General features: G+C 72.6%; 53 protein-coding genes (2 of these 53 running past the window's edge). 26 read left to right on the top strand and 27 right to left on the bottom strand.

What is annotated here, in order from left to right; all coding sequences use genetic code 11:
- The 3 genes in view from NAG42_RS14470 to NAG42_RS14460 are tightly spaced (at most 26 nt apart) and all read left to right on the top strand, a layout consistent with a single transcriptional unit that may run on beyond the window.
- Window positions 1-337: the 3' end of an alkaline phosphatase family protein gene (locus NAG42_RS14470; protein WP_250030752.1), read on the top strand. Its footprint begins 1,022 nt before the window's first position; only the last 337 of its 1,359 coding nucleotides appear in the window; its start codon lies off the left edge, out of view; the stop codon is at window positions 335-337.
- Entirely contained in the window at window positions 334-1,404 is a 1,071-nt protein-coding gene (locus NAG42_RS14465) for a polyprenyl synthetase family protein (RefSeq protein WP_250030751.1), read from the top strand. The genes NAG42_RS14470 and NAG42_RS14465 overlap by 4 nt, the downstream gene beginning before the upstream one ends.
- A gap of 26 nt (window positions 1,405-1,430) precedes the next feature.
- Entirely contained in the window at window positions 1,431-2,273 is an 843-nt protein-coding gene (locus NAG42_RS14460) for an alpha/beta fold hydrolase (RefSeq protein WP_250030750.1), read from the top strand.
- Here the strand turns inward: NAG42_RS14460 and NAG42_RS14455 are convergent.
- Both NAG42_RS14455 and NAG42_RS14450 read right to left on the bottom strand, forming a co-directional pair.
- Window positions 2,254-3,807, bottom strand: coding sequence for a copper resistance CopC family protein (locus NAG42_RS14455; protein WP_250030749.1), 1,554 nt, complete (start codon window positions 3,805-3,807; stop codon window positions 2,254-2,256). The genes NAG42_RS14460 and NAG42_RS14455 overlap by 20 nt on opposite strands.
- Before the next feature lie 49 nt (window positions 3,808-3,856).
- Window positions 3,857-4,693 (bottom strand): helix-turn-helix domain-containing protein, encoded by an 837-nt coding sequence (locus tag NAG42_RS14450; RefSeq protein WP_250030748.1) that lies wholly within the window; start codon window positions 4,691-4,693, stop codon window positions 3,857-3,859.
- Window positions 4,694-4,793: 100 nt separating this feature from the next.
- Between NAG42_RS14450 and NAG42_RS14445 the strand changes: the two genes are divergently transcribed.
- Complete coding sequence (locus NAG42_RS14445; RefSeq protein WP_250030747.1) at window positions 4,794-5,498, top strand: SDR family oxidoreductase; 705 nt, start codon at window positions 4,794-4,796, stop codon at window positions 5,496-5,498.
- Here NAG42_RS14445 and NAG42_RS14440 read toward each other — a convergent pair.
- Window positions 5,495-7,723, bottom strand: a complete 2,229-nt coding sequence (locus NAG42_RS14440) for a putative bifunctional diguanylate cyclase/phosphodiesterase (RefSeq protein WP_250030746.1) — start codon at window positions 7,721-7,723, stop codon at window positions 5,495-5,497. The two genes, NAG42_RS14445 and NAG42_RS14440, sit on opposite strands and share 4 nt — an antisense overlap.
- Window positions 7,724-7,964: 241 nt before the next feature.
- Here NAG42_RS14440 and NAG42_RS44885 point away from each other — a divergent pair, with 241 nt between their 5' ends.
- From NAG42_RS44885 to NAG42_RS14425, 3 genes are read left to right on the top strand one after another with little or no spacing between them, the layout of a single operon-like run.
- Window positions 7,965-9,026, top strand: coding sequence for a sensor histidine kinase (locus tag NAG42_RS44885; protein ID WP_250030745.1), 1,062 nt, complete (start codon window positions 7,965-7,967; stop codon window positions 9,024-9,026).
- Window positions 9,023-9,673 carry a response regulator gene (locus NAG42_RS14430; protein WP_250030744.1) on the top strand — a complete coding sequence of 217 codons (651 nt, stop codon included), beginning with the start codon at window positions 9,023-9,025 and terminating at the stop codon, window positions 9,671-9,673. Before NAG42_RS44885 ends, NAG42_RS14430 begins: the two co-directional genes overlap by 4 nt.
- A 58-nt stretch (window positions 9,674-9,731) precedes the next feature.
- On the top strand, window positions 9,732-10,109 hold the full coding sequence (locus tag NAG42_RS14425; RefSeq protein ID WP_250030743.1) for a hypothetical protein: 378 nt from the start codon (window positions 9,732-9,734) through the stop codon (window positions 10,107-10,109).
- 7 nt (window positions 10,110-10,116) lie between these two features.
- Here the strand turns inward: NAG42_RS14425 and NAG42_RS14420 are convergent, their stop codons facing one another.
- Together NAG42_RS14420 and NAG42_RS14415 are read right to left on the bottom strand one after the other, a co-directional pair.
- Window positions 10,117-11,043 carry a DUF1648 domain-containing protein gene (locus NAG42_RS14420; protein ID WP_250030742.1) on the bottom strand — a complete coding sequence of 309 codons (927 nt, stop codon included), beginning with the start codon at window positions 11,041-11,043 and terminating at the stop codon, window positions 10,117-10,119.
- Window positions 11,040-11,393 carry a GntR family transcriptional regulator gene (locus NAG42_RS14415; RefSeq protein WP_250030741.1) on the bottom strand — a complete coding sequence of 118 codons (354 nt, stop codon included), beginning with the start codon at window positions 11,391-11,393 and terminating at the stop codon, window positions 11,040-11,042. Before NAG42_RS14415 ends, NAG42_RS14420 begins: the two co-directional genes overlap by 4 nt.
- Window positions 11,394-11,482: 89 nt before the next feature.
- On the opposite strand from NAG42_RS14415, the gene NAG42_RS14410 reads away from it, so the two are divergent.
- A complete protein-coding gene (locus NAG42_RS14410; RefSeq protein WP_250030740.1) occupies window positions 11,483-12,976 on the top strand; it encodes a PP2C family protein-serine/threonine phosphatase in 1,494 nt (497 codons plus the stop codon).
- Here the strand turns inward: NAG42_RS14410 and NAG42_RS14405 are convergent, their stop codons facing one another.
- Window positions 12,977-13,702 carry a SigB/SigF/SigG family RNA polymerase sigma factor gene (locus tag NAG42_RS14405; RefSeq protein WP_250030899.1) on the bottom strand — a complete coding sequence of 242 codons (726 nt, stop codon included), beginning with the start codon at window positions 13,700-13,702 and terminating at the stop codon, window positions 12,977-12,979.
- A gap of 278 nt (window positions 13,703-13,980) precedes the next feature.
- Here NAG42_RS14405 and NAG42_RS14400 point away from each other — a divergent pair, with 278 nt between their 5' ends.
- On the top strand, window positions 13,981-15,147 hold the full coding sequence (locus NAG42_RS14400) for a SpoIIE family protein phosphatase (protein WP_250030739.1): 1,167 nt from the start codon (window positions 13,981-13,983) through the stop codon (window positions 15,145-15,147).
- On the opposite strand, the gene NAG42_RS14395 is transcribed toward NAG42_RS14400, so the two are convergent.
- The 3 genes from NAG42_RS14395 to NAG42_RS14385 are packed head-to-tail and all read right to left on the bottom strand — an operon-like array spanning window position 15,110 to window position 18,776.
- Complete coding sequence (locus NAG42_RS14395; protein WP_250030738.1) at window positions 15,110-15,577, bottom strand: GNAT family N-acetyltransferase; 468 nt, start codon at window positions 15,575-15,577, stop codon at window positions 15,110-15,112. The genes NAG42_RS14400 and NAG42_RS14395 overlap by 38 nt on opposite strands.
- A gap of 44 nt (window positions 15,578-15,621) precedes the next feature.
- Window positions 15,622-17,037, bottom strand: a complete 1,416-nt coding sequence (locus NAG42_RS14390) for a tetratricopeptide repeat protein (protein WP_250030737.1) — start codon at window positions 17,035-17,037, stop codon at window positions 15,622-15,624.
- 14 nt (window positions 17,038-17,051) lie between these two features.
- The gene (locus NAG42_RS14385; RefSeq protein ID WP_250030736.1) at window positions 17,052-18,776 is read right to left on the bottom strand and encodes a protein kinase domain-containing protein; all 1,725 of its coding nucleotides are present in this window, start codon (window positions 18,774-18,776) and stop codon (window positions 17,052-17,054) included.
- A gap of 160 nt (window positions 18,777-18,936) precedes the next feature.
- Between NAG42_RS14385 and NAG42_RS14380 the strand changes: the two genes are divergently transcribed.
- The 5 genes from NAG42_RS14380 to NAG42_RS14360 are packed head-to-tail and all read left to right on the top strand — an operon-like array spanning window position 18,937 to window position 24,662.
- Window positions 18,937-20,739: a hypothetical protein gene (locus NAG42_RS14380; protein WP_250030735.1), complete on the top strand. Its 1,803-nt coding sequence runs from the start codon at window positions 18,937-18,939 to the stop codon at window positions 20,737-20,739.
- Entirely contained in the window at window positions 20,736-21,704 is a 969-nt protein-coding gene (locus tag NAG42_RS14375) for a hypothetical protein (RefSeq protein ID WP_250030734.1), read from the top strand. The genes NAG42_RS14380 and NAG42_RS14375 overlap by 4 nt, the downstream gene beginning before the upstream one ends.
- The gene (locus NAG42_RS14370; protein WP_250030733.1) at window positions 21,701-23,278 is read left to right on the top strand and encodes a hypothetical protein; all 1,578 of its coding nucleotides are present in this window, start codon (window positions 21,701-21,703) and stop codon (window positions 23,276-23,278) included. Before NAG42_RS14375 ends, NAG42_RS14370 begins: the two co-directional genes overlap by 4 nt.
- Entirely contained in the window at window positions 23,275-24,339 is a 1,065-nt protein-coding gene (locus tag NAG42_RS14365; protein WP_250030732.1) for a hypothetical protein, read from the top strand. The genes NAG42_RS14370 and NAG42_RS14365 overlap by 4 nt, the downstream gene beginning before the upstream one ends.
- Before the next feature lie 2 nt (window positions 24,340-24,341).
- Entirely contained in the window at window positions 24,342-24,662 is a 321-nt protein-coding gene (locus NAG42_RS14360; protein WP_250030731.1) for a hypothetical protein, read from the top strand.
- Here the strand turns inward: NAG42_RS14360 and NAG42_RS14355 are convergent, their stop codons facing one another.
- From NAG42_RS14355 to NAG42_RS14335, 5 genes are all read right to left on the bottom strand, one after another.
- The gene (locus tag NAG42_RS14355) at window positions 24,663-24,830 is read right to left on the bottom strand and encodes a hypothetical protein (RefSeq protein WP_250030730.1); all 168 of its coding nucleotides are present in this window, start codon (window positions 24,828-24,830) and stop codon (window positions 24,663-24,665) included.
- 68 nt (window positions 24,831-24,898) lie between these two features.
- Window positions 24,899-25,405: a phospholipase gene (locus tag NAG42_RS14350; RefSeq protein WP_250030729.1), complete on the bottom strand. Its 507-nt coding sequence runs from the start codon at window positions 25,403-25,405 to the stop codon at window positions 24,899-24,901.
- A 132-nt stretch (window positions 25,406-25,537) separates the two neighbouring features.
- Window positions 25,538-26,437, bottom strand: coding sequence for a serine hydrolase (locus tag NAG42_RS14345; RefSeq protein ID WP_250030728.1), 900 nt, complete (start codon window positions 26,435-26,437; stop codon window positions 25,538-25,540).
- Window positions 26,438-26,468: 31 nt separating this feature from the next.
- Window positions 26,469-27,611, bottom strand: coding sequence for a glycosyltransferase (locus NAG42_RS14340; protein WP_250030727.1), 1,143 nt, complete (start codon window positions 27,609-27,611; stop codon window positions 26,469-26,471).
- A complete protein-coding gene (locus tag NAG42_RS14335) occupies window positions 27,608-28,603 on the bottom strand; it encodes a glucosyl-3-phosphoglycerate synthase (RefSeq protein ID WP_250030726.1) in 996 nt (331 codons plus the stop codon). Before NAG42_RS14335 ends, NAG42_RS14340 begins: the two co-directional genes overlap by 4 nt.
- Before the next feature lie 180 nt (window positions 28,604-28,783).
- On the opposite strand from NAG42_RS14335, the gene NAG42_RS14330 reads away from it, so the two are divergent.
- Window positions 28,784-29,752 (top strand): Gfo/Idh/MocA family protein, encoded by a 969-nt coding sequence (locus NAG42_RS14330; protein ID WP_250030725.1) that lies wholly within the window; start codon window positions 28,784-28,786, stop codon window positions 29,750-29,752.
- Window positions 29,745-30,818: a zinc-dependent alcohol dehydrogenase gene (locus tag NAG42_RS14325; RefSeq protein ID WP_250030724.1), complete on the top strand. Its 1,074-nt coding sequence runs from the start codon at window positions 29,745-29,747 to the stop codon at window positions 30,816-30,818. The genes NAG42_RS14330 and NAG42_RS14325 overlap by 8 nt, the downstream gene beginning before the upstream one ends.
- A gap of 135 nt (window positions 30,819-30,953) precedes the next feature.
- Here the strand turns inward: NAG42_RS14325 and NAG42_RS14320 are convergent, their stop codons facing one another.
- Both NAG42_RS14320 and NAG42_RS14315 read right to left on the bottom strand, forming a co-directional pair.
- On the bottom strand, window positions 30,954-32,630 hold the full coding sequence (locus tag NAG42_RS14320; RefSeq protein ID WP_250030723.1) for an ATP-binding protein: 1,677 nt from the start codon (window positions 32,628-32,630) through the stop codon (window positions 30,954-30,956).
- A gap of 30 nt (window positions 32,631-32,660) precedes the next feature.
- On the bottom strand, window positions 32,661-33,035 hold the full coding sequence (locus NAG42_RS14315; RefSeq protein ID WP_250030722.1) for a response regulator transcription factor: 375 nt from the start codon (window positions 33,033-33,035) through the stop codon (window positions 32,661-32,663).
- A gap of 270 nt (window positions 33,036-33,305) precedes the next feature.
- On the opposite strand from NAG42_RS14315, the gene NAG42_RS14310 reads away from it, so the two are divergent.
- Both NAG42_RS14310 and NAG42_RS14305 read left to right on the top strand, forming a co-directional pair.
- Window positions 33,306-33,536 (top strand): hypothetical protein, encoded by a 231-nt coding sequence (locus tag NAG42_RS14310; protein WP_250030721.1) that lies wholly within the window; start codon window positions 33,306-33,308, stop codon window positions 33,534-33,536.
- Between the two features lie 251 nt (window positions 33,537-33,787).
- Window positions 33,788-35,644, top strand: coding sequence for an anthranilate synthase family protein (locus tag NAG42_RS14305; protein WP_250030720.1), 1,857 nt, complete (start codon window positions 33,788-33,790; stop codon window positions 35,642-35,644).
- A gap of 106 nt (window positions 35,645-35,750) precedes the next feature.
- Here NAG42_RS14305 and NAG42_RS14300 read toward each other — a convergent pair whose 3' ends face one another.
- Entirely contained in the window at window positions 35,751-37,103 is a 1,353-nt protein-coding gene (locus tag NAG42_RS14300; RefSeq protein WP_250030719.1) for an alpha/beta fold hydrolase, read from the bottom strand.
- A 109-nt stretch (window positions 37,104-37,212) separates the two neighbouring features.
- Here NAG42_RS14300 and NAG42_RS14295 point away from each other — a divergent pair, with 109 nt between their 5' ends.
- Complete coding sequence (locus NAG42_RS14295; RefSeq protein WP_250030718.1) at window positions 37,213-38,496, top strand: sensor histidine kinase; 1,284 nt, start codon at window positions 37,213-37,215, stop codon at window positions 38,494-38,496.
- Entirely contained in the window at window positions 38,484-39,164 is a 681-nt protein-coding gene (locus NAG42_RS14290) for a response regulator transcription factor (RefSeq protein WP_250030717.1), read from the top strand. Before NAG42_RS14295 ends, NAG42_RS14290 begins: the two co-directional genes overlap by 13 nt.
- Before the next feature lie 24 nt (window positions 39,165-39,188).
- Here NAG42_RS14290 and NAG42_RS14285 read toward each other — a convergent pair whose 3' ends face one another.
- Together NAG42_RS14285 and NAG42_RS14280 are read right to left on the bottom strand one after the other, a co-directional pair.
- Window positions 39,189-40,064: a TIGR03560 family F420-dependent LLM class oxidoreductase gene (locus NAG42_RS14285; RefSeq protein WP_250030716.1), complete on the bottom strand. Its 876-nt coding sequence runs from the start codon at window positions 40,062-40,064 to the stop codon at window positions 39,189-39,191.
- 16 nt (window positions 40,065-40,080) lie between these two features.
- Window positions 40,081-40,650 (bottom strand): TetR/AcrR family transcriptional regulator, encoded by a 570-nt coding sequence (locus NAG42_RS14280; RefSeq protein ID WP_250030715.1) that lies wholly within the window; start codon window positions 40,648-40,650, stop codon window positions 40,081-40,083.
- A 116-nt stretch (window positions 40,651-40,766) separates the two neighbouring features.
- Here NAG42_RS14280 and NAG42_RS14275 point away from each other — a divergent pair, with 116 nt between their 5' ends.
- Window positions 40,767-41,984 carry a nucleotide disphospho-sugar-binding domain-containing protein gene (locus NAG42_RS14275; RefSeq protein WP_284045371.1) on the top strand — a complete coding sequence of 406 codons (1,218 nt, stop codon included), beginning with the start codon at window positions 40,767-40,769 and terminating at the stop codon, window positions 41,982-41,984.
- Window positions 41,985-42,250: 266 nt separating this feature from the next.
- On the opposite strand, the gene NAG42_RS14270 is transcribed toward NAG42_RS14275, so the two are convergent.
- The 5 genes from NAG42_RS14270 to NAG42_RS14250 form a co-directional block, all read right to left on the bottom strand.
- Window positions 42,251-42,691, bottom strand: coding sequence for a nuclear transport factor 2 family protein (locus NAG42_RS14270; RefSeq protein ID WP_250030713.1), 441 nt, complete (start codon window positions 42,689-42,691; stop codon window positions 42,251-42,253).
- A 23-nt stretch (window positions 42,692-42,714) separates the two neighbouring features.
- Entirely contained in the window at window positions 42,715-44,181 is a 1,467-nt protein-coding gene (locus NAG42_RS14265; protein ID WP_250030712.1) for an MFS transporter, read from the bottom strand.
- Window positions 44,178-45,494 carry an aminotransferase class I/II-fold pyridoxal phosphate-dependent enzyme gene (locus tag NAG42_RS14260; protein ID WP_250030711.1) on the bottom strand — a complete coding sequence of 439 codons (1,317 nt, stop codon included), beginning with the start codon at window positions 45,492-45,494 and terminating at the stop codon, window positions 44,178-44,180. The genes NAG42_RS14265 and NAG42_RS14260 overlap by 4 nt, the downstream gene beginning before the upstream one ends.
- An 11-nt stretch (window positions 45,495-45,505) precedes the next feature.
- Window positions 45,506-48,565: a putative bifunctional diguanylate cyclase/phosphodiesterase gene (locus tag NAG42_RS14255; RefSeq protein ID WP_250030710.1), complete on the bottom strand. Its 3,060-nt coding sequence runs from the start codon at window positions 48,563-48,565 to the stop codon at window positions 45,506-45,508.
- 75 nt (window positions 48,566-48,640) lie between these two features.
- Window positions 48,641-50,356 carry an SCO7613 C-terminal domain-containing membrane protein gene (locus tag NAG42_RS14250; protein ID WP_250030709.1) on the bottom strand — a complete coding sequence of 572 codons (1,716 nt, stop codon included), beginning with the start codon at window positions 50,354-50,356 and terminating at the stop codon, window positions 48,641-48,643.
- A 94-nt stretch (window positions 50,357-50,450) separates the two neighbouring features.
- Between NAG42_RS14250 and NAG42_RS14245 the strand changes: the two genes are divergently transcribed.
- From NAG42_RS14245 to NAG42_RS14230, 4 genes are read left to right on the top strand one after another with little or no spacing between them, the layout of a single operon-like run.
- Window positions 50,451-51,347 carry an ATP-binding cassette domain-containing protein gene (locus tag NAG42_RS14245; protein ID WP_250030708.1) on the top strand — a complete coding sequence of 299 codons (897 nt, stop codon included), beginning with the start codon at window positions 50,451-50,453 and terminating at the stop codon, window positions 51,345-51,347.
- Window positions 51,344-51,943, top strand: a complete 600-nt coding sequence (locus tag NAG42_RS14240; protein ID WP_250030707.1) for a hypothetical protein — start codon at window positions 51,344-51,346, stop codon at window positions 51,941-51,943. The genes NAG42_RS14245 and NAG42_RS14240 overlap by 4 nt, the downstream gene beginning before the upstream one ends.
- 53 nt (window positions 51,944-51,996) lie before the next feature.
- Window positions 51,997-53,157, top strand: coding sequence for an NAD(P)/FAD-dependent oxidoreductase (locus NAG42_RS14235; RefSeq protein WP_250030706.1), 1,161 nt, complete (start codon window positions 51,997-51,999; stop codon window positions 53,155-53,157).
- Entirely contained in the window at window positions 53,154-54,026 is an 873-nt protein-coding gene (locus tag NAG42_RS14230; RefSeq protein WP_250030705.1) for an RNA polymerase sigma-70 factor, read from the top strand. The genes NAG42_RS14235 and NAG42_RS14230 overlap by 4 nt, the downstream gene beginning before the upstream one ends.
- On the opposite strand, the gene NAG42_RS14225 is transcribed toward NAG42_RS14230, so the two are convergent.
- Together NAG42_RS14225 and NAG42_RS14220 are read right to left on the bottom strand one after the other, a co-directional pair.
- A complete protein-coding gene (locus NAG42_RS14225) occupies window positions 54,019-54,411 on the bottom strand; it encodes a TIGR03668 family PPOX class F420-dependent oxidoreductase (RefSeq protein WP_250030704.1) in 393 nt (130 codons plus the stop codon). The genes NAG42_RS14230 and NAG42_RS14225 overlap by 8 nt on opposite strands.
- Window positions 54,408-55,238, bottom strand: coding sequence for an LLM class F420-dependent oxidoreductase (locus tag NAG42_RS14220; RefSeq protein WP_250030703.1), 831 nt, complete (start codon window positions 55,236-55,238; stop codon window positions 54,408-54,410). The genes NAG42_RS14225 and NAG42_RS14220 overlap by 4 nt, the downstream gene beginning before the upstream one ends.
- A 66-nt stretch (window positions 55,239-55,304) precedes the next feature.
- Between NAG42_RS14220 and NAG42_RS14215 the strand changes: the two genes are divergently transcribed.
- Window positions 55,305-55,517 (top strand): hypothetical protein, encoded by a 213-nt coding sequence (locus NAG42_RS14215; protein ID WP_250030702.1) that lies wholly within the window; start codon window positions 55,305-55,307, stop codon window positions 55,515-55,517.
- A gap of 59 nt (window positions 55,518-55,576) precedes the next feature.
- On the opposite strand, the gene NAG42_RS14210 is transcribed toward NAG42_RS14215, so the two are convergent.
- A protein-coding gene (locus NAG42_RS14210; RefSeq protein WP_250030701.1) for a hypothetical protein crosses the window boundary here: on the bottom strand, window positions 55,577-55,734 show its 3' portion. It continues 94 nt past the right edge of the window; the window shows 158 of its 252 coding nt (coding positions 95-252); the start codon falls outside the window, past its right edge — the gene reads right to left on this strand; the stop codon is at window positions 55,577-55,579.

The raw sequence follows: 55,734 nt of genomic DNA, 5'->3' as shown, positions 1-55,734 counted from the left end.
CGACGACGCGCGCGCACCCGACTTCGCGCGGTCGGTCGAGATCCATCGCAAACCCGGGTACGACCCGGCCGAGCTGCTCTTCGACCCGGCCGGCCCGGGCGCGGCCAAACGCCGGGCGGTCACGGCCGTGGCCCGCAAGAAGCTGGGGCTGCGCTACGTGATGAATCCGGTCGGGCTGGACGCGGGGGCCCGGGCCATCCGCGGCTCGCACGGCCGGTTGCCGGACGACCCGGCGGACGGTCCGGTGCTGCTGTGCTCCGAGCCTTCCGCCGCCCGCGAACGGGTCGAGGCCACCGAGGTCAAGGGCCTGCTCCTCGGCCTGGCGGGACTGTCATGACCCTCGAGGCGACCCGGCCCCCGGCCGCGGCCGAGCTGCGGCAGCGCTTCGACACCGCGCTCGCGTCGTTCATCGACCGGCAGGATCCGGCCTGGCCCGACGGCGCCCCGCGAGGCGCGCTCGACAGCCTGCGCCGGTTCGTGCTGGCCGGCGGCAAGCGGCTGCGGCCGACCTTCTGCTACTGGGGCTGGCGGGGCGGCGGGGGCGAGGACTGCGACGAAGTCATCAACGCGGCGGCGGCGCTGGAGTTGTTCCACGCGTTCGCGCTCATCCACGACGACATCATCGACGGCAGCGACCGGCGCCGGGGTCAGCCGTCGATGCACCGGTTCTTCGCCACGGTGCACCACCGGCACTCGTGGCGCGGTGACTCGCTGGCCTTCGGGCGCAACACGGCCCTGCTCTGCGGCGACCTGTGCGCGGCCTGGGCCGAGCAGATGTTCCACGAGTGCGGCCTGCCGCCGAGGCAGATCCACCAGGGGTACGCGGCGTTCGCCCTGATGCGCACCGAGGTGATCGCCGGGCAGTATCTCGACCTGGTGTCCGGGGTGGGCGACGGCTCGGTGGCGAGCGCGCTGACCGTGATCCGGATGAAGGCGGCCCGTTACACGGTGACCCGGCCGCTGCAGATCGGGGCCTGGCTGGCCGGCGCGCCGCGGGCGTTGTACACGGCCTTCACCGACTTCGGCGACCCGCTGGGCGACGCCTTTCAGCTGCGCGACGACGTGCTGGGCGTCTTCGGCGACCCGACGGTGACCGGCAAGTCCACCCTGGACGACCTGCGCGAGGGCAAACCGACGGTGATGATGGCGCTGGCCCGCGGCGCCGCCTCGCGCGTCCAGGCGGCGCGGCTGGCCGACCTGTTCGGCAACCCCGACCTGGACGCCGCCGGGGCCGAGGAGTTGCGCGCCATCATCGTCGAGACCGGAGCCCTGGATCAGATCGAGCAGATGATCCGGGTACGGGCTGAGGCCGGCCTGACCGCGCTGGAGTCGGCACCGCTGCCCGCCTACGTCCGATCCGCCCTCATCGACCTGGCCACCGCCGCCGTGGACCGGACCCATTGACCCTGTCCGGACCGGATCAATCCCGGATGAGTGAGCCCGCCGCCCGGCGGACGGTGGCCGGCCTGACCTGTGCCGAGTGGCATCCGGGCGCGGTGCCGGTCGTGCTCGCCCTGCACGGGCTGACCAGCACGTCGGAGAACTGGTCGCTGCTCGCCGCCGCGCTGCCCGGCATCCGGGTGGTGGCACCGGACCTTCCGGGGCGCGGCGGCTCGCTCGCGGTGCGGGCCGGCGCGGGGCTGGCGGGGCATGCCGAGGCGGTGGTGGCCCTGGCCGGCGAGCTGGGACTGACCGACCTGACCGTGGTGGGGCACTCGATGGGGGCGTTCCTGGCGCCCCTGGTCGCGGCCCGGCTCGGTGACCGGGTGCGCCGGGTGGTGCTGGCCGACGGGGGTGTGCCACCCGACCCGTCGCCCCTGCTGCGGCGGCCGGTGGTGCGGGCGATCTTCACGGCTCAGGGGCTGCTGCTGCGGCGGCGGTGGCCCAGCCCGGAGGCCTTCGTCGAGGCGGTCGAGGGCAAAGCGGTGCGCGGGCGGCCCGATCTGCGGCCGGCGGTGCGGGAGTGGGCCGGCTATCTGCTCGACGGGAACGGGCGGGCCCGGCTCGACCGGCGGCGCCTGGTCGCCGACGCGGTGGACACCCTGGCCGGTCCGGCCACGCTGGCGGCCGTACGGGAAATGACCGTGCCCGTGCACCTGCTGGCCGCAAGCCACGGCGCGCACGACGGGGCCGCGGCCTTCCTCAGCGACGGCGCGCTGGCCCGGGCGGCGGCTCTGGTGCCCCGGCTGACCAGCGAGCGCGTCGCGGCCAACCACGTCTCACTGCCGGCCGATCCGCGGCTGGCCGCCGCCGTCAGGTCAGATCCAATGTGAACTCGGCCCGGTCGACCTGCCCGCCGACCTGGAACTCGAGGAACGCGCGGTACCGGCCGGCGCCCGGCATCGAGACGTTGAACCGGATCGCGCCGTCGACCAGCTCGGGATCGGGGTGCACGTGGACGTAGCCGAGGTCGCCCTCCCGCAGAACGACCAGGTGACCGTAGGAGCCCAGGTAGCGCTCGAGCGTCGCCGGGCCGGGCGCACCGGACCGCGCGACCCGGAAGCTGAGCGGGACGGTGGCGCCGGTTTTCGGGGTGCCCTCCATGGTGACGTCGAACGGGCCGGCCTCGGCCCGGGCGGCGGGCGACGGCAGGGCGGCCCCGGGTGCCGCGCCGGGCACAAGATGGTCGGCTCCGAGGACGAGCGGAGTCGGGGCGCCGTCGGCGGTGGCCACGGTGAAGTCGGCGAAGACGCGGTAGGCGCCCGCGCGGGGCAGGGTCAGCGGCACCGACCACAGGCCGTCGGGCGACATCGTGGGGTGCAGGTGCTGGAAGCCGCCGAGGTCGCGGCCGGCGACGACCAGGTGCAGCGGCTTGTCGTGCACGACGGCGAAGCGGGTGGCCGGTTGACGGTCGGCGCCGACGATGCGGAAGGCGTAGTCGACGGTGCGGCCGACGGGCTGGGAGCGCCGCACGGGCTGCAGGGTGTAGCCGCCCGAGCTGACGGTCGTGCCGAGCGCCTCGACCGTGGTGGCGCCGCCGTTGTGCTGATGACCGGCCGCGGCCGGGGCGACGGGCGGGGCCGCGGGCGGTGGTGCCGAGGCCGGCTGCACGGCGGTGGCCCGGCCGAGCGCGTAGCCGCCGATGAGGGCCACGACGACCGCGCCCACCGCGATCGGCACCACGGGGACCGGCCCGCGTGGCGAGCCGGCGGTGCGGGGCGTACGACGGCGCCAGGCCACCAGACCGGCCACCACGACCAGCGAGGCGGCCACCCCGCCCAGCCACCCGACCCAGTTGGTGCCGCCGTCCTCAGGCGCGGCCGAGGCGGGCGCAGGGGCCGGACTGACGGCCGGTGCGGCACCGGTGAGCGCCGCGTCGGCCTGATTGGCCGGCGGCACCCAGCCCGCGGGCGCCGCCGTGGCAGGTCCGGTGTATTTGAAGGTCACCGTCCCGTGCACGGAGTCCCCGTCCGAGGCCTTCGACAGATAGTCGACCTTGTACTCCCCCGTCGCCGGCAGGTGGGCGATGCGCACCCGGGCCGGGAAACCGGTCGTGTACTGCCGCGGCTCGAACTTGCCACCCTCCATGAAGTACTCGGTGACCGGCTTGTCCAGCGGCCGCGGACTGGCGTGCTCCCACCCGTTGTCGACCCGGCCGCCGCCCGGTGCGGTGACGGTGAAGTACGCGTTGTCCGGCACCTTCTCGGTGAAGAACAGCTCCACGCTCATGACCGGCGCGCTCACGGTCGCCCCGCTGACCGGGTTCGACATGGCGAGCGTGCCGTGCGCGGACGCCGGTGACGGCACAGCGAACACGACAGCGACGGCAGCGACGGACGCGAGGACAACTCGGTGGAAGAGGCCCATCGCCCCATCCTCGGAGAACGGAAGCTTTAGTCAAGACATCGAGATCTTTTTATTCGCCAGACCGAAGTTCTGCTCCCCGCCCGTCAAGTGTCCGACCCGGTGGAATCAGGGCCAGCTTGTCCCCGTCGGCTGTGCCCGGCTCGGCCGAGTAAATCAGGAGCCGCTGGCCACTCGCGTCACCTACGTCAAGGGTCTCGTAGTCCAGGCGGATCCGGCCCACAGCCGGGTGGTCGAAAACCTTTCGCCCGGTACGGCAGTAGGTGACGTCCGCCCGCGCCCACAGCTCCCTGAACTCGTGGCTGTGCACCGAGAGGTCGCCGACGAGCCGCTGCAGCGCGGGATCGCCGGGAAAGATCCCGGCCGCCGAGCGCAGCGCCGCCACGCAATCGGCCCGCATGGCCGCCACCTCGAAGTGCCGGGCAGCGGCGGCCGGACTGAGGAAGGCGTCGCGCACCAGGTTGCGCCCCTCGGCCAGTCCGGGGTTGAGCAGGCCCGCGAGCTCGTTGGCGCGCAGCACAGTCATCGTGTGGTCCAGCAGCACCGTCGGCCACGATGACGTGTCGACGATCCGCGCCACCGAGGAGCGCACCATGGTTTCCGGCGACGAGACCGGTACCGACGAGACGGCCAGCCGGTGCAGGTGGGTGGTGGCGTCGTCGTCCAGTTGCAGCACGCGGGCCAGCGCCGCGATCACCTCGGGCGACGGGTTGCGGTCGCGGCCCTGTTCGAGACGCACGTAATAGTCGACGCTGATGCCCGCGAGCAGGGCCAGCTCCTCGCGGCGCAGACCGCGCACGTGCCGACGCCCGCCCGCGATGAGCCCGGCCGCGACCGGACCGATCAGTCCGCGCCGCGCCCGCAGGAACTCCCCGAGATCTCCGGCCATCCCCCCACGGTAGGCGGCGCCGGGGGCAGAAACTGGCCCTGTGACCCCCAGGATTCACCGGGCCTGGGGAAATCGGCCGCCCGGACCCAGCCTGGGAGGCATGGAACTGAAGAACCGACGCGCCCTGGTCACGGGCGCCTCCTCCGGAATCGGCGCCGCCACTGTGCGGGCCCTGCGGGACGCCGGGGCCCAGGTGGCCGCCGCGGCCCGCCGCACCGGCCCGCTCCGCGGCGACCTGAACCTGTCGCTGGACGTCACCGACGAATCCTCGATCCGGGCCGCCGTCGACGCGGCCGCCGGGGAGTTCGGCGGGCTCGACCTGATCGTCAATGCGGCCGGCATCATGCCGCTCGGCCCGGTGCTCGGCGCCGACACCGGCTCCTGGCGGCGCGCCCTCGACACCAACTTGCTCGGGCTCATGCTCGTCACGCACGCGGCGTTGCCGCACCTGGAGGGCGACCGCAAGGACGTCGTCACCATCTCGTCGATCGGCGGGCGCGAGACCCACCCGGGCGCGGCCGTCTACAACGCGACCAAGTTCGGCGTGTACGCCTTCTCGGACGCGCTGCGCAAGGAGCTGACCACCGCTGGGATCCGGGTGAGCGTCGTCGAGCCCGGGTATACCGACACCGAGCTGTTCGCGAGCATCGGCGACGCCGGGCGGCAGGCCACGCTCGAGGGCGTGATGGCCGGGCAGCGCAACCTCGACGGTGCGGACGTCGCCGCCGCGATCCTGCATATCGTGAGCCGGCCACCGCACGTCTTGATCAACTCGCTGCAGATCAGGCCGTCGATCCAAATCTAGGCGGCGATCCGGCGCCCGGCCGCGGCCGGCTGGAAGCCGGCGACGGCGGCCGGGGGCATCGGGCGGCCGTAGTAGAAGCCCTGCGCGTAGCGGTAGCCCAGACGCTGCAGCTCGGCCGCCTGCTCGGCCGTCTCGACGCCCTCGGCCACCGCGCGCAGCCCCAGCCCTTCGCAGATCCCGATCAGCGCGGCCACCACGACCGCCTGCGGGCCGCCGTCGGTGACGTCGTCGACGAACGACTTGTCGACCTTGAGGATGTCGGCCGGGCAGGTGCGCAGCAGGCCCAGCGACGAGTGGCCGGTGCCGAAGTCGTCCAGGGCGATCTTCACGCCCAGGGCGGCGATCGCCCGCAGCTCGCTCAGCGCCGTGCCGCCGTCGAACACCGCGGTCTCGGTGACCTCGACCGTGAGCACGTCCGGCGGCAGACCGGTGCGGCACAGGACGGCGGCCACCTCGTCGGCGAAGCCGGCCTCGCGCAGCTGGCGGGCCGACACGTTGACGGTGACGGTACGCGGTGCGGCGGCGCCCAGTTCTTCCCGCCAGCGCACGGCCTGCCGGCAGGCCTCCTCGAGGATCCAGGCCCCCAGCGGCACGATCAGGCCGGTCCGCTCGGCGGCCGGGATGAACACGGCGGGGCCGATCGGGCCGCGCTCGGGGTGCCGCCAGCGGATCAGGGCCTCGACGCCGAACAGCTCACCGTCCGGCATCGTGACGATCGGCTGATACACGAGGTGCAGCTGGTCGGTGTCGAGAGCGGTGCGCAGGTCGGCGGCGAGCCGGGACTGCTCGGCGGTGCGCTGGTCCATCGCGGTGGCGTAGGTGACCAGCCGCCCCTTGCCCTGGCCCTTGGCCTCGTACATCGCCACGTCGGCGCGGCGCAGCAACTCGTCGGCGGTGTCGCCGTCGCGGGCCGGGGCCAGGCCGATGCTCGCCTCGACGACGAGCTCGTGACCGCCCGCGCGCACCGGGCGGCGCAGCCGGGAGGCGATCGCGGCCAGGGCACCGGCCGCGTCGCCGCACAGCAGAAGCGCGTACTCGTCGCCGCCCAGCCGGGCCGCGACGCTGCCCGGGCCGAGCTGGGCCGTGATCGTCGCCGCGACCGCCGAGAGCAGCTCGTCGCCCACGGCGTGGCCCAGGTCGTCGTTGATGGCCTTGAAGTCGTCCAGGTCGATCAGCGCGACCGTGACGCCGGCCGGGTCGTCGGCCAGCGCGGCGGTGATCTCCCGGGTGAGCACGGTCCGGTTGGCCAGCCCGGTGAGCGCGTCGTGCCCGGCCTGGTGCACCAGTTCGCGCTGCCGGGCGTCCAGGTCGCCGAGCAGGCGGGCGTTGTCGCGCAGGGCGACCAGCTGCCGGGTGGCCACCAGCAGCGTGACGGTGACCGAGCCGATCGCGATGGCTACGAGGTCGGCGCTGTCCTCGACCGCGGTCCAGAGGAGCAGCGCACCGGTGGCCAGCACCGCGGCGTACGGCATGAGGCTCAGCCGCTGCATGGGCGGGCGCGGCAGGGGGTGACCGACCTGGGTGGCCCGGAGCTGGCGGTCGGCGGCCAGGCTGAGACACAGGCAGCAGGCCGGCAGCAGCACGTGCGCGGTGTTCAGGTAGGGCCGGTCGGCCAGCAACGGCGCGAACGCCCCACCGCCGGCCCCGACCGCGCCGGTCAGCGCCAGCAGGTGCAGGGCGCGCCGGTCGATCGGGCCGGTGCCGGTGAAGGCCACCTTGACGAAGGCGAAAACGCAGATCAGGCCGGCCGACAGCACGATGATCACCGTGGTCGAGTCGGCGAAGCCACCACCGAGCCAGCTCTCCCAGCGCGGGAAGGCCAGGTGCCAGGTGAAGGTGAGCACGGTGACGATCACGGTGGCGATGTCGAGGCCGAACCGGGCCCACTCGATGCCCGAGCGCCGCGCACCGGGAATGCGCAACAGCCCCATGAAGAACACGGCCAGGCCGCTCACGTAGATCGCCGCCGTGAAGCCGCTGACGTGCTGCCCCTGCTGGACGCCGGTGAGGTAGTCATGGGCGTTGGACACTCCGCCCACCCCGATCAGCACGATGCCGATCGAGGCGTACCGCCAGTAGCTCCGCCCCTGATGCGAGGCCCGCCACGAGACGGCCGCCGCGGTCCCCACCGCGATCACGACCGGGATCCAGCCCAGCAGCGACGGTGTCTGCCGCACCAGACCGACGCAGAACCACAACCCGGCGATGATGAGGGCACCCACCACCACGCCGAGGCTTCGCGTCAGACGGAACGACGGAACCGTCCCCGCCCGTGCGCCAGGTGTCCTCTCCACATCGATCCCATCGGCTCATCACCGCCGCGGATGAGAAAGATCGCGGCGCGGCCCGGGCCACAGGGTAAACCGGCCCCCGTCACCCGCGCGACGGACGAACGGATGATCGGTGCGCCGGCCGCCCGCGCGCCGGACTTTGACCCACAGGTGGGGTTGCCGGGACAGTGGGGGCGTGAAACCGGCGATGGCCGCGCTGACTGTCGCGGCGTTCCTGACGCTGCTGGTCGACGTGGCCGGCGGCCACCGTGACGGGCTCGCCCTGCTGCCCGGTCTTCTGTTCACGGTGGCCGCCACGCTCGGTTTCGCCCGGGTCGAGGGCCGGGGTCGACGGCGTTTCCCGTACGCGTACATCGCCGTCCTGTTCCTGCTGGGGTTCGCGGTCTTCGTGATCTCGGCCGCCTCGGTCGGCGCGACGCTCATGCTGGTGGTGCTGGTCATCCAGACCACGCTGTTGCTGCCCCTCACGGCGGTGGTGGTCGTCGTGGTGCTGCTGCCGTTCCTCCACACCGGCATGGCGCCGGCCGAGGGCATCCGCGAGGGGCTCAGCCTGCTGGCGGTGGGGGCGTTCGCGGCGGTCGTCACCAAGCTGCTGATGCGCGAGCGCGACGCCCGCACCGCTCTGGCGCGAGCCCAGCTCCGGGTGGAGGCGCTCGCCGTCCTCGAGGAGCGCAACCGGGTCGCGCGTGACATCCACGACGGCCTCGGGCACGCGCTGACCGTGGTGCAGATGCAGATCAAGGCGGCCCGGGCCGTCCTGGCGGCCCGGCCCGACCGCGCCGACGAGATGCTGAGCAAGGCTCAGCATCAGGCCGAGGAAGCCCTGCAGGAGGTACGGCGGTCGGTCGGCGCTCTGCGCGAGCCGCGGCCCCCGGTGCCGTTGCCCGAAGCGCTGCGGGCCCTCACCGAGACGGCCGGGGTGCCGACCGGGCTGGAGGTCCGCGGCGAGCGCCGGCCGCTGCCCGCCGAGGCCGAGGAGTCGTTGTTCCGCGCCGCGCAGGAGGGCCTGACCAACGTGCGCAAGCACGCGCACGCGACGAAGGCCGAACTCGTCCTCGACTACTCCCGGCCCGGCGTACGCCTGGAGGTGCGCGATGACGGCGCCGGCCTGACCGGTTCCGCGGACGGCGGGTTCGGTCTGCTCGGGCTGCGCGAGCGGGCGACCCAGCTGGGCGGCCGGCTGACACTCGACTCGGCTCCCGGCGGCGCGACGCTGCGGATGGAGTTGCCGGGATGAGCCCCGTCCGGGTGCTGATCGTCGACGACCAGGCCCTGTTCCGCGAGGCCTTGGGGGTGCTGCTGTCCGCGTACGCCGATCTGGAGGTCGCCGGCGAGGCGGGCAACGGCGACGAGGCGGTGCGCCGGGCCGCCGAGCTGGCCCCCGACGTCGTGCTCATGGACCTGCGCATGCCCGTGCTCGACGGCGTGGCCGCCACCCGGCGGCTGCGCGACGAGCACCCGGCCGTCCGGGTCATCGCGCTGACCACCTTCGACGACGACGCCGACGTGTTCGCCGCGCTGCGGGCGGGCGCGGTCGGCTACCTGCTCAAGGACGTGTCGTCGGAGCGGCTGGTCGAAGCCGTGCGGGCCGCCGCCCGCGGCGAGTCGGTGCTGCAGCCCTCGGTGGCGGCCAAGGTGGTGGCCCGCATCGCCCAGCTGCCCGACCTCCCCGTCCGCGAGCCGGAGGTGCCCCTGTCCGAGCGCGAGCGGGCGGTGCTGCGGCTGGTGGCCCGGGGCCGCAGCAACCGGGAGATCGCCGGCGCGCTCTTCCTGGCCGAGGGCACGGTCAAGAACCACGTCACCACGATCCTCGGCAAGCTGGGCGTCCGCGACCGCACCCAGGCCGCGCTGCGGGCCCGCGAGCTGGGCCTGCTGCGCGAGTGACCCCGGGCATGACCTCCGGCACCTGCGCCCGTGACCCGGCCGCCGCGACGATCAGCACATGACGACCACGACAGCCCACACCCGTTCCCGACTGCGCTTCGCCGGCCACTATCTCGAGATGGTGGTGGCCATGTTCGCCGGCATGTTCGCCCTCGCTCCCCTGTGGTCGATGGCGTTACCCGGCCTGCACGCCCATCCCGACGCGCACGCCATGGTGATGGCCACGAACATGTCGATCGGCATGGCCCTGTGGATGCGGATCCGCCGACACCCGTGGCTCCACATCGGTGAGATGTGCGGGTGGATGTCCGCGCCCTTCGTCGTGCTGCTCATCCCGTACTGGATGGACCTGATCGACGGCGGCGCCCTGATGACCGTCGGCCACCTGCTGATGTTTCCGGCCATGCTGGTCCCGATGTTGCGCCACCGCCACTGAGCCCGGCTCAGCCTCGGGCGCGGGCCCGCAGGGCGGTGAGCAGGGCGGCCGGGGTGCCGGGGTCGTCCAGGGTGACGGCGAAGCGGCGACCGTCGGTCAGGTGGAGCACCAGGCCGGGCCCGCGGCGCAGCACCAGGGCGGCCCGGCCGGGGGTCACCCGATATCCCCAGCCGCCCCACTCCAAGGGCTCGATCTCGGCCACCTCGGCGCCGGCGATGCCGGACAGCGGGATCGTCCGGAACTTCAGGCCGACCAGTCCGGCGGTCAGTCGCAGACCGCGCCGGTCGGCGGTGACCCGCACCTGGCCGAACAGCACGCTCGCCAGCACGGGCACGACCAGCAGGGCCCACAGCGCGCTCTGACCGGTGGCCGCGACGACCGCGATCACCACGGCGGCCGCCGCGGTGGCGGTGATGATCAGTGGGGAGCGCAGCGTGGTGTGGTAGGCGGCCCGCTCGGTCGGCCCCAGGTCGAGCGGGGTGACCGCCGGTGGCGGTGGCGGCGTGGTCACCGGCGACGAGCCCGCCACCAGGACGACGATGGCACCCCAGGCGAGGCCGGCCACGAAAAACACGAGGCGCCAGCCGAGCCGCGGGTCGGCCGGATTGTCGAGCGTCGCGGTCGCGGTGGCTGCCCAGAGCCCGGTCGCGCTGCCGGCCATCGCCGCGGCCAGACCCAGCAGATAACGCAGGCCCACGGTGCCGCCGGCCCGCACTGCGGCCAGGATGCCGGCCACCCCGGCGACGACGCCGACGATCAGCATCGCCGTCCCGAAAGCGCCGGTCGAGCTGAAGCCGTCGGCCGGGCCGGTGCCGCTCCAGTGCGTCGCCATCCGCGCGGGCAGCCGGTCGGACCAGGCGGCCCACGACGCCGCGGTGGCCACCACGGGCAGCCAGATGAGGGCGATCGCCACCACTGTCCTCGGTCGGTTCATGGCTGTGCCTCCTTCACTATCGCGAGCATCTCGGCATCGGCCAGGCCCTGCCGGCGGGCCTCCCCGACGAACTGCCGGGCCAGCTCGACGAGCCGCAACCGGGCCGCGTCGGCATCGCCCCGGATCACCGCGCCGCGGCCGCGCCGCAGCTCGATCAGCTCCTCGTCGCGCAACTTGGCATAGGCCCGCAGCACGGTGTGCAGGTTGACGTCGAGCACGTCGGCGAGCTCGCGGGCCGAGGGCAGACGGTCGCCGGGATCGAGCTCCCCGCGCAGGATGCCGCCGCGCACCTGTGCGGCGATCTGATCGGCCAGCGGCTCGGCCGCCGCCACGTCCACCCGGAACAACATGTTTGCATTCTACTATAACAAGTGGATGATCGGCGGGTGGGTGGCGAGGACCGTCGGGTGCGTCCGCTGCCACCGATTAGGGTCGGGGGGTGATCAGCCCTTTCGACGCCGCCGGGCCGCTGCGCGACGCCTACCTCGACGTCGACTGGGCAGCCGGTCCGCTGGGCCCGGTGGCCGGCTGGAGCCCGACCCTGCTCGGGGCGGTCGACGTCCTGCTCAACACCCGCACCGCGGCCACCCTTCTGTGGGGCCCGGAGTTCTCGCTCCTCTACAACTCCGCCTACGTGCCGATGATCGGCAACAAGCATCCGGCCGCGCTCGGCCGGCCGGCCCGCGAGGTGTTCGACGAGATCTGGGACGAGATCGGGCCGATGCTCGAGGCGGTGCGGTCCGGCCGGGGCGCCACCTGGGTCGAGGACATGAAGCTGCTGATGAACCGGCACGGCTACCTCGAGGAAACGTATTTCACGTTCTCGTACTCGGCGGTCAGCGAGCCCGGCGGCACGATCGAGGGCGTCCTCGACATCGCCACGGAGACCACCGGTCTGGTGGTGGGCCGGCGCCGGCTCGACCTGCTGCGCCGGCTCACCGACCAGGTCGCCGACGTCGGCACGGTGGAGGAGTTCGTCGAGCGGGCGCTGCCCGTGCTGCACGGCGACGCGGCCGACCTGCCCGGCGCCGAGCTCCGCCGCGCCTCCGCCCGCGACACCGGCGGCCGGGTGCGCGTCGCGCTTCCCGAGGGCCTGGAGCTGGTCACCGGGCTCAGCCCGCACCGGCCCGACGACGAGGACTACCGCGGCTTCCTGCGCCTGGTCGCGGCGGCGCTGACGCTGGGCCTCAACCGGGTCGCCGGGCGCCGGGCCGCCGCCACCGAGCGTCAGCTGGCCGAGGCGTTGCAGCGCAGCCTGCTCAGCCACCCCGCGCAGCCCGACCACGTGCAGGTGGCGGTGCGCTATCACCCGGCCGCCGAGGGGGCGTGGGTCGGCGGCGACTGGTATGACGCCTTCCAGCTGCCCGACGGCCGCCTGGCCGTGGCGGTCGGCGACGTCACCGGCCACGACCGGGACGCCGCGGCCGCGATGAGCCAGATCCGCAACCTGCTGCGCGGCATCTCGTACGCGCTACCAGTGCCGCCCGAGCAGGTGCTGTCCGCGCTCAACGACGCGATGACCGGCCTGGTCGTCGACGAGCTGGCCACCGTGGTGCTGGCCCACATCGACCTCGAGACCCACGACATGCGCTGGTCGAACGCCGGGCATCCGCCGCCCGCGCTGCTCCACCCCGACGGCACCGCCGAGCTGCTGCAGGCGAGCGCCGAACCCCTGCTGGGCACCCGCATCGTCACCACCCGCACCAGTCACGAGCTCCACCTGGCCGTCGGCGCGACAGTCGTCTTCTACACCGACGGCCTGCTCGAGCGCCGCGACCGGCCGCTCGACGAGGGTTTCGCGACCCTGTTGCGAGCGTTGGCCGGCCAGTCGCACCTGAGCGCCGAGGAACTCTGCGAGCACCTCTCGGACACGCTGATCACCGATTCCGAGGACGACGTCGTGCTGGCCGTCGTCCGCCGGCGACCGGGATGATCAGCGGCGGCCGTCGTCGTCGATCATTCCCCGCAGCTTGGTGAGGGCCCGGGCCAGCAGGCGGGAGACATGCATCTGCGAGATGCCCAGCTGCTCGGCGATCTCGGCCTGGGTGCGGTTGCCATAGAACCGGAGCGACAGCATGCGCTGCTCGCGATCGTCCAGGGCGGCCAGCGCCGGGCCGAGGGCGATGCGCAGCTCGGCCAGCTCGTAGCCGTGCTCCTCGGCACCGAGGGTGTGCCCCAGCTCCTGCCCGCCCTCGTCCCCGACCGGGGTCGACAGGCTCGTGGTGCTGTAGGCCCGGGCGCCCTCCAGCCCCTCCAGGACCTCTTCCTCGGTGACCCGCAGGTGGGCGGCGATGTCGGCCACGGTCGGCGCCCGGCCGAGCGTGTGGCTGAGCGTCTGGTTGGCCGAGGTGATGGCCATCCGCAGCTCCTGCAGCCGGCGCGGGACCCGGATAGCCCACGCGCGGTCGCGGAAGTGACGCTTGAGCTCACCCAAAATGGTAGGAACGGCGAAGCCGGCGAAGTCGACACCGTGGCCGGCGTCGTAGCGGTCGACTGCCTTGATCAGACCGACCAGCGCGACCTGCACCAGGTCGTCGGTGGGCTCGCCGCGGCCGGTGTATCGGCGCGACAGGTGCTGGGCCAGCGGCACCCAGGCCTCGATGACCTGGCCCCGGAGCGCGTCCCGAGCCGGGCCGGCCGCCATCGCGGCGAAATCCATGATCAGCTCGCCGGCGCGGTCACGGTCCACGTCGACCTTCGAACGGCGCACGGAGACAGCAGAAACTTTCACAGGTTCTCCCTGGAACACAAACATCCCCGCCGCCGGAGCCAACGTATCCCTTCGGCGGAGCAATTGCCAGCCGAAAGTATGAGGTGTCGCAGGTTGGTGCCGTCGGTTTCGTGCCGAGCGCCCGCTTCCGGCACCGTTTCGCGTCGCGATATTCTGCTGAAGCCGGGTCATCATCGCCCGTCCCGACGACGCAAGGTCTCTCCGCATTGCTCGACGACACCCCCGACGACCTGTACGAGCACGCGCCCTGCGGCAATCTGTCCTCGTCGTCCGACGGCACCATCGCCAGGGTCAACGCCACCCTGCTCGGCTGGCTCGGGTTCACCCGGGAGGAGTTGGTCGGCAAGCGGTTCGGCGAGCTGCTCACGATGGGCGCGCGGATCTACTACGAGACCCATTTCGCCCCGTTGCTGGCCATGCAGGGGGAACTCAGCGGCATCGCCCTGGACCTGCGGACCAAGGACGGTGACCGCTTCCCCGTCCTGGTCAGCTCGATAGTCAAGAGCGGCCGCGACGGGCAGCCCGAGTCGATCCGCACGATCATCTTCGACGGCCGGGAGCGCCGCGCCTACGAGCAGGAGCTCCTGCACGCCCGGCAGGCCGCCGAACGGGAGAGCGACCGGCTCCGCCACCTGGTCGCCGACCTGCAACTCAGCCTGCTTCCGTCGGTGCTGCCGACGCCGCCCGGCCTGGCGACCGCGGCGCACTACCGGATGGCCTCGGTCGACGAGGTGGGTGGCGACTTCTACGACCTCTTCCCGCTGCGCGACGGCCGCTGGGGGTTCTTCCTCGGCGACGTCAGCGGCAAGGGCATCGTCGCGGCCAAGGTGACGTCGCTGGCCCGATACACGTTGCGGGCGGCGGCGGTCTACAACCCCGACCCGGCCGCCGTCCTGAGCAACCTCAACCAGGTGCTCCTCCAGGAGTACCGCCAGGACGCCCGCTATTGCACCGTGGTCTTCGGCATCCTCACGCCGGCCCCGGAGGGCTGCCGGGCCGTGCTCGCCAGCGGCGGGCACCCTGAGCCGCTGATCCTGCGCGCCGCCGGGACGGCCGTGCGCCATCCGACCCGAGGCCGCCTGGTCGGCGTGTTCCCCGACTCGGTCTACACCAACACCGAGCTCACCCTGGGCCCCGGCGACACTCTTGTCCTTTACACCGACGGCCTCACCGAGGCCCGGGCGGCGGAGAGCAAGAACAGCGACCACCGCTACGGCGTCGAGGCCGTCACCGCCTACGCCGCGGACCGGGCCCCGTCCTCCGCCGCCGCGATCGTCGAAGCCTTCGTCAGCCTGGTCGACACCTTCGGCGACGGCCTCGACGACGACACCGCCATCATGGCGATCGGGGTGCCGCCCCGAGATCCTTCGTGAGCCGTACGTCCTCCTCGCGAAAGCCGCGGCCGGCGTAGAAAGCCCGGGCGTTCTCGTTGCCGGCGCCGGTTTCGAGCGTGAGACGACGCAGGCCGCGCGCGCGGGCCCACTGCTCGGCCGCCCGCATGAGGAGGCTGCCGAGGCCGAGGCGCTCGTGGGTGGCCCCCACGACCAGCTCGCCGACGTAGGCATCGACCTCACCGGTGAAGTGGCGGCGCTCCCCCACGGTCACCAATCCGGCGACGCGGTCGTCCACGACGGCGACGAAGACCTCGGTGCCCGGGCTCTCGATGGACTCGCGGACCCAGTCGGTCACGGCCCGGCTGACGGCGGCCGCGTCGCGCCAGGGAGCCACGCCGGCGGTCAGGCGGGCGGCCAGGTCCAGAGCGGCGTCCCGGTCGGCGGGCTGATACGGGCGGATGATCGGCATGAGCCGATGATGGCAAGCCGGAGCCGCCTGAATAAACAGCTGCGTCAGGGCGCCTTGGTGACAGTCAGGGTGCTGAGCGGGGCAGGGTTGAGGGCGCTCATCGGGGTGCCCCGCTCACCCCAGCTGCCGTCGGCGATGGCGGCGTCGCGGTCGGCCACGAGCTTGGCGTACGTCTTGCCGGGCAGCCGGTCGAGGCGCAGCTTCCAGGCCACGCCGGCGCCTTCGGGGCGGGTGGAGCCGAGATAGATCGTGTACGGGGCGGCGCCGTCCCCGATGATGTCGAGCTTGCCGTCGAGATAGCAGCGGCCGGCCACACAGATCAGCAGTGCCACCACGGTTTCTCGGGCGGCCACATCGGACGGTGCGACGGTGAAGCGGGCGTCGAAGGGGTACGGGACGAGGCTGTTGTCGCGGGGCGAGACGATCCTCGTCCGTACCGCCGGGGGTTTGGTCGCCGGCTTGACGGTGGAGGGCTTGGTGGTGGATGGCTTGACGGTGGCCGGGGCGGTCGTCGTGGTGGCCGGGCGGGACGTGGGTGCGGTGGGTGCGGGAGCCGACGATCGCGGGGCGGCCTCGACGCTCGCCGGCACCGGTGACGACGAGGGGGCGGGCAGCACGGAGGCGGCGGAATCCGAGCCGTCGCCGCCCCGGACCACCGCCACCGCGACCACCACGGCCACGATCGCTCCTCCCACCACACCGCCGAGCGCGGCCGGGATCCACGACTTTCGCGAGCGCGAAGGCGGGCCGAAAGCGAGAGGCGGGACAGCGCCGCCCGGCGGCTCGGCCACCGACGGCCCGGCTGTCCCAGTCGGCGGCGAAGCCGACCAGCCGGAAATCGGAGGCGCGGTCGAAACAAACGGCGCGCCGGGCGGACCCGAGACCGTGGCCGCAGACGAAACGAGCGGCGGAACCGGCGGGCCCGAGACCGGAAGCGTGGGCGGAACAGGCGGCCCGGAGACCAGAGGCGCGGGCGGTGCAGGTTGCGCTGCCGGCGAGCCGGTGAGCGTAGGAGAGGGCGGGACAGGCGGTGGCTCGGTGGACCGCAGGTAGGTGCGGGCCCGTTCGACCGTCCAGTGGTCTTCGCCGAACGCGGCGGGGCCGGATCGGGCCACCTCGGTGAAGTGTGTGCGGGCCACGTGGCGGTTGGCCAGTTGGTCGGCCACCACGGCCAGGTCGTAGGCCAGCATGACGGTCAGCGGGTCGGTGTCACCGAGGCGCTGGGTGACCGATGCCGCCTCCTCGAGCAGGCGGCGGGCGGCCTGCGGATCGCCGGAAGCCGCGTGCAGACCGGCCAGCTGCCGCATCGTCTCCAGCAGCTCGGGATCGCCCTCGGCCAGGGCCGGACGCCCGGCCTCGACGGCCCGGTCGAGCACCGTCCGGGCCCCGGCGAGGTCACCCGCCTCGGCGAGGGCGCGGGCTTGCTGACGGGCCTGGGCGAACGAGGATGTCTCCGGCACCCCGCCATGCTGCCCTACCCGGCGGCGACCAGCCAGGCGTAGAAGAGCACCGCGGCGATCAGGACGGCGGCCGCACCGGCGTGGACGGCTCGCCAGAAGCCGATGCCGCGCGGGGATCCGCCCGGCAGCATCAGGGCCGCGACGCCCTGCCCGAGCATCTCGCCGGCCGCCACGAACAAAGCCACGATGACGATGCCGCCCAGCGCCTCGGGATCGGTCACGTTGCCACTGGCCGGCAACCAGACCAGCCAGGCAGTCACCGCCGCGCCGGACAGGACGACGACGTAGTCGCTGCCGAGCACGAACCGGTCGGTGAACCGCACGCGGTCAGCGTCGTCGAGCTCCTGCGGCGCGGCCACCAGGGTCACCGGCGCTCCGGGGGTGGGTGGGGCCTCGGCGACAACCGTCTCGGCGAGCGGCTTGGGACCGGTCTTGGCGGTGCCGACGTCCCGCTGGTCGGGCGCGGGAGATCTGCGGGGCGCGATGCCGGGCACAAAACCGGGCACCAGCACGACCTGGTCCATGCCGGGCAGGGCTGGGCGAGCCACCGGAGCGGGCAGCTCGGGCAAGGCCGCCAGGGCAACAAACCCGGGACCGGGCGCAGAAGCGGGAACGGTCCCGAGCGCCGGCCTGGTAGCGGACACGGGCGAAAGCTCCGGCTGCGTAGCGGACAGGGCAGAAAGCTCCGGCTGCGTAGCGAACAGGGCAGAAAGGTCCGGCTGGGTGGCGGGAAGAGCTTCGAGGGACGGCCGGGGAGCGGTGACGTCGACGCGGGCGGCTTCGGTGGTGTGGAAGGGATCCTGGGGGACGGGCAGCTTGCCCCACACCGGGTCGATGGGGGCGGCCGGCCACCGTACGCCGGGGGTGGGGTGACCGGTCTCGGCGATCAGGCTGGTGAGCCGGTCGACCCACGGGGCGAGGTCGTCGGCCCCCATCCGGTCGGTGGCGTCGTCGGTGAGGATGCGCAGCAGGTGGGCCCGCAGCGGACCGGGCAGGCCGACGTCGTCCAGCGTCTCGACCAGCCCGGTGCGCCAGGTGCTGCCGGTGACCAGCAGATAGGCGATCCCGCCGAACCCGAAGACGTCCGACGCGGCCCCCGGCTCGGCGAACCGCCACTTGCCCGGGTCGTTCTCGAGGAGCCGTTCGATCACCTCGGGCGCGGCCTGTTCGAGCTTGCCCGCGAAGTGGGTCAGGTCGCCGTCGCTGCGCGCGCTGGTGAAGTCGATGAGCACCACGTCGCCCGAGGGGGTGACGATGACGTTCGACGGGGCGATGTCCTGGTGCACGATCGGTCCGCGCCGGTGCAGGTCGACCAGGATCCGGGCCAGCGCGTGCAGCGTCCGCGGACCGTCCAGGTCGCCCAGGGCCAGCCGGTCCTTGAGGTTCTCCCCCTCGATGAATTCGAGCACCTGGATGGGCACCCGCTCGCCGGACGGCTCGGTGCCGGGCGCCCACGGCAGGTGCCCGTCGAAGTCCAGGACGGGCCGGCAGATGCCGCCGACGGGCTTGAGCACCCGCAGCAGGGCCGCCCCCTTGCGCCACGAGGCCCGCTGCGCGGCGAGGTCCCGGCCGTTGCGCGGACGCCACACCCGTACGGTCACCGGCCGCCCGCCGGGCCCCGGCCCGCGCCCCCGGAAGACGTACGCCTGCCCGCTCTCGTCGAAGGCCAGATCGAGCTCGAAAAGCGTCGATGGGTCACCTGGATCGGGGCCACACAGCAGGTTCACCTGGGAAGTCATCGCCGCACCCTCACGCGCTCAACTTCCGTCACAGCGGCCCTGTGTGCCCATCGGGTGATCCTCCGGAACTCTTGACCCAACGGTTGAGCCCTCAAGTGTCAGTTTCCCCGGAGATCACGCTTAGACTCGGCGACCACAGAACGGCATCGGAAGGTCACACATGGTCGTACCGGCGGGTGCACGACGCGTCTGCCCGGTGTGCGCGGAGCCGCCGGGTGACGTCGCGGCCGGCCCGTTCCCCTGCCCGTCGTGCGGCTGGCTGCTGCGCTCGCGGTTGCGTCTCGGCCCACCCGGCCCGGCCGCCGCCGCGGCGTTCGGTGAGCGGCTTTCCTCCGCTCAGCGGGCGTACGACCTCCGGGCGGCCGCCATGGCGGGAGTCAGCACCCGGCTGGCCCGGGGTCAGGGCGACGAACCACCGCAGGCCCTCGACGCGGCGGCGCGCGACACCGTGGCCGTCGACGACCTCGGCCGCCGGTTGCGCGACACCGAGGCGCACTCGCGTCTGATGCTGCTCGACATCCGCCTCGACGGGCTCACCCTGTGGTCGGCGCCGCCCGGCGCCGCCCGGCTCGATCCCGTGTGGTCGGCGGGCTGGCGCGAGGTCTGCCCCGAGCTGCCCGGGCACCACGAGAAGCGGCTCTTCCAGCTGGCCGGCGGCGTCGGCGACACCCCGGTCCGGCGGGCCGAGTGGCGGCGTTCCTGCGGTGCCGCGCTCGACGCGCTGGCGCCCCGGGCCGAGGACCCGCTGATCCTGGTGCTGCCCCCGGCCGGGTGGCGCCTGTTGCAGACCATGGCCGCGGTCGCCCGCGATCGGCTGCACCCGGCGGCTGAGGTGCCCGCCGTGGGCGACGCCGAGGCGCTGCACCGCTTCGCCGTCGCGGTCCGGGCCCGGATTCCCCGGCCCGAGGGGTACGACGTCCTGCTGGGCCGCTACGACCCGGCCGCCCGCACAGTCCGCCCGCACCGGCAGCGACTCTTCGCCCCCGAGGTGGTGGCCGCGCCCCGCGAGGCCGAGGTCACCGTCTACGGTGCCGGCGACGCCGTGGTCCTGCCCGTGCTCCGATCCGGTGCCGCGCTCGACGACCCCGCCGCCGGGGTCACCACCGTCGTGCTCAAGCTGGCGCCCGGTGAGCGGGCCGTGGTCACCGCCCGGCAGGCCGGCCCCGGCCACGTCGAGCTGACCCACCCGGCCACGGTCGACGACCCGCCCGCCTGGGCCGACCTGGCCGGCGACCTCGACGCGCTGGGCGACGGCGACCGCCGGACCCCGCTCGACGTGGCCCTCACCGTCGAGCTCGGCGAGCCGGCCACCGCCCGGGGCGTCGTCGCCGCCCGCCTCGACCACGCCCGGCGGCTGGTCGAGCAGCTGACCGCGGCCGTCCCCGAGCCCGGCCGGCTGCGGCTCGGGGTGGTCGGCTACACCGATCACCAGCCGGCCAACGGCTCCGTCCAGACCACCAGCGCCCCGCTCGGCGCGCCCGCCGCCGCCGCCGGAACCCTTGCCGGCCTGCGCGCGGCGACCGCCCACAACGACCTGTGCGCGCCGCTGGAGGACGCTCTCTCGGTCGCCGGGGCGATGACGTGGCGGCCCACGTCCCGCAAGCTGCTGATCGTGCTGGCCGGCCGGCCCCCGCACCCCGGCACCCAACGCCATTACCTGCCCCGCTGCCCGGCCCACCTCGACCCGGCCGACGCGGCGGCGACGCTCCCGGCCGGGATCAGCGTGCTGACCGTGCTCACCGGGCCGGCCCTCGACCCGGTGACCCCGCCCGGCCGGGCCGGGCGCGACTGGGCCGACGAGGTCTGGCCGCGGCTGAGCGCCCGGATGCCGATCATGTCGGAGCAGGGCGGTCACGACCTGGTCGACGAGTTCCTCACAGCGGCGCCCGACCGGCGCCGGCTGCGTCTCGCCCTGACCGAGGCCCTTCCGTCGCAGCCGCACCCTGGAGGCAGCCCGCCGTGACCCGAGCCCGCCCCTACGGTGCCCCCGCCGACCAGCGGCCAGGCCCGCCACCGCCCGCGATCGCCCTGGTCGGGCCGCCCGGCGGCGGGAAGACCACGTTCCTGCAGGGGATCCTGAAGGGGACCCCGGACCGCGACCGCTACGGCCGGTGGCGGGTCGTGGTCGACGAGAACGAGGCCGACCTGGCCGGCACCCTGCTCGGGAACATCGACCGCAACACGTTCCCGGTGGCCACCTCGAAGGTGGCCGAGGAGACCTGGACGATCCGCGGCACCTGGCCCGCCCGGCCGCGCAACAGCCTGTTCGGGCGGCAGCGGTTCGACGGCGGTGAGGCCGAGGAGTTCGACCTGCGGATCTGCGACCTGCCGGGCGGTTCCACGGTCACTCCTCAGCGGGACGACATCGCCGGCCTCCTCGGGTCGGTCGGCGGAATCATCCTGCTGGTGGACCCCGTACGGATGATGGCCGCGACCCACGACGACCGCGGCGAACCACCCGTCTCGACGTACGGGCATCTGCACCGCCTGCTGCGCGCGCTCGACAGCCGGCTCGCCCCCGGCAGCAGCCAGGTGCCGCAGGTGCTCTCGGTCTGCGTCGGCAAGCTCGACCATCCCGACGTGTTCCGGCTCGCGCTCGACCGGCAGGCGTTGTTCAGCGACGACGGCAAGGCGCCGGTCGTGCCGCCGGGCGAGCATTCGCGGCAGCTGTTCGAGCACCTCTGCCGCACCAGCGTCGACCCGGCCGACGCCGACATCCCCGACCTGCTCGACACCTACTTCGCCCGCATCGACTACCACACCGTCTCGTCGATCGGGCTCTATGTCGGACCGGACGGCTACGACCAGGGCGACACGCTCAACGTGGTGCCCAGCGGCGGCACCGAGCGGATCCGCCGCTACGTGCCGATGCAGGTGTGGGAGACGCTGCTCGACCTCTACCTGCTGTTGCCGGGGGTGCGCCCATGACCGTGCAGCTGCTGGGCTGGGCCTGGTGGAGCAAGGAACCGGGCTCGGTCAACGAGATCCGCATCCTGGCCGGCGGCGGGGACGGCGCGACGGCCGACCGGGAGATCGCGCGGCTGCACCCGGGTGAGCCGCAGCCGGACGCCACGACCGGGCGGCTGCCGTGGGCAGTGTTCTCATCGGACGGTGCGCAGGCGACGGTGTGCTGGTGGGACTGGACCGGCTCGCGGGACGGGCGGAACCGGCCGATCTTCGCGGTGCTGTATCTGCGGCTGCGGTCGGACACTCCCCTGACCTGCCGCTATCTCGCCGGTTACGCGCGCGCCGAGTGGGAACGCCATCGAGCCGACCCGGCCGGGGCCCCGGCACCACCGCCTGCTTCCGACGATTCCCGTACGCCGGACCTGCTCGCCGATCCGGCCGGGTGGCGCTGGGCGGCGGCCGTCGCGGCGCTCGCCCGGCACCACCCCGTGCGGATCGACGCGGCCGCGGAACCGGCGCCGGCCGGCCCGGAGGCGGCGAGCGACCTGTTCGACGCGGTGGCCGCACTGCTGCCGGCCGAGACCCGGGCCACGATGAACTCGACCACGGGCACCGCCGACTCCGACAACGGGCCGTTCACCCTCGCCGTCGGCAAGGCGACCAGCCGCCGCACCGTGCACGTCACCGTCGGCGCCGAACCGGATCTGACCGGTTTCCCGGAAGCCCTGGCCTACCGCGAATCGCTGGAGCAGCAGCCGATCGACCCCGATGAGCACCGCGCGTACGTGACCCGGGAGGCGGATCGCCTGGCCCGGGAACGGGCCGAGCCGGACGCCCTGGCCGAACTGCTGGCCGAAGCCGTCCGTCTCCGGTGCGACCCCCGGGAGATCGGCGCCGCGGTCAACCACTGGGCGGTCACCGCCGGCCCGGAACGGCTGCGCGACCTCGCCCACGCGACCGGCACCCGGCGACAAGGCGGGGCGGGCTGGCCGGCCATCATGGACGGTCTAGCGGTGGTCGTTCCGTTGCTGGGCCCCGAACACCGCACGGATCTCTCGGCGGTGCTGCGGGCCGACCTGGCCGCGGACGCACGCGAGGTCGACGAGCAGATCGCCGTTCTCGAGCGGCGCGGCGAGGAACTGGCCGAGCTGGACCGCGCGCTGGACGGCATAGCACCGGACGACCCACCGGCCGACGAGTTCAGCGATGGCCCCTCTCACGACGCGCCCGCCGGCGGCTTCCCGAGCAGCGCGCATCCGGGTCGTCCTCCGAGCAGCGCGACCGCGAGCAACTCCCCGGGCAACCCGCCCGCCGGCGGCTTCGCGGCCCACGCCCAAGCGAGCGACTTCCCAGACAACCCGCACGCGCACGATTCTCCGAGCAACCCACACGCGAGCGGCTCCCCAAGCAACCCACACACGAGCGGCTCCCCAAGCAGCCCACACGCGAGCGGCTCCTCGGACAATCCGCAGGCGGGCAGCTCTCCGGGTGACCCACGGGACGAGGGCTCTCCGGTCGATGGCGGCAAGCGGGGTGTCTGGGGCTCGATCGCCGGGTGGCTGGGCCTGCCGGCGGGCACCCAGGAGCGCCGGTGAGTGCGCTCGGGATCCACCTGCGGGCCGGGACGGTGGTCGCCGCCCGGTGGCCGCGAGGCGCGGCGCCGGTGCTGTTCGACGGGCGCGTCACCTACCGCGGCGACCACGTGCGGCTCGGTGTCCCGGACGAGCCGGAGCCGTCCGACGTCGTGCTCTCCGGGCTCGACGAGGAGGCCTTCCGCACGTACGTGGCGCTGCTGACCCGCGAGGTGGCGCCGGCCGCCGGGCCGGTCGTGGTGGCAGTGCCGGTCGCACTTCAGGGCTCGCTCGCCGCGCCCGGCGTCCGCGTCGTGGCCGCCCCGATCGCTTTGGTGGCCTACGCCCATGCCACCGGCGCACTTCAGCAAGCACCGGTGGCCGCGCCGACACTCGTCTGCGTGATCGACGACCGGGGCGCCGAGGTGACCGTGCTGCACGCCGTCCCGCACGTCATCCGGCTCGGCGCGACCACGCCGATCGTCGCACCGGCCGGGATCGCCGACCGGGCCGGTGTCATCGGCGCCGAGGTCGCCGCGGCGGCCCGGGCCGCGGGCCTGGCCGATGAGCCGATCCGGCTGCTCGTCTCCGGTGAGGCGGAGCCGGAGTCCGGACCGGGCCTGGCCGGCGAGGTGGCGAGCGCCGCGCAGTACCGCAGCCGGGAAGCCGTGCATCTGATCCGGCTGCCCGACGCCCGCGCCGCGATCGCGGCCGGGGCGGCCGCCATCGGCGCGGGCCACGTCGTGACCGAGGACCGCTTCCGCTACGGGGTGAGCCTGAGTGGACACGTCGCCGACTTCGACCGGCTGGACGAGCGGTGGCCCGAACTGGCCGCGCCGGACACCATCACGACCGGGCAGCACGGCCCGGCGCTGGAGATGGACGTCGACGGCGGACCGGCGGCCGCCCGGGTGCGCCTGACCGGTTCCGAGGGCGACGGCCGGGACGTGGAGGTGCCGATGGATCCGCCGCTGCCGGCCGGGACGTACGAGGTCAGCTTCACCATCACCGAGGACGGGCCGGCACTGCACTTCGCGCAGCCGGGCACCAGCGCGGTGTTCCTCATTCCGAGCGGAGGCCGGTAGACGTGTGGCTCGCAGTGCTTGTCGTCGCGGTGGCCGTGGTGGTCGTCACCGGGACGCGCTTCTATTGGGCCCGGCCCACCATGACCGGGGTCGTGCAGGTGCGCTTCCCGGCCGGTGACACGGTCCCGGTCCACCTGGCCGGCCGGCGGGCCGTCAAGCGCCGGGCCGGCCCCGGAACCGTCACGGTCCACGGGCTGCGCGAGGGCACCGAGCCCAAGATGCGGGTGTCCTGGACCGACCGCGGCTCGCAGGACTCGTACGTGGTCTCGCGGGGTGGCTCGGTCACCATGCGTTCGATCGAGTTCCGCCACCGCGAGCTCTGATCAGACGCCGGCCACCGTCGTGACACCGCCGACGACCACCACCGCGCCGAGCGCGACGAGCAGGGCGGTGCACAACTTCCTCGTACGCGGGCCGGGCGGCGCCTGATCGAGCACGGCGACCATCACGCCCCACCCGACGGCGAGCCCGCCGATCAGAAATCCGAACATCGTTGCAGGATGCCGTCACCGGCCGGTGGTCGGCTCCAACGGCCGGTGACGTCAGCGTGAACAGCGGGCTAGTTTCTCGATCCGGCGGGGAGCAGGGCGGCGGCGCGGTCGAGGTCGGCCTGGCGCACGGCGGCGAGCGAGCCGAAGTTCTTGACCGCCTGGTAGTAGACCCAGGCCAGACTGTTGCAGGCGGCCTGCGAGACGCTGCCGTAGGTGGCGCAGACCCGCTTCAGGTCGGCGTAGAAGGTGCTGTCGATACGTGACTTGTTGGCCGCGAACGCCCCGATGGCCTTGTAGTTGCGGTAGCCGAAGTCGTGGTGCCAGCAGGAGTTGTTGAAGCTGAAGCCCAGCGGGTTGTCCGGGCTCGAGGAGCAGTAGTCGGTGGACCAGTCGAAGTTGTACGACGCCCACGGACCACGGTTGGCGCGGGCGGCGTTCCAGGCCACGGTGCTGGCAGCGGTCGGCTGCGTCCACCGGGCGAGGACCGTGGCCTTGGAGTCCGCGGCATGGGCGGCACCGGCCGGGATGAGGACGGCGACGGCGAGGAACAGGACGACGAGGATGCGTCGGATCATCGGAGCCTCCTGGAAGGGGTGCTCCGAGCCTTGATCCACCCGCTCGGCGAATCCATGCCTGTCGATGAATTCGGCGCCTGGGGACGGAAGATACCGGCGAGTATTCCTTAACGGCCGTTCATCTGCTTAGGGTCAGTATTTGAGGTGCTGCCGGGTCAGCTTGGCCACCTTCTCGACCAGGGCGATGCCGGCGTCCATCGACTGGTTGTTGTGCGACAGCACGGCCAGCGAGACGTTCACCGTGCCGTCGGGCGAGGTGACCCGGCCGATCGTGTTGACCGCCCACAGGCCGCCGTCGGCCGAGCGGGTGTCCCAGCCGTTCTTGACGGTCGCGCTCTCGCCCGGCTTGGCCACCGCCGGCACACCCCAGTCCTGGGTGTCGTCGACCGTGTTCATCAACGAGAAGGCCGTCTTGCGGGAGTCCGCGTCGAGCGGGCCCTTCGGGTCGACCAGCTTGGCCAGCAACCGGATCTGGTCGGAGGCGGTCGTCTTGGTCAGGCCCCAGGCGTTGTTCACCGTCGTCTGGGTCAGGCCGAGGCGCTTGTTGCACCTGCTGATGGCACTGCGGCCGCCGAGGTGCTGGAACAGCTCGGTCGTGGCGTCGTTGTCGCTCAACTGGATCATCGGGGTGGCCAGCGCCATCTCGCCCTCGGTGGGCTCGCGGTCCTTGTCCTGCGCGGTCAGCAGCTCGCAGGCGAGGATCTGGGCCTTCACGATGCTGGCCGTGTCGAACTTCTCGGCCCCCTGATAGGCGTACGTCTGTCCGGTCTTCTTGTCGAGGACGGCCACCGAGAAGTCGGGGGTCTCGGCCGCCACCTGCTTGAGCGCCGCATCGAGGGCCTTGGCCCGTTTCGCGCGCTCGAGCTTCGCCCGCTCGGCCGCGCTCGGGCCGGCCGGTTTCGCGGTGCCGCCGGTGAGTGCTCCCGGCAGGACGCCCTTGTCGTCGTCGCTCAGACCGAGCGCGATAAGGCCGCCACCGCCCAGGATCACGGCTGCCGCCACAGCAATGATGAGGTTTCGGGATCGCCGCACCGGAGCATAGTGCCGCGTCCCGCCCGAAGACTCAAACGGTGGCACTCTGGGCATCGGCATCGATACGTACCGTGAGCGACAACAGGCGCTCGTAGAGCTCCAGATAGCCGGCCGCCATCACCGCCGGGGTGAAGCGCCGGGCCGCCTCGGCCTGACACTCGGCCGGCTCGATCCGGCCGGCTTTCAGCACCAGTTCGCCCAGTTCGCGCTCGTCGGTGGTGTGCAATCCGGTACGGCCGTGCTCGATCAGCTCGGGCAGGCAGCCGCGCGAGATGCCGACAACCGGGGTGCCCAGCGCCAGTGACTCGACGATCGCCGTGCCGCCGGGTTCGTTCCAGCGCAACGGGAACAGCGACACCCGGGCCGAGGCGAGCAGGTCGTCGCGGGCCGGGCCGACCACCGTGCCCACCCAGCGCACGCGGTCGCCGTCCACGTGCGGGGCGACGTGCTCACGCCAGAACGCCACGTCGGGGTTCTGCGGATCGGCCGCGGCGAGCGCGTCCGCGTCGTGATACGGCCCGACCGGCCCGGCCAGGACGAGGTCGAAGCCGTACTCGTGGGCCAGCCGGGCGGCCAGGTCCTGGCCCTTGCCGGCGTTGATCCGGCCCAGCACCACGGCATACCCCTGCTTGCCGGTGACCGGGGGGTCGACGGCCAGCGGGGTGGCCAGGTGGACGTGGCCGATGGCGTGGGCGCGCAGGGCCGCGGGCGCGTGGGTGAGCTGGTCGGCCGAGACGCCGTTGACGACCACCCGGCCACCACCGTCGAACGCGCCGTAGAGCTCGGGGTGCTTCTTCAGATCCCAGTGCAGCGTGTGCAGTGCCGGCGGCGCTGCCGGTCCCAGCGCGGCCGCGGTCATCAGGCCGGCCGCCTCGACGTGGTCGTGCAGCAGGTCGATGTCGCCCTCGGCCAGGCGCCGGGTCACCGCCAGCTGGTGCGCGGGAACCACCCCGCACACCTGGTTGTAGGGGCGCTGGAGCAGCTCGAACTTCCCGGACGGGAAGGCGGCGATCTTCTCGTCGACCGGCAGCTCGCTGTCGCCGACCGTCGCCAGCACCACCTCGACACCGAGGCGCCGCAGCTCGGGCACGAGCGTGGCCACGATGTTCTCGATGCCGCCGTAGCCGTGCGGCGGGACCGGCAGCCAGGGACCGGCGTTGAGGAGAACCTTCATGCGGCCCGCACCGCCCGGCGCGACAGCGAGGCCAGCGGCGGGCGCTCCTCGACCGACACGTCGGAGACGGTCACCTGACGGTTCAGATGCGGCAGCACGTCGTCGCCACCGCGCTGGAACTGGGTGAGCAGGGTCGTCGGCGGCAGCGGGGTGGCGGCCAGCCCCTGCCGGTGCAGGCGGCTCCAGGCGGTCACCATGATCTGCGCGGACATCCGGCCCAGCGCGTCGATGCCCTGGTGCCGATGGTGGCGCTCACCCAGGTCGACCTGGGCCAGCGCGTCGAGACCGACGGCGTCGAGCAGGTCGATCAGCATGGCGATCTCGACGCCGTAGCCGGAGACGAACGGGATGCTCTCCAAAGTGCGGCGGCGACCCGCGTACTCGCCGGCCAGCGGCTGCACGAAGCCCGACAACTCGGGCCAGAACAGGTTGAGCAGCGGCCGGGCGGCCAGCTCGGTGACGCGACCGCCGCCGTCCACCTCGACGCCGGAGGCTCCATTGAGCGGCCGGTGATAGAAGCCCTTGACGTACTCGATCGAGCGGTTGGTGACCAGCGGGCCGACCAGGCCGGTGACGAACGACGACGAGAAGTCCCGCAGGTCGCCGTCGACGAAGGCCACGATGTCGCCGTTGCTGGCGGCCAGCCCCGACCACAGCGCGTCGCCCTTGCCCTCCATCCGCGGCAGGCCCCGGGTCATGTCGTCCTGGGCGACCACGCGGGCTCCGGCGGCCCGGGCGAGCATGGCTGTCTCATCGGTCGAACGGGAGTCGACCACCACGATCTCGTCGACCAGCGCGACATTTTCGATCAGATCACGCCGGATCACCGAGACGATGTCACCGATCGTGTCCTGCTCGTTGCGCGCCGGGATCACGACGCTGACCCGGTCGCCCCGCTTGGCCGCGGCCAGTCCGGCCGGCGTCCACTGTGCCGCGTTACCGGTCCGGTAAGTGGCCCAAGCCTCGACCACGGGCAACTGGATGGATTGCATGAAGGCCCCCGATGTCTCCGAGTGTGGAGATCGCCAAATTCCCATGCCTTCCGGCAAACAATCTTGATTCCCGGTTAAGACCTGAAGACGAAGATCACACCGGCAATGGTCCGAGGTTTCGCAGGTCGGGGGGCGGAGAAGAAGTCGGCCGATGTGATGCGTCGACGAGGGGACGGCCGGATGACGGCGACACGAGTAGGGCTGATCGGGGCGGGCGGGGTGGCTCAGCGCCACGCACGGGTGCTCGCCGGTCTGCCGAACGCGCAGTTGGTGGCGGTGACCGACGTGATCCCGGAGGCGGCGGGGGCGCTGGCCGAGACGTACGGAATGAAGGTGGTGCCGGATGCCGGGGCGCTGCTCGCCGAGGGGCTGGACGCGGTCTATGTCTGTGTCCCGCCGTTCGCGCACGGGCCGGCGGAACGCGCCGTCATCGAGGCGGGAATTCCACTGTTCGTCGAAAAGCCCATTGCCGTCGATCTGGACATAGCGCGTGATCTTGCCGCGCTGGCCGACGAACGGAAGGTGCTCACGGCGGTCGGACATCACTGGCGATACCTGGAGATCGCCGACCGCGCCCGGGTCCTGCTGCAAGACCGTCCCGTACGGCTGGTGACCGGCGCCTGGCTCGACAAGGTGCCCCCGGTGTCGTGGTGGCCGCACCGGGACCGCTCCGGCGGCCCGGTCGTCGAGCAGGCCGCGCACGTGCTCGACCTGGCCCGCTATCTGGCCGGTGAGGTGCTCGAGGTGTCGGCGGTGGGCAACGGTGTCCCGCCCGCGGTCGACGGCGCCGACATCGACAGCACCACGGTGGCCACGCTGCGCTTCGCCGACGGGGCCATCGGCACGCTCGCCGCGACCTGTGTGCTCGGCTGGAAGCAGCGGGCCGGGCTCGAGATCTACGCGGACGGGCTGGCCCTGTCGATCGCCGAGGACGGGCTGACCGTGCGCGACGGCGACGACTCCTACTCCGTCCCGAGCGACCCCGAGTCGGCCCGGGTGGCCGTCGACGCCGCCTTCATCCAGGCGGTCCGGGGCGAACAGGACGACATCCGGGTCCCGTACGCGGAAGCTCTGAAGACGCACGCGCTGGCGCTGGCCGTCGCCGCGTCGGCTGTGGCCGGGCGTCCCGTGGCGGTGCCGAGTGTCTGACCGCAACCTGGTCGTGGCCGGGCCGGGGCGACTCGAGATCGTCGAGGAACCGGTCGAGGACGGGCCGTTCCGGGTGCGCACCATGTTCAGCGGCATCTCGGCCGGCACCGAGCTCAGCTTTGTCAAGGGCACCAATCCCGCGCTGCACCACAGCTTCGACCCGGTGCTCGGCCTGTTCGGCGGTCCCCCGGCGGCGGCCTACCCGGTGACCCGCCTCGGTTACATGGAGGTCGGCCGGGTCACCGAGAGCCGGACGGCGGCGGTGGCCGAGGGCAGCGTGGTGGCCATGACGTACGGGCATCGCACCGGGTTCACCGGTGACCCGGTGCGTGATCGGGTGGTGCCGCTGCCGGACGACCTCGATCCGCTGCTGGGCATCTATGTCGCCCACATGGGGCCGATCTGCGCCAACGGGCTGCTGCACGCGGCGGCCGAGGTGCAGGGGCCGGCGGTGCGCGGACTCGGTGACGGCGTGGCCGGTAAGCGGGTGGCGGTGACCGGGGCCGGCGTGGTCGGGCTGCTGACGGCCCTGTTCGCCCAGTCGCACGGGGCGGCGTCGGTGGTCGTGCTCGATCCCACGCCGGCTCGGCTGGCGGTGGCCGCGGCGCTGGGACTGGAGACGATGAACTCGTCGGATGATCCGGCGCCGACACTCAAGACGGCCTGGCGGCACACGGTCGACGATCGCGGAGCCGATGTGGTCTTCCAGTGCCGGGGGCAGGCGTCGGCTCTGCACCTGGCGTTGCGCCTGCTGCGCCCCCAGGGGACGGTGATCGATCTGGCCTTCTACCCGGGCGGGGCCGATGACGTACGGCTCGGCGAGGAGTTCCACCACAACGGGCTCGGGATCCGGTGCGCGCAGATCGGGCGGGTGCCCCGCGGCCTGGCGCCGACGTGGGACCGGGAACGGTTGTCGGCGGCCACGATCGACCTGCTGCGAACCCACGGCGAGGCGATCCGCAAGCACCTGGTGACGGCGGTGGTGCCGTTCGAGGACGGCCCCGCACTGCTCGACGACCTGGCGTCACGCGAACGGCAGGAGTTGCAGGCGGTGCTGAGCTTCTAGCGTTCAAATGACCCGCCGTGGCTGCTGCGACCCGACCGCTGAAAGCCCGGCCGTGACGACTTCGGTCGGCTCGTGGGGTCGAAGCCGGTCCAGTGCATCGGGCCGCGGACGGGTAGACGGGTGGGACACGCCCGGTTACCCGGCGCGGCCCGGGCCGCTCGTGTGGTCGATGTGCTGCGGCTCATTCTGGTGATCGGCCTGAGCGTGACCGACCCGCTCAGCGTGCGACGCGGTGGTGGGGGCCCGGGTCTCGTCGCCCGCCGGGTCCTCCCACTCGTCGTCGGGCACCTCGTCGCCGTCCGGATCGGGGCGCCGGCGGGCCGACTGATCGGCGGGGAGGCTGACGGTGATGGTGGTGCCCCGGTTCTCGGCGGAGGCCACCTCGATGGTGCCGCTGTGGTTGTCGATGATCGTGCGGACGATGGCCAGGCCCAGGCCCGTCCCGGGGATCGCCTGCCGGATGGCGTTGGAGGCGCGGAAGAAGCGGCCGAACAGCGCTTCCTGCTCCTCGGCCGGGATGCCCATGCCGGTGTCGGTCACGGTCAGCACCGCCTGGCCGTCGCGGTGTTCGGCGTGCACGGTCAGGGTGCCGTCGGCCGGTGTGAATTTGACGGCGTTGGTCAGCAGGTTGTCGAGCACCCGGTCGAGTTGGGCGCTGTCCCCGCGTACCGGAAGGGGGCCTCGGACGTCGAGGTGGAGGGCGATCCCGTTCTTGGCCGCCACCGGGCCGATGGTGATCAGCGCCCGGTCGATGACCTTGGCGAAGTCGAGCGGGGTGCGGTCACTGTCGTAGCCACCTGATTCGATCTTGGAGAGGGTGAGGATGTCCTCGACCAGGTCGCGCAGCCGCCGGGTGTTGCGGGAGATCACGTCGAGCATCCGGCGCTGCGCGTCGTTCAAGTCGTCCGGATCACTGTCGCGCAGCAGTTCCAGATAGCCGGAGATGCTGGTCAGCGGCGTGCGCAACTCGTGCGAGACGGTGGACATGAAGTCGGCCTTGGCCGCGTCGAGCTCCTGGAGCCGGGCGGTGACCTCCTCCTCGCTGCGGCGGATGTGCTCGCTCTGCTCGGCGGCCGCGTTGACCGCCTGGGCCACGGCCCGGATCTCGGTGGGGCCGCTCGTGACGTCGGCCCGGGCGTTGAGCTCGCCGTCGCGGACGCGATCGAGGGTCTCGACCACAGCTCCGAGGGGCCGGGTGAGGCGGCGGGCGGTGCGGACGGCGGTCAGCATGGCGGCGGCCGTCACCGCGAGGGTGAGCACGGAGACGACGACTATCGCGACGCCCTGGAGAGCGCCGACCCGGGCGCGGAGATCCTGGGCGCGGGAGTCGAGCGAGATCCGGAGCTCGTCGTTGGCGGTGACGAAGGATTGGAAGAGCGGCATGTCCCGCTCGGCGTACCGGACCGCGGCATCGCTGCGGGGCGGTACCTGCCGCTGGACCTCGGCGTTCGCCCACCAGCTGTCGGCCCGGGCGATCTGGTCGGTCGCGGTGTCGGCGTGATCGTCCCCGCTCAGCCGGCGCAGGTCGTCGCCGGCGACCGGGTAACCGCGACGGGCCACGTAGTAGGCGTCGAGCATCCGCGGGTCGCCGGTGAGCAGGTAGCCCCGCAGCCCGCGCTGGGCGTCGGTCAGCATCGCGCGCAGGTCGGCGTTCGCCAGCTGCAACGGTTGCACCTCGTCGGTCAGCTGCTGAACGGCCCGGTGCTCCACCAGCACGGTGGCCAGCTCCGCCAGCCCCGAGCCCACGATGAGCGCCACCAAAACCGCGAACGCCCTGCTCAGCAGCCTCCCGACGGTGCCGTCACGGCGCATCGTCCCGTCCCGTGCCCGGCCGTCCGGCCGTCACGCCCGGGCTCGGCTCAGCAGGGCCTGGATGCGCGAGACCAACTCGCGCGGGCTGAACGGCTTGGTCACGTAGTCGTCGGCGCCGGCACTGAACCCGCCCTCGACATCCTGTTCCTGCACACGTGCGGTCAACATGATGATCAGGATCCCGGCGGTGGACGGGTCGGCGCGCAGCTTCCGGCACACGTCGATGCCGGAGAGCCCGGGCATCGACACGTCGAGCACGGCCAGGGTCGGCTGCCGGCTGCGCGCCTGCTCGAGGGCGCTCTGCCCGTCCTCGACGGCGATCACCTCGAAGCCCGCCTGCTCCAGCTTGAACGCCACCAGGTCGCGGATGTCGGCGTCGTCATCGGCAACCAGGACCACCGTCACGGCACTCTCCCTCGGTTGGTTGCGCAGCTTTCGCCACCTATCGGGACCATATCCGGTTAGTCCGGGTTGTGAGGCTGCTCCGCGAATGCCGACGCGCCCGCCCCGGATTCCCCGGGCGCGGCTGTCACCAGGCGTCCCGTGTGCCGCACGAGGAATGCCGGTGGGCCGGGGCCATGCAACTGATGCGCACCCGCCACGCAGCAGACCTGCATCCCCGCTCGGGTGTCCTGGTTGCAGGCCCCACTTGCACCGCCCGGTAGGAGGTATCCGATGAACACCGCTCCCGACCCGATCCGTACCGAAGCCCTCTTCGTCTCGAGCCTGCAGCGTTCGCAGAGCCCCACTCCCGAACTGATCCGGGAGACGGTGACCACGACCGTCGACCGCTTGGGCGTGGCCCGCTGCGCCGAACTGGTCGCCCAGGAGTTCGGTGAGCACCCCGACTGCGCGCTCGGCCGGATGCGCTGGGCCCGCAACGCCGTCCGCTCCGCCTTCGCCTGACCGAGCCGCCGGCAGGCACCGACCCGGCGTGGCGCCTCCGGCCGCGCCACGCCGAGCATGGGACGGGGTGGCGCGGATCCGGCGGTGGGTCTTAGGCTCGTCGGCATGCTGCACGCGCGAATGATGTGGTGGCCCGCCTGACCGGCGGCCACTGCTCCCACGCGTGAAACCACGCGGCCGCCTCCCCGAGGCGGCCGTTTTTGTGTGGTCGGACCTCGGCCGGCGCCGCCGAGACCCGAAAGAGGACCACCATGCGGCCTTTCGCCCTGCTCCACCGGGACGGCGCCGACCACGTCGAGGTGCTGGCCGGCGACGTCGTCACCGTCGCCTCGCTCGACGACATCCCGCTGCACCGGGGCCGGCCCACGCTGGCCGTCATCCCCTACCGGCAGATCACCGAACGCGGTTTCGACTGCGTCGACGACGGCGCACCGCTGGAGTGCCTGGTCGTGCGGTCGTCGAGCACGGAGCCGCTCGACGCCTTCCCGGCCGGGCCGCTCAGCATCAGCGAGGGCGGTTTCGACCTCTCCGACGACGCCTACGGCACGATCGTCGAGGACGTGCTGCGCGACGAGATCGGTCACGGGGAGGGCGCCAACTTCGTGATCCACCGCGTCTTCACCGCCCAGATCGACGGTGACCCGATCTCCGCCGCACGGGCCGCCTTCGGCCGGCTGCTCTCCTCGGAGCAGGGCACCTACTGGACCTTCCTCGTGCACACGGGCACCCGCACGCTGGTCGGCGCCACCCCGGAGCGGCACGTCAGCGTGGCCGACGGGATCACCATGATGAACCCGATCAGCGGCACCTTCCGCAACGGCTCGGGCCGCCTGCTCGATTTCCTGCACGACCCGAAGGAAGTCGAGGAGCTCTACATGGTGCTGGACGAGGAGCTCAAAATGATGGCGACCGTGGCCGAGCACGGCGGTCAGGTCGCCGGTCCGTACCTCAAGCAGATGACCCACCTCACGCACACCGAGTATCTGCTGGCCGGCCGCGGCTCGCTCGACGTGCGGGACGTGCTGCGCGAGACCATGTTCGCCCCCACCGTGACCGGCAGCCCGATCGAGAACGCCTGTCGCGTGATCGCCCGCCACGAGCGCCGCGGGCGCGGCTATTACGCCGGCGTGCTGGCGCTGCTCGATCACGACGACCAGGGCCGGCAGACCCTGGACGCGCCGATCCTGATCCGCACCGCCGAGATCTCGCCCGGCGGTGCCCTGCGCGTGCCGGTCGGCGCGACCCTCGTACGCCACTCGACAGCCGCCGGCGAGGTCGCGGAGACCCACACCAAGGCGGCGGGCATCCTGGCCGCACTCGGCGCCGTCGCGTCGCGACCAGCACCGGAGGCGGCGGAATCCGAGTCGCCCGAGGTGCGGGCCGCTCTGGCCGCGCGCAACGACGGGCTGGCCCGTTTCTGGCTCGACTCCCGGGCGCCGGGCGCGCTGACCGTGCCCGGTCTGGCCGGCCGGACCGCCGTGATCGTCGACGGCGAGGACACCTTCACCGCGATGCTGGCCCATCAGCTCCGGGCGCTCGGCCTGGCGGTCACGGTCGTCCCGTGGACCGTCCTGCTCCCGGCGTCCGCCGCCCAGGACGAGCCGGCGACAACACGAGCGGTCGACCTGGGCGGGGCCGACCTCGTGATCGCGGGACCCGGGCCGGGCGACCCGGGCGATGAGGACGACCCCAAGATGGTGGCCATGCGCGGGTTGATCATGGGCCGGCTCGCCGAGCGGAAGCCGCTGCTCGCCGTGTGCCTCGGCCACCAGATCCTCGCGAGCCTGCTCGGGCTGGCCCTGCACCGGCGGGACTCGCCCTATCAGGGACTCGCGCGGGAGGTCGATCTCTTCGGGACACGGCGACGGATCGGCTTCTATTCGAGCTTCACCGCCCTCTCGCCCGTGCCCGAGCTGACCACCGCATACGGCCGGGTCGATATCGCCCGCGACCCCGGCGACGGGGCCGTGCACGCGATGCGCGGGCCCGGCTTCGCCGGCCTGCAGTTCCACCCCGAGTCGGTGCTGAGCCGCGACGGTGTTGCCGTGCTCGCCGAACTTCTGCCGGAATTGATGTCCGATGTGATTAGCCCGGCCAAGAACGGGTAGCGAAGAGCATTGCCGGTGGTTCAAGGGGATCGAGAGCCTCCGCTTGGGCCACCGGCCCCCAACGCCCGGCGCGCAGCAGCGTGGCTCCGGGCCGGACGACGAGCACTCATCCGGCGAGAACATCGTCAAGCACCTCGACGAATGGCCCGGGCTGCTCGAAGAGGACCGGGTGACCGGCATCGGGCACGACGATCAGCTTCTTGCTCGGTGCCCGCAGCTCGCCGTACCAATCGTCGAAGACCACTCGCAGCCCCCGCATCTCGTTGGCGCCCATGACGAACCAGGTGGGCACCGACAGCCTCGGCGCGTCACGACGCAGATCGATGCCTTGCATTCGGGGGTAGAGGACGCTCCAGGTGTCGATGATCGCGTTCAGCACATGCACCTTCTGGAGCAGCGTGTATTCCCGGACGCCCAGCCCGAGGGCGAGCGGCTGCTGGCCGTACGCCTCGTTCTCGTAGGTCACGATCGGCTCGTAGCCCCAGAAGGTGGGATACGGAGGTGGGCCCTGCTCGGTCAGCTGCCGGACGACCTCGTCGCGGCCGGTGGACCGGGCCCAGGCCAGGATGTCGTCGTAGAAGATCCGGTCGCTCTCCGGCAGATCGACACCCTGGCCCGTGCCGATGTACGCCGCGAACTTCTCCGGATGGCGCTGCACGGCCAGCACGGACAGGATCGAGCCACCCGAGTGGCCGAGCAGGTAGATCTTGTCCTGACGGAACCGGCCCCGCAGGTAGTCGGCCACCTCGAGGATGTCGTCGACCATCCGGTCGGGCGTCGCGCGCGAGGCCGGGTCGAGCGCCGGGTAGGACGAGCCACCACCACGCCGGTCGAGAGTGGCCATGACGAACCGCTGCTCGACGGCGGCCAGACGGGTGCGGACGTTACCCAGCTCGGAGCCACCCGGAGCGCCCGGGACGAACAGCAGCACCGGCAGGCCGGGCCGCGCTCCGCGGATCATCACACCGAGCCCGCCGACCCTGGTCAGCTCGGCGACGCCGCCGTCGATCGGGGCGGTGCGGGCCGGCACCGCGATGACCGCGGTCAGAAGCAGCAGACCGGCGGCGGGGAGGGCGACCAGCACCCGGCTGAGCCGGCGACGGACGCCACGGCCGACGGCGAGACCGAGCAAAAGTGGCAGCAGCGTCAGCACGGCCTGCACGCCCCGACCGGTGACCAGCGCGATCAGGCCGAACAGGCTCGCGTGGGGCGGCCCGGTGGACGGGCCCGCCACACCGAGGCGGGCGAGCTCGATCGCCACGACGAAGAAGGCCGGGACGACCAGCCACACCAGACGGGACCGGCCGCCGCGACCGGCGGCCCACCCGACCGCGAAGCTGACCGCGACCGAGCAGAGCGCCTGCGTGATGGTGAGCGGGCCCCGCGGTGTCCACCACCCCGCGACCGCACCCCAGAGAGCGGCGGCCAGGCCCCAGAGAAACACCGGAAGGAAAGTCATGCCGACGAGGATCGCGGCTGGCGCCGCCGAGCACAGCCGCCATCGGTCGGGGGTGGACCCAGTACTTTGGTAGGTCCTCAGCCACTTCCCCGCCTCGTAGGCTGCGCTCATGTCGTCGCTTCTGTTCGCCTTGCTGGTGCCCGGTCCGCCGGGCAGCCGGCATGCGGTGCTGCGCGACCGGACGGCTGACGTCATCGCCGTGCTGATCGCGCTGGCCTACGGCGCCATCATGGTTCCGCTGGGCGACGCGACCTCGGCCCATGCGGCCATCCCGTGGCCGGCCGACGTGGCGATCGGCGTCGGGTGCGCTCTGGCCCTGTTCCTCCGCCGGCGCCACCCGCTCGGCTTGTGCCTGGCCCTCCTGCCGTTCGGGGTCATCTCGGTCATGGCGACCGGCCCGATCCTGATGGCCCTGTTCACCGTCGCCGTCCGGCACCGGGCGGTCCTCATGCTCGGCCTCGCGGCTGCGCATGTCGGCACGGGCGTCGTCTATTTCGCGCTGCAGCACGACCCGCCGTTCCAGCTCTGGGTCGACCTGCTCCTGCGATCGGTGACCGCGCTGGCCGCGATCGGCTGGGGCCTGTTCCTTCAGGCCTACCGGCATCTGACGTCGTCGCTGCGGGTCGAGGCGACCACCGCGCGGGCTCAGCAGCAACTACGGATGGAGCAGGCCCGTCTCACCGAGCGCGCCCGCATAGCCCGCGAGATGCACGACGTGCTGGCTCACCGCATGTCGATGGTGAGCCTGCACGCCGGCGCGCTGGAGGTCCGCGCCGACGCCCACCCCGACGAGATAGCGGCGGCCGCCCGCACGATCCGCCTCAGCTCCCACGAGGCCCTGGAGGAACTGCGCTCGGTGATCGGCGTCCTGCGTCAACCCGACGCCGGCCCACACCCCGAGACGCTGATGGCCGGCGAGGAGCCGGTGGAATACGAGGACTCCCCCGCCAGGGATCTCTACGAGCGCTTACGACGGGCTATGCCCGAGCCACCGCAGCCGGTGTTCTGGGACCTGCCCGATCTGCTGGACGGAGCACGCACGGCGGGGATGAACTTCGAGTTCGTCTGGGTGGCGCCGCGCGCCTCGCCCTCGCGGGAGCTGGGCCGGACGGCCTATCGGGTGGTGCAGGAGGCGCTGACGAACGCGCGCAAACACGCCCCCGGAGCTGAGGTCAGGGTGATGCTGGACGGCGGCGGCGATCGCGACCTGCGCATCCTGGTCGACAACTCGTTGATCGGCCCGCACGACTCCCCGGCCGACGATGAGCTGCCGGGCTCCCGCACCGGCCTGATCGGCGTCGACGAGCGGGTGGCGCTGGTCGGGGGCCGGGTCCAGTACGGTGCCGACGGCGACCGCTTCCGGCTGGAGGCGTTCTTGCCATGGCAGGAGTGACCCCGGGCCGGGCGCGGCCCATCCGGCTGCTGGTGGTGGACGACGAGCCGATGATCCGCACCGCGCTGCGGTTCATGCTCGGCGGGCGCACCGACATCGAGGTGGTCGGGGAAGCCGGGAACGGGGCCGAGGCGATCACGGCGGTGGACGCGCACTGGCCTGATGTGGTGCTGATGGACGTCCGGATGCCGCGGATGGACGGGGTGGAGGCCACCCGGCTCATCCGGGCCAGGCCGCAAGCTCCGCAGGTCATCATCCTGACCACCTTCAATGTGGACGACTACGTGCTCGAAGCGATCCGGGGTGGCGCCACCGGTTTCCTGCTGAAAGACACTCCTCCGGAGGATCTCATCGCGGCCGTCCTGCGGGTGGCGTCCGGCGAGAGCATCTTGTCGCCCCAGGTGGTCGGGGCCGTGGTCGGCTTCGTCGCCGCGTCGGGCGGGCGGTCACGCCGGGTCTGGGCGCGCGAGCAACTGGGCAAGCTGACCGACCGGGAGCGGGAGGTGGCGATCGGGCTCGGGCACGGCTGGTCGAACGCGGAGATCGGCGCCGCGCTGGGCATGGGCGTCTCGACGGTGAAGGGCCACGTCTCCCGCGTCCTGGGCAAGCTGGCCATGAACAATCGCTCGCAGGCCGCCGTGCTCATCCACGACGCCGGCTTGGTCTGAGTGGAGCCGCCCCGGTCGCCCGGCTCAGACGATCCCGCGGATCACGTCCATCGCCCGGAGGCGGTCCGCACCCGTGCCGAGCAGGGCGTCCGGGATGATCAGCTCGTCGAGGCCGAGCTCACGATAGGCGGCCACGTCCTCGGCGAGCTTGCCGGGCGACCCGCCGATGACCGGAGATCCGCCGCCCTCGGGCAGCGCCCCCTCCACCACCGTGAGCGCCTGAGCGGTCCGCGCGATCGACCCCGGGTTCCGCCCCACGGCCGCGCAGTGCTCGTCGAGGACCGCCGACTTGTGTGCCACCAGCTCAGGCCGCCCCCAGCAGTTCCACTCGTCGGCGTGCTCGGCGACGACCCGCAGCATCCGCTTCTCCCCCTTGGCACCGATCATCAACGGCATCGGCCGCTGCACCGGTTTGGGCTCGCAGACCGCGTCGGTCACCCGGTAATACTTGCCGTTCACGGTGGTCCGCGGCTCGTTCAGCAGCCCGCGCAGCACCAGCAGCGCCTCCTCAAACCGGTCGATGCGCTGCTTCAGCGAGGGCAGCTCGATCCCGTACTGCTCGTGCTCGTTGACCTGCCAGCCCGCGCCGACACCGAAGACGAACCGCCCGCCGCTGATCTGGTCGACGGTCGCCGCCATGTTGGCCAGCACGGCCGGATGGCGGTAGGTCATGCCGTAGACGAGCGTGCCGATCCGCACCCGGGGCACCGCCGCGGCCAGCGCCGCCACCACCGACCCGCACTCGAGCACCGGCCAGGTGTCGTCCTCCCCCGGCTGCACGTTCGGCATGAAGTGGTCGGCGAACCAGACGCCGTCCCATCCGGTCGTCTCGGCGTGCCGGGCCGTTTCGAGCACCCCGGCGAAACTCTGCCCGGCTCCGGGCCAGATCGAAAGTCGCATGCGCCCACCCTGCCAGTCAGGGCCGGATCGCGGCCAGCACATGATCGACGAGCCCGTCGGCGTACCCGTCGGTGAGCGGGCCGGTGCGCAGCAGCCACCGATGGAAAATCGGTCCGAAGATCAGCTCGACCGCCTGGTCGAGGTCGGCACCGGCCCGGATCTGGCCGGCTCCGCGGGCGGCTCGGAGACGATCCCGTACGGCATCGAGTTGCGGCCGCAGCAGCCGGTCCCGCACCTGACCGGCCAGCTCGTCGTCGGCCAGGGTCTCCGCGGTCAGCGCCCGGGTGGTCGCGGACAGCCGCGGATCGGCGAACTCGGCGACCGTGGCCCGCACGACGAGCCGCAGGTCGGCCTCGAGGTCGCCGCTGTCGGGCAGGGTGACCGCGGTGGCGTTCTCGACGAGGGCGTCCAGGATCACCGCGCCCTTGCCCGGCCACCAGCGATAGATCGTCTGCTTGCCCACGCCGGCCCGCGCCGCGATCGCCTCGATCGTCACCTTGGCGTATCCGGTGTCGCCCAGCAATCCGAGGGCGGCGTCGAGGATCGCGCGGCGGGACTGCTCGTTGCGGCGGGTCAGATCGGGCACCCTCGCATCCTAGCCAACAACGAGACGCTACGGCTCGTCTTGACGGATTACGAGACGAGACGTAGCGTCTCGTCTATCGAACCCGCCAGGAGGAGAACGCCGTGCCCCATATCGCCATGGTCAGCATCCCGTTCCACGGCCACGTGAACCCGAGTCTGGAGATCGTGCGCGAGCTGGTGCGCCGGGGACACCGGGTCACCTACGCCAACGACCCGTCCTTCGCCGGGACCGTCACCGCTGCCGGTGCCGAGCTCAAGCCGTACCGGTCGACTCTGCCCCCGGCCGGCACGCATGGGACTCTCGACCCCATCGACCAGCTCACGATGTTCCTCGACGACGCGATCGCCATGCTCCCGCAGCTCCGTGACGCCTACGCCGAGGATCGTCCCGACCTTTTCCTGTACGACATCGCGGGCGCACCGGCCCGGCTGCTCGGCGAGCAGTGGGGCATCCCGGCCACGCAGCTCTCCCCCACCTTCGTGGCCTGGGACGGCTACGAGCAGGAGATGGCCCCGATGATCGAGCAGATGCGGGCCGATCCCCGCGGCGCCGCCTACTACCGCCGCTTCTCCACATGGCTGGCCGCCAACGACTCGTCCACCACCGACAGCATGTCCTTCCAAGGCCGCCCCGGCCGCTGCCTCGCGCTGATCCCCCGCGCCCTGCAGCCGAACGCCCACCGCGTCGACCCGGCCGTCTACGACTTCGTCGGCCCGATCCTCGGCGACCACCCCGCGGTCAGCAGCAAACCCAGTCCGCCGGTGGCGTCGGAGCCGAGCCAGTCCGGGTCCGAGACCCACGCGATCTCCTGGACGCGCCCCGCGACCGCCGAAAAGGTGCTGCTCGTGTCGCTGGGCTCGGCCTTCACCGACCACCCCGATTTCTACCGGCGTTGCGTGGCGGCGTTCGGCTCGCTGCCCGGCTGGCACACCGTGCTCCAGATCGGCCGCACCGTCGACCCGGCCGAGCTGGGCGACATCCCCGGCTCGGTCGAGTTCCACCCCTGGGTGCCCCAGGTGGCCGTCCTCGAGCAGGCCGACGCCTTCCTGACCCACGCCGGCATGGGCGGCAGCAGCGAGGGCCTCTGGTGCGGCACCCCGATGATCGCCGCTCCGCAGGCCGCCGACCAGTTCACCAACGCCGAGCAGCTGGCCGCCCTGGGCGTGGCCCGCGTCATCGACTCGGCCACGGTGACCGCCGACGAGCTGCGCGATCACCTGCTCGGCCTCACCACCGACCCCGCGGTGCTCACCCGCTGCCAAGCCCTCAAAGAGCAGGTACGCCGTGAAGGCGGTGCCACCCGAGCGGCCGACCTGATCGAGAAGATGCTGTGAGCACACGATCGAAAGGCACACATGAAGGCGGCGCGACCCGAGCGGCCCACCTGGCTGCGACCACGCGGGCCGCCCACCCGGCTGTAACCACACGGCCGGCCCACCTGGCTGCGACCACGCGGGCCGCCCACCCGGCTGTAACCACACGGGCCGCCCCGGCTGATACCACGCGGGCCGCCCACCCGGCTGTGACCACGCGGGCGGCCGGCCGGTGAGAGCCCCACCGGCCGGCCGTTTCCCCATCCCCGCCCCTGCGGGTGCGGGCCTCAGGCCGACGGTTCGCTGCCCTGGCAGTGACGCCAGAGCCAGCGGCCGCCGACCTGCTCCACCAGGCCCGACACCCGGTAGGGGAAGTTCTCCTCACCGCCGGCGTCGGCGCGCGCGACGCCGTCCGCCTCCGCGAAGACGTAGGCCCGCGACCCATCGATGTGGACGGTCGTCTCGCGCACCTGCCACGTGTACGCCTCAGGCCGGAGAAAGACGTCGCCGAGCAGAGCCGTCAGGGCGACGCGGCCCACCGCCGTCTCGGCCCGCTCCGAGCCGGCATAACCGACGTCGTCGCCGGGAGCGAAGCAGGCCAGCGCCGCGTTCAGGTCGCGGGCCGCGAAGGCCGCGCTGAGATCACGTACGGCCTGTGCCGGTCCGTCGCTCACGCCGGAACCGACGCCCGGTGAGCTCATGCGGACACCACCGCTCGGTGAGCTCATGCGGACACCACCTCTCGGTGAGCTCATGCGGACACCACCTCTCGGTCGACGGCGGGAAGGGGAACATGAGTGCCGGCGGGAACAGCGGTGCCGGGGGGAACATCGGTGCCGACAGGAACATCGGTGCCGACAGGAACGCCAGAGCCGACGGGAACATCGGTGTCAGCTGGAACATCGGTGTCAGCGGGAACATCGATGCTGGCGGGAAGATCGGTGCCGGCAGGAACATCGGTCGACGGCTGCTCGATGTAGGCCAGCTCCCGCTCCGGCCGGCGCATGCCGGGCAGGAACAGGAAGCCGAACGTCACGACCGCGCCCAGCAGGCCGGCGCCGATCAGGGTCTCGCGCACCCCGATCCAGGCCGCGACCGGCGCGGCCAGGGCGTACGAGAGCGGCAGCAACGCGGTCGAGACAAACCAGTCCACGCTCGACACCCGGCCCAGCATCCGGTCGGGGACGAACCGCTGCTTCGTGGTCGCCCAGGCCACCGTCCCGGCCGCTTCCAGACCGTTGACCAGCACGCAGGCCACCGCCAGCTGCCAGGTGTGGCTGGCCGCGCCGTAGCCGGCCACCGCGAGCGTGGCGACCGCCCACACCCCGTACGTGTAAGTCATGAACCGCCGCGGGATGCCGAACCAGCCGACCGCCAGAGCAGCCGCGATCGCCCCCAGCCCGCCCGAGGTCAGCACCAGGGCCAGGGCCGACGCGCTGCCGCCGAGTTCGTGTTTCACCACGTACGGCAGCAGGACCTCGGTCGGTCCCACAAACAGCAGATAGGTGAACGTGGCCGACAGGAACGTCCCCCACAGCCACACGTGCTTGCGGACGTAGCTCAGTCCGGCCCGCATCTCCTGCCAGATCGACTCGGAGGAGGAGTCGGCCGGGGAATCAGTGAGCGGGATGCGGCTCATCGCCAGCAGACAGGCCACGGACACGGCGAACGTCGCCGCGTTGACCGCGAACGCCCACCCGGCCCCGCCGACCGCGATGACCGCGCCGGCCAGCATGGGCCCGAAGATCTGCATCCCGGCCGGTCGCACGAACTGGTCCAGGGAGTTCGCCGCGACCAGCTCATCGGCCGGCACCACCTTGGGCACTGTCGCGTCGAAGGCCGGCCCGAAGAACCCGGCCGCCGCGCCGTGCAGCGCCGCGATGATCAGGATCGGCCAGAGCGAGGTCAGCGCCCCGGTCAGGGTCAGCACCGCGAGGGTGCTCATCGTGGCCAGCCGGAGCAGGTCGGACGCCAGCATGACCTTGCGCGGGTCGAGGCGGTCGCTGACCACCCCGCCGAACAGCAGGGTGGCCACCTGGGGCAGGGAGAGGGCGACGCCCACCGCCGACATGGCGGCGGGCGTCCCGTAGAGGTCGTAGACCTGCCACGCCAGGGCGACGAGGAGGACCCCGTCGCCCACCAGCGAGGCGCTCATCCCGGTCCACAGGAGCCGGAACTGGCGGTTGCGCAGCGGCGCGAGCGGACCGGCGAGCCTCACTGCGCGGAGCTGCCGACCGACGAGCCGCTGCCGAACGATGAGCCGCTGCCGAACGATGAGTCACGCCGCAGCTTGCCGGCCGTGTTCAGCTCGGTGATGACGGCGTTCAGCTCGTCGAGCTCCTGGTCGGAGTTCGCGGCGGTGACCTGGGCCCGGAAGCCCACCTGGTCACGCGGCACCAGCGGGTAGGCGGCCAGCGTCACATAGATGCCGCGGTCCCAGAGCAGCTTGCCGACGGCGTCGATGTCCTCGCCCTCGGCCAGCGGCAGCTCGATCACCGGGGTGCTGCCGGTGTTCGGCGTGTAGACACCGAGGCCGCGCACGTGGTCGAGCACCTTCATGGTCTTGCGGTGGAGGTCGGCGCGGATGTCGTCGCCGCGCTTCTCGTTGAGGTCGAGGCCGGCGTTGACGGTGGCCAGCGACGCCGTCGGCGCGGGACCCGAGTAGAGGTAGGGCGCGGCCGAGACCTTGAGGTGGTTCTTCAGCCAGGTCGGCAGGGCCAGGAAGGCCAGCAGCGACGAGTACGACTTGGAGAAGCCGCCGACGAGCACCACGTTGTCGTAGGTCTCGCCGCTGTACTTGACGATGGCGTTGCCCTTGAGGCCGTACGGGGATTTCTCGTTGACCCCCCGCTCGCCGATCACGCCGAAGCCGTGGGCGTCGTCGACGTAGAGCAGCGCCCCGAACTCGCGGGCGACGGCGGCGAACGCCTTCAGGTCGGGCGCGTTGCCGGTCATGCTGTTCACGCCGTCCATCGCCACGATCTTGGAGATCCCGCCCGGGGCCGCCGCCAGCAGCTCCCGCAGGTGCTCGTGGTCGTTGGCCCGGAACCGCTGCACCGTCGCGCCGAAACCGCGGGCCACCATGCTGCCGTCGTAGATGGTCTTGTGGGCCTGCGAGTCGAGGAAGATCATGCCCTTGCCGGCCAGGATCGGCAGCACCGACATGTGGATGTGCGTGATCGTCGGCAGCACCAGGGTGTCGGGCGCGTCGAGCAGAGCGGTCAGCTTCTCCTCGATCTGCGGGTAGAGCGACGGGTTGCCGAGCAGGCGCGACCAGCTCGGGTGGGTGCCCCAGCGGGCGACCTCGGGGGCGATCGCGTCCATGATCTCGGGCTCGAGGTCGAAGCCGAGGTAGTTGCAGGAGGCGAAGTCGGCCAGCCAGTGGTCGCCGACCCGGATGCGCCGGCCCTTGATCTCCTCGATCGTGGCGTCGTACATCGGGTTGCCGCTGCGCAACCGCTCCAGGTCGGCCCAGCGTCCGTCGCGCTTGACGAACTCGAGACCGGAGCCGGCGAGGGGAGCGTCGTTCATGAAGGGACCTTTCAGTGGGAGAGAGCGGAGTGCCGCGTGTGCAGGTACTCCAGGAATTCGTCGGAGGTGACCGGTTTGGAGAACAGGTAGCCCTGCCCGTACGAGCAGCCCATCTCGGTCAGGGCCGAGCGGTGCCCGTCGAGCTCGATGCCCTCGGCCACGACGGCCAGGTCGAGCGTGCGGGCGAGGCTGACGATGGTTTCGACCAGCGCCAGCTGCTGCGGGTTGTCGAGGATGTCGTCGATGAACGACTTGTCGATCTTGAGAACGTCGACCGGCATGTTGCTGAGATAGCTGAGCGACGAGTAGCCGGTGCCGAAGTCGTCGATGGCGATCCGGATGCCCATGGCGCGCAGCTCGCGCAGGTCGTGCCAGACCTGGTCGGCGTCGTGCAGCACCAGGCTCTCGGTGACCTCCAGGAGCAGCGACCGCGGGTCGGCGCCGGTCTCGGCCAGCACCTCGCGCACCTCGTCGACAAAGCCCGGCGTACGGAATTGACGGGCCGAGACGTTGACGCTGACGTACCGCAGGCCACGCCCCGCCTCACTCCGGCGCCACTCGCCGAAGGCCCGCAGCGCCTCGCGCAGCACCCAGCCACCGATCGCGACGACCGAGCCGTTCTCCTCGGAGAGCTCGATGAACTCGTTCGGGCCGAGCAGGCCGCGCACCGGGTGCTGCCAGCGCACCAGCGCCTCCAGCCCGGCCACGTCGCCGGTGGGCAGGTCGATGATCGGCTGGAACCGCAGGCGCATCTGGCCGCCGGCCACCGCGTCGTTGAGCGCCGAGCGCATCTCGAGCCGGCGCAGCATCGCGTCGTGCATCTCGTCCTGGTAGCGCTGCCACGTGTTCTTGCCGTCGGTCTTGGCGCCGTACATCGCCACGTCGGCCCGGCGCAGCAGCTCGCTGATGCCGGCCGCCTCGGCGCTGGTGGCGACGCCGACGCTGGCCGCGCCGTGGATCTGGTGGGTGGCCCCGGTGGCGTCGACGACCTCGATCGGCTCGGCCAGCGCGGCGACGATCCGCATCGCCACCCGCTCGGCCTCGCCGGCGTCGCCGACCTGCTCGATCAGCACGGCGAACTCGTCGCCGCCGGTGCGGGCCACGGTGGTCAGCGGGCCGGCCACGTCGGTGATGCGGCGGCCCACGATGGTCAGCAACTGGTCGCCGGCGGCGTGCCCGAGACTGTCGTTGACCTCCTTGAAGTCGTCCAGGTCGACGAAGAGCACGCCCACCTCGTACCGGCGGACGGCGGCGTAGGAGGCCGCGCTCTCCAGCCGGTTCTGGAACAGGGCACGGTTGGCCAGCCCGGTCAGCGCGTCGTGGTAGGCCTGGTGGGCCAGGTCGTTCTCGAGCCGGCGGCGCTCGGTGACGTCGCGGATCGTGACCACGAGGCCGTTCACGGCCGGGTCGCTCCGCAGGTCGCGGCAGGTGCACTCGACCTGCAGCAGCAGGTCGTCGCCGGAGATCGCGGTCAGGTCGACACCGTCCCGCGGGCCGCGGCCGGCGCGCACCTGGGTGAGCAGGTCGCGCAGGTCGCCGTGGTCGGTGCCGGCGATCAGGCGCCCCAGCGGCATGCCGATCAGGTCGGTGCGGCCGAAGACGGGCAGCGCCGACGGGCTGGCGTACCGGATGATCTCGTCGTCGCCGACGATCAGGATCACGTCGGAGGCGCTCTGGATCAGCGCGCGGAAGTAGTCCTCGCTGCTGCGCCGGTTCACCTCGTCGGTCAGGGTGATCCGCTCGACGGCCATGGTGGCCTGGGCCATGAGCGCCTCGAAGGACGACTCCAGTGCGGTCAGCACCTCGTACGCGGCGGCCAGATAGACCCGGTTCTGGCGCAGTGGTCCGGTCGACGTGTGCCCGGCCGAGACCGCCTCGGCCAGCAGCGCCCACTCGAAGTCACCGAGCTCGCCCGCGACGTCCGGCGGCAGGTCGGCCACGCGTACCCGGGCCGTGCGCATCAGTCCGGTGATCGCGTCCGGTTCGGCGTCGGAGCCTCGCATGACCCAGCTGTGGACCTCGCCGGCCGGCACGAGCGAGCTCACCGCCCGGGTGATGGCCGCGCCCGCCTCGTCGACGCTGCTCGCCGCGACCAGGTCGGCCCCGGTGATGCGCAGGGTGCGCTCGCGGGCCACGGTGTCGCGCTGGGACTGCATGAGCCCGGCCACCCGGGCCATCACGAGCAGGAACATGACGCCGGAGGCGGTGGCGATCATCGGGGCATCGGTGACGCCGTCGCCCAGGTATTGGATGAGGAGCACGAACGGGGCGATCAGCGAGGCGAAGGACATCAGGGCCAGGCGGCGGCCGCCGGCGATGTTCTGCGAGGTCCGCTCGCTCATGGTCAGATCGCGCATCGACGGGTGCAGGGCCGACAGCGCGGTGGCGGTGTAGAAGAGCACCCAGCCGGCGTCGACCGGCCCGCCCACCGCCCACGTGCCGTCGAGCTGGCGCAGGCCGTAGAGGACGTCGGTGATCAGCAGGCTGCCGACCCCCGCGACCAGCACGTGCAGCGCGACCGGCTTGCGGCCGCCCGCGGTCAGCAGGCGGGCCAGCATGGCCAGCGCGAGCACGTCGCCCAGCGGGTAGCCGACCGAGACGGCCTTCTCGACGAAGCCGAGACCAGCGTCGCGCAGGTACGGCGAGATGAGGAAGACCCAGGAGAGCAGGCCCAGACCGGCGGTCGGCACCAGCGCGTCGAGCAGGGCGGCGCGGTTGCCGGCCCCCGAGCGGGCCCGGATGAAGATCAGCAGCGCCCCGGCCAGCATCGGATAGACGAGCAGGTAGAAGCCGTCGGCCAGGGACGGGAACGGGTTGGCGAGGTGCAGGAAGTCGGTCAGGACGTTGTATGTCGTGTCGCCGAACGTGAAGCTGACCAGCACCGCCGACAACAGGTACCAGGGCAGGCGCTTGGCCGGGCGGTGCACGCGCACCCCGGCCAGCACCGCGGCCGCGCCCGACAAGCCGATCGTCGCCCACGAGTACATGCTGTACTCCGGAAGCGCGTAGAACACGACTGTCAAAGCGAGAATCCAGGCGCCGAAGCACGCTTGCATGCGCTTGGCCGACATCCGTGCTCCGATCACTCAGGGGGGTGGGTGAGCCCTCCTGATCGGCACACGGATGCATTTGCTGAAAGGTCCCGGTCAGCTCATGCGTTGCAAGGCGGTTCGGAACCGGTTGAGGTCGCGGCGTCGGCGCTCCAGGGTCGTCGCCAGCACCACCAGCACCAGGCCGGCCACCGCGAGCGGGATCCACCGCGGGATCAGATCCCAGAGCTCGGCGATCTCGTCCAGAGCCAGCACGACGAGCACTCCACCACCGAGCACCACCGGCGCCCGCAGCCGGACCAGCACCCCGGTGGCCACGATCGCCACACAGGCCACTCCGAGCAGCAACCGTCGCAGATGTTCGCCATCCTCGATGAAGATCAGCACCAGGTGGGGCACGAGTGCGACGGCCAGCGCCGGGCCATAAGCCACCCAGCTCGATCGCCCCTTCCCGAGTACGCGACCAGCCGCCACCAGGGCGACGTCGAGGACCAGGGCGGTCCACCAGGGCAGCCCGAGCCCGGCCGGCACAGTCAGGGCCAGCACCGCCGCCGCGCCGAGCCCGGTCCCCCGGCGCCACCCGGCCGGGACCAGCAGCACCAGCGCGGTGCCCAGCACCACGACCACGACCGGCAGCTCCCAGCCGGCCCCCAGGGATCCGACCGGAGCCGGCCACTCCACGTCGAACGGCCCGACGCGTGTGGTGCGCAGCGACAGCACCCCGGCTCCCATGGCCAGCGCGACGGCGAGCACGCCGGGGGCCGCGGCCACCGCGAGGGCACCGAATCGGCCGTAGAAGCGGCCCACCACCGCGAGGACGAGCGCGACGACCGCCACGGTCAGCAGGGCGTCGCCGTGGATCAGCAGGTGGGCGACCCGGCTCGCGGCGACGCCCACGGCCACCAGCAGCAGCCCCGAGGAGACCGGCCGGGGCACCAGCGAGCAGGCGAGCAGCACCCCGGCCACTACGAGCAGGGCACCACCGGCCGCGGCGGCGTCCCCCGGGTCACCGGTCGAGAAGAGCCCGATCAGCGCGAAGCCGGCGGCCACCAGGACGGCCAGGCCCCCGATCGAGGCGGCGGCCCGGCGCAGGCCGCCCCGCAGCCGGGTCAGCACGGCCACGTCGAGGGCGGCGACCCCGGCGAAGGCCAGCGCCCAGCCGGTCGGGCCGGGCATCACGGTGGCCACGAGCAGCGGGATCACCGGGTGGGCCACGACCAGCGCGGCATAGCGGGGGCCGGTCAGGCCGGTGACGTGCTCGTAACCGGCGGCCACGGCGGCGGTCAGGGCGAAGACGGCGCCCGCGTATCCCCAGCCGTCGGTGGCCGCGACGCCGAACAAGTTCACGTGCCAGGCCGCGTACCCGTCCAGCAGCGTGAGAAGCAGGCCCACGGCAGCGAACGTCTCGGCCGTGGCGGTGAGACCGCGCCGCAGCGCGGCGAACGGCACGGCGAGCGCGACACCGGTGAAGGTGAGCAGCACGAGGGCCCGGCCACCGACGCCGAACTGGGCCCAGGCGACCGCGGCGAAGACGATCGCCGCGACGCCGAGCAGCAGGCCGCCGAGAAGGAAGAGGACGTTCTGCGCCGTCCGGGACGAGACCTCCGGCGCCGGCGAGCCCAGCGCGGCCTGCACCCGCGCCGCCGCGGCCTGCCGCCGGGCCCACACCTCGCGCAGCCGCTGGTTGAGCTCGGCGATCTCGGCATCGGCCCGGACCACCTCGATCGCGTCCGGGTCGGGACCGCGCCCGCAGGACGGGCACCCGGTCTCCGGTGAGGCCGGGGCCGAGCAGTGCGGGCAGGGATACGTCATGTCCCCGATCCTGGTGCCGGCCCCGGCCCGCGCGCGTGAGCATCCGTACCCAACAAGGCTGAGCTCTTGACGCGGGCCGCCATACTTCCCGGCAATGATCGAAGCCCAGGGATTGACGAAGCGGTACGGCCGGACCGACGCCGCCCGGGACGTGACCTTCACCGCCGCCCCGGGCCGGGTCACCGGTTTCCTGGGGTCGAACGGCTCGGGCAAGACCACGACGCTGCGGATGCTGCTCGGTCTCACCCGCCCCACGGCCGGCCAGGCGCTGGTCAACGGGCAGCGCTACCGCGACCTCACCCACCCGTTGCGGCAGGTCGGCGCGGTGCTGGAGCAGGGCCTCATGCATCCCGGCCAGACCGGCCGGGGTCACCTGCGCACCCAGTCGCTGCTCTGCGGGGCCGGTCGCGAGCGGGTCGAGGACCTTCTCGAGTACGTCGGTCTGGCCGACGCCGCGAGCCAGCGCGCCGGCGACTACTCGCTGGGCATGCGGCAGCGGCTGGCCGTCGCCACGGCGCTGCTGGGCCGGCCGTCCGTGCTGGTGCTGGACGAGCCGGCCAACGGCCTCGACCCGTCCGGCATGGCCTGGCTGCGCGGCCTGCTGCGCGAGCACGCCGACTCCGGCGGCACCGTGCTCATCTCCAGCCATCTGCTCTCCGAGCTGGAACTGCTGATCGACGACGTGGTGATCATCGCGGGCGGCCAGGTCCGGCTGGCCGCGCCGCTGGCCGCGATCGCCGGCGATCAGGCCGGGCATCTGCGGGTGCGCGGCCGCGACCCGGTCCCGCTCCGGCAGGCGTTCGAGCAGACCGGCGCGGCCGTCTCGGCCGACGGGCCGGTCCTGTTCGTGTCCGGGCTCGGCGCCGAGGACGCGGGCGAGATCGCGCTGCGTCTCGGCATCGCGATCTACGAGCTCACCGCCGTGGTGCCCAGCCTGGAGCAGACCTTCCTGGATCTGGCCGGGGCCGAAGGACAGGCGGGGGCCGCATGATCGCCGTCCTGCGCAGCGAGCTGCACCGCACGCTGACTATTCCGTCGAGCTGGGTGTCGATGGGGGCGGCAATCCTGCTCGGCATGTCTTTCGCGCTGTTCAGCGTCGAGTTCTGGTCGCTCTTCGTGGCGCTGGGCGTGTTCGGCATCGCGGTCGTCATCTCGTCGCAGCACTATCAGCACCGGACGGCCGTGCTGCTCTTCCTCGGCCAGCCGCGCCGGCTGCGGGCCCTGGCCGCGCAGTGCCTGTGCGCCATCCTGCTCGGTCTGGTGGTCGCGGTGCTGAGCGGCATCACGACGATCATCGCCGGGGAGTTCGAGCAGTTCGCCGGCACCATGGCGGCGACGCCGCTGCTCGCGATCTTCGGGGTGGCCGGTGCGACCGTGATCCGGCGTCCGGTGGCGCTGTTCATCGGCTACGGCACCTGGTTCGTCTTCGCCGAGGGACTGGCCTTCCGGTTCCAGCAGCCGCTGCCCTTCACGACCTTCATGAGCGCGGCCGGCGGCAACCCCCAGGGCCTGTTGCTCTTCGCCGGCTATGTGGCACTCGCGCTGGCGATCTCGGCCTGGGCCGTCCGCCGCGATCTGACCGACTAGTGACCCGGGTCACTACCGGTCACAGCTGACCGGGTTGCTTCCGTCCCGCGGGCATGACTGACGTTCTCATCCTCGGGGCGGGCTACGCGGGCCTGTGCGCGGCGACCAATCTGGCCGCTCGCGTGCGGCGCCGGGACGACGTACGCCTGACCCTGGTCAACGCCGGGGAGCGGTTCACCGAGCGGCTCCGCCTGCACTCCACCGGCGCCGGCCGGCCCACCGCCGACCTGCGCCTGCCCGATCTGCTGGCCGGCACGGGCGTCGAGCTCGTGTGCGGCTGGGTGACCGCGGTCGACGCCGGCGCACGGACCGTCCACCTGGACGACGGGCGCGAGCTGCGCTTCGACAAGCTCATCTATGCGCTGGGCAGTGCGGCCGACACTGCCTCGGTGCCCGGTGCGGCCGAGCACGCCTACACGCTCGACGGCTTCCGCGAGGCCGAGGCGCTGGCCGCCCGGCTCCACACCCTGAGAGACGGCGGCGGCAGCGTGCTCGTCGCCGGCAGCGGTCTCACCGGGGTCGAGGCGGCCACCGAGATCGCCGAGCGGCACCCCCGCCTCACCGTCCGGTTGCTGGGCCGCGACAAACCCGGTTCCGGGATGACCCCGAAAGCCCAGGACTACCTGACCGCGGCGCTGAACCGGCTCGGGATCACCGTCCAGGCCGCCGAGATCGGCAAGGTCCGGCCGGGCGGCGTCGAGCTGGCCGGCGGCGAGCCGGTGCCGGCCGACGTGGTGCTCTGGACAGCCGGCACCCGGGTCTCCCCGCTGGCCGCGGCGGCCGGGCTGACCGTCGACGAGCGCGGCCGCATCGTCACCGACCCGGCCCTGCGTTCCGTCTCCCACCCGTACGTTCGTGCCGTCGGCGACGCGGCCGCGATCCGCCAGGGCTTCGGCCTGCTGCACGGCACCTGCCAGAGCGGCATGCCGACCGGGGTGCACGCCGCCGTCTCCGTCGCCCGGGAACTCGACGGCCGGCCGGCCCGGCCGTTCCGCTTCGGCTACTACCACCGTCCGGTCAGCCTGGGCCGGGCCGACGCGGTCGTCCAGTTCACCCGGCCCGACGACAGCCCGCGCCGCGCGTACCTGACCGGCCGGGCCGCCGTCTGGTACAAGGAGACCGTGAGCGCCTCGCCCTGGCCGGCCTACGCCCGGATGCTGACGGTTCCCGGGCTGGCCTCGTGGTGGCCGCACGGCGGCCGGTACACGCGATGACCGTCTTCGAGGAGCACCGCCGCCTGTTGTTCGCCATCGCCTACCGCATCCTGGGCTCGGCCGGCGACGCCGAGGACGCGGTGCAGGACACCTGGCTGAAGTGGTCGGCGGCCGACCGCTCGCGGGTCGCCGACCCCAAGGCGTACCTGGCCCGCATGGTCACCCACCAGGCGATGGACCAGTTCGGGGCGGCCCGGCGCCGGCGCGAGACGTATGTCGGCCCGTGGCTGCCCGAGCCGATCGTGACCGCCGGTGAGGTCGACGCGGACGACGTGTCGGTGGCGATGCTCGTGGTGCTCGAGACGCTGAGCCCGCTCGAGCGGGCGGTGTTCGTCCTCCGGGAGATCTTCGACTTCCCGTACCCCGAGATCGCGACGGCCGTCGAGCGCACCGAACCGGCCGTCCGCCAGGCCGCCCACCGGGCCCGTGAGCACGTGCGGGCCCGGCGGCCCCGCTTCCCGGCCGACCGCCGGCGCCAGCGCGACGTCACCGAGCGGTTCCTGGCCGCGGCGTCCGGCGGCGACCTCAACGGCCTGCTCGAGGTGCTCGCACCCGACGTCACGCTGTGGACCGACGGCGGCGGCAAGGTCCGCCACGCGCGCCGCCCGGTGATCGGGGCGCAGCGGGTGGCGGCGTGGATGGCCGGGGTCAGTCAGGTCCCGTACGAGGGTGTCGCCCCGGCCGACATGCGGGTCGAGCTGGTCGATCTGAACGGCGGCCCCGGGCTGGTCTTCAGCGGGCCGGACCGGGTGATCTCCACCCTGTCCTTCGACTTCGCCGCCGACGGCCGCATCCTCGGCATCTACAACGTCGCCAATCCCGACAAGCTCCACGCCGTCACCCAGGCCGGCCGCCCGCCGATCAGCTGACCCAGGTCGCCCACCGCTCGACGGTGATCTCGACGAACGGCCCGGCGGGCGGCGTCGCCCGATACTGCGGATAGCGCTCCACCAGGGCTTCGAGACCTTCCGGGTACGCCGGGCGGACGCGCGCCACCCCGTCGGCGCGCACCCACCACAACCGCGACCAGTCCGGCTCGTAGTGGTCGGCCAGCACGCTCACCCGCGGCTCGCCCGCGATGTTGGCCAGCCGCCGCAACGCCCGCGTGCGCTTCGGCTTCCCGTCCACCGCCGACACGATCACGTCCTCGCCGACCAGCGCGAAGACGATCGGCACCAGGTGCGGGGCGCCGTCCGCGCCGACCGTGGCCAGCCGCGCCACCGGCACCGAGGCGAACCGCTGGGCCGGGGTCACCGCCCGGTCAGCTCGCCGATGGCCGCCTCCCACTTCTCCAGCGCCGGCTCGACGACGCTCCACGGCCCGGACGGCAGCCACACCGAGACCCGCTCGACGCCGGCCCGCTCGCACCGCTCCAGCGCCTTCGGGTCGGCCGGCACGCTGAGCATCTGCACCTGCAGGTAGCGGTCGGCCCGGGCGCGCAGCTCGGCGATCCGGTCGAACACGTTCTCGTCGTGCCACTGCGGGAACCAGCCGTCGCCGTGGTCGAGCACCCGGTCGAGGACCGTCGGCCCGCCACCACCGATCAGGATCGGCGGGTGCGGGCGCTGGGCCGGCTTGGGATACGACCAGATCCGGTCGAAGTCGACGTACTCGCCGTGGAAGCTGGCCTCGTCGTGCGTCCAGATCTCGCGCATGGCCCGGAGCCGCTCGGTCATGATCGGCACCCGCCGGCGCGGGTCGGTGCCGTGGTTGCGCATCTCCTCGCGGTTCCACCCCAGGCCGACGCCGAACTCGAACCGCCCGCCGCTGAGGTGGTCGACGCTCGCGACCTCCTTGGCCGTGGTGATCGGGTCGCGCTCGGTCACCAGGCACACACCGCTGCCGATGCGCAGCCGGCTGGTCGCCTCGGCGGCCGCCGTCAGCGCCACGAACAGGTCATACGTGTGCCAGTACTTCTGCGGCAGCTGGGCCCCACCGGGCCAGGGACTCTCCCGGCTCGCCGGGATGTGGGTGTGCTCGGCGAAGAACAGCGCGCTGTGGCCGCGCTCCTCGGCCCGCCGGGCGATCTCGCCGGGCCGCAATCCGTCATGGGTGGGGAAGTATCCAACTCCGAAATCCATGCACCGATCCTATGAACCCACCGGCTCCGAAGCTCGTTTGACAACAAAGCGCGGAGGGAGAGTCTCATGATTCTCGGCATCGCCGTCGGGGCCGCCCTGCTGGCCGGCTTCCTGACCGGCTTCGTGTGTTTCAAGAAGACCAACGAGTTCTGCGGCCGCTGCGGCGTGACCCGCGAGTGCCCGGTCTGCCCCACCGTTCCCGCGGCGGTCACGACCTCGCGGCGGACCGAGCCGCTGACCGGCGCGCGCATCCGCCTGTCGTTCCCGTCGCGGGTGTAGACAGCGAACTTCCCGCGCCCGGGAGGGTGGAATCCCCGGCGCGGGAAGCAGACTGCGGGTCAGCTCGCGGCGTTGACCACCAGCGTGCCCAGCAGGACGCCGAGCACACCACCGGCGACACCGGCCGCGGCGGCGTACCAGCCGAGCGGGCGGTCACCGAGGAACCCACCGACCAGGCCGAGCACCACCGCGGCCAGCCCGAAGACCACCGGGACGA

The organism is Paractinoplanes maris, assembly GCF_023544465.1.
GTDB classification, from domain to species: domain Bacteria; phylum Actinomycetota; class Actinomycetes; order Mycobacteriales; family Micromonosporaceae; genus Actinoplanes; species Actinoplanes maris.
The sequence above is the reverse complement of the archived record's forward strand: the minus strand, read 5'-3'. Positions and strand labels throughout refer to the sequence as shown.

Excerpts from the sequence above, each read along its gene's own strand:
- NAG42_RS14465 (WP_250030751.1), top strand. The coding sequence starts at position 334 with ATGACCCTCGAGGCGACCCGGCCCCCGGCCGCGGCCGAGCTGCGGCAG.
- NAG42_RS14460 (WP_250030750.1), top strand. The coding sequence starts at position 1,431 with ATGAGTGAGCCCGCCGCCCGGCGGACGGTGGCCGGCCTGACCTGTGCC.
- NAG42_RS14455 (WP_250030749.1), bottom strand. The coding sequence starts at position 3,807 with ATGGGCCTCTTCCACCGAGTTGTCCTCGCGTCCGTCGCTGCCGTCGCT.
- NAG42_RS14450 (WP_250030748.1), bottom strand. The coding sequence starts at position 4,693 with ATGGCCGGAGATCTCGGGGAGTTCCTGCGGGCGCGGCGCGGACTGATC.
- NAG42_RS14445 (WP_250030747.1), top strand. The coding sequence starts at position 4,794 with ATGGAACTGAAGAACCGACGCGCCCTGGTCACGGGCGCCTCCTCCGGA.
- NAG42_RS14430 (WP_250030744.1), top strand. The coding sequence starts at position 9,023 with ATGAGCCCCGTCCGGGTGCTGATCGTCGACGACCAGGCCCTGTTCCGC.
- NAG42_RS14425 (WP_250030743.1), top strand. The coding sequence starts at position 9,732 with ATGACGACCACGACAGCCCACACCCGTTCCCGACTGCGCTTCGCCGGC.
- NAG42_RS14420 (WP_250030742.1), bottom strand. The coding sequence starts at position 11,043 with ATGAACCGACCGAGGACAGTGGTGGCGATCGCCCTCATCTGGCTGCCC.
- NAG42_RS14415 (WP_250030741.1), bottom strand. The coding sequence starts at position 11,393 with ATGTTGTTCCGGGTGGACGTGGCGGCGGCCGAGCCGCTGGCCGATCAG.
- NAG42_RS14405 (WP_250030899.1), bottom strand. The coding sequence starts at position 13,702 with ATGGATTTCGCCGCGATGGCGGCCGGCCCGGCTCGGGACGCGCTCCGG.
- NAG42_RS14395 (WP_250030738.1), bottom strand. The coding sequence starts at position 15,577 with ATGCCGATCATCCGCCCGTATCAGCCCGCCGACCGGGACGCCGCTCTG.
- NAG42_RS14385 (WP_250030736.1), bottom strand. The coding sequence starts at position 18,776 with ATGACTTCCCAGGTGAACCTGCTGTGTGGCCCCGATCCAGGTGACCCA.
- NAG42_RS14380 (WP_250030735.1), top strand. The coding sequence starts at position 18,937 with ATGGTCGTACCGGCGGGTGCACGACGCGTCTGCCCGGTGTGCGCGGAG.
- NAG42_RS14370 (WP_250030733.1), top strand. The coding sequence starts at position 21,701 with ATGACCGTGCAGCTGCTGGGCTGGGCCTGGTGGAGCAAGGAACCGGGC.
- NAG42_RS14355 (WP_250030730.1), bottom strand. The coding sequence starts at position 24,830 with ATGTTCGGATTTCTGATCGGCGGGCTCGCCGTCGGGTGGGGCGTGATG.
- NAG42_RS14350 (WP_250030729.1), bottom strand. The coding sequence starts at position 25,405 with ATGATCCGACGCATCCTCGTCGTCCTGTTCCTCGCCGTCGCCGTCCTC.
- NAG42_RS14340 (WP_250030727.1), bottom strand. The coding sequence starts at position 27,611 with ATGAAGGTTCTCCTCAACGCCGGTCCCTGGCTGCCGGTCCCGCCGCAC.
- NAG42_RS14335 (WP_250030726.1), bottom strand. The coding sequence starts at position 28,603 with ATGCAATCCATCCAGTTGCCCGTGGTCGAGGCTTGGGCCACTTACCGG.
- NAG42_RS14330 (WP_250030725.1), top strand. The coding sequence starts at position 28,784 with ATGACGGCGACACGAGTAGGGCTGATCGGGGCGGGCGGGGTGGCTCAG.
- NAG42_RS14320 (WP_250030723.1), bottom strand. The coding sequence starts at position 32,630 with ATGCGCCGTGACGGCACCGTCGGGAGGCTGCTGAGCAGGGCGTTCGCG.
- NAG42_RS14310 (WP_250030721.1), top strand. The coding sequence starts at position 33,306 with ATGAACACCGCTCCCGACCCGATCCGTACCGAAGCCCTCTTCGTCTCG.
- NAG42_RS14305 (WP_250030720.1), top strand. The coding sequence starts at position 33,788 with ATGCGGCCTTTCGCCCTGCTCCACCGGGACGGCGCCGACCACGTCGAG.
- NAG42_RS14300 (WP_250030719.1), bottom strand. The coding sequence starts at position 37,103 with ATGACTTTCCTTCCGGTGTTTCTCTGGGGCCTGGCCGCCGCTCTCTGG.
- NAG42_RS14295 (WP_250030718.1), top strand. The coding sequence starts at position 37,213 with ATGTCGTCGCTTCTGTTCGCCTTGCTGGTGCCCGGTCCGCCGGGCAGC.
- NAG42_RS14290 (WP_250030717.1), top strand. The coding sequence starts at position 38,484 with ATGGCAGGAGTGACCCCGGGCCGGGCGCGGCCCATCCGGCTGCTGGTG.
- NAG42_RS14285 (WP_250030716.1), bottom strand. The coding sequence starts at position 40,064 with ATGCGACTTTCGATCTGGCCCGGAGCCGGGCAGAGTTTCGCCGGGGTG.
- NAG42_RS14275 (WP_284045371.1), top strand. The coding sequence starts at position 40,767 with ATGGTCAGCATCCCGTTCCACGGCCACGTGAACCCGAGTCTGGAGATC.
- NAG42_RS14270 (WP_250030713.1), bottom strand. The coding sequence starts at position 42,691 with ATGAGCTCACCGAGCGGTGGTGTCCGCATGAGCTCACCGGGCGTCGGT.
- NAG42_RS14260 (WP_250030711.1), bottom strand. The coding sequence starts at position 45,494 with ATGAACGACGCTCCCCTCGCCGGCTCCGGTCTCGAGTTCGTCAAGCGC.
- NAG42_RS14255 (WP_250030710.1), bottom strand. The coding sequence starts at position 48,565 with ATGTCGGCCAAGCGCATGCAAGCGTGCTTCGGCGCCTGGATTCTCGCT.
- NAG42_RS14250 (WP_250030709.1), bottom strand. The coding sequence starts at position 50,356 with ATGACGTATCCCTGCCCGCACTGCTCGGCCCCGGCCTCACCGGAGACC.
- NAG42_RS14245 (WP_250030708.1), top strand. The coding sequence starts at position 50,451 with ATGATCGAAGCCCAGGGATTGACGAAGCGGTACGGCCGGACCGACGCC.
- NAG42_RS14240 (WP_250030707.1), top strand. The coding sequence starts at position 51,344 with ATGATCGCCGTCCTGCGCAGCGAGCTGCACCGCACGCTGACTATTCCG.
- NAG42_RS14235 (WP_250030706.1), top strand. The coding sequence starts at position 51,997 with ATGACTGACGTTCTCATCCTCGGGGCGGGCTACGCGGGCCTGTGCGCG.
- NAG42_RS14230 (WP_250030705.1), top strand. The coding sequence starts at position 53,154 with ATGACCGTCTTCGAGGAGCACCGCCGCCTGTTGTTCGCCATCGCCTAC.
- NAG42_RS14220 (WP_250030703.1), bottom strand. The coding sequence starts at position 55,238 with ATGGATTTCGGAGTTGGATACTTCCCCACCCATGACGGATTGCGGCCC.
- NAG42_RS14215 (WP_250030702.1), top strand. The coding sequence starts at position 55,305 with ATGATTCTCGGCATCGCCGTCGGGGCCGCCCTGCTGGCCGGCTTCCTG.